Annotated in this window: 43 protein-coding genes and 1 pseudogene (1 of these 44 running past the window's edge); 16 read left to right on the top strand and 28 right to left on the bottom strand. The window is 50.1% G+C overall.

The genetic code is table 11. The annotated features are described in order from the left end of the window. The 8 genes from ACKI61_RS07360 to ACKI61_RS07325 all read right to left on the bottom strand — a co-directional run. On the bottom strand, positions 1–813 hold the 5' portion of the coding sequence (locus ACKI61_RS07360; RefSeq protein WP_407457097.1) for an EpsG family protein. The gene continues 363 nt to the left of window position 1, outside the view; 813 of the gene's 1,176 nt are visible here — the first part of the coding sequence; it begins with the start codon at positions 811–813; its stop codon lies off the left edge, out of view. A 31-nt stretch (positions 814–844) separates the two neighbouring features. After that, positions 845–2,080 (bottom strand): CDP-glycerol glycerophosphotransferase family protein, encoded by a 1,236-nt coding sequence (locus tag ACKI61_RS07355; protein ID WP_407457096.1) that lies wholly within the window; start codon positions 2,078–2,080, stop codon positions 845–847. 4 nt (positions 2,081–2,084) lie between these two features. Further along, positions 2,085–2,516 carry an adenylyltransferase/cytidyltransferase family protein gene (locus ACKI61_RS07350; RefSeq protein WP_407457095.1) on the bottom strand — a complete coding sequence of 144 codons (432 nt, stop codon included), beginning with the start codon at positions 2,514–2,516 and terminating at the stop codon, positions 2,085–2,087. Between the two features lie 7 nt (positions 2,517–2,523). Further along, positions 2,524–3,504 (bottom strand): hypothetical protein, encoded by a 981-nt coding sequence (locus ACKI61_RS07345; protein ID WP_407457094.1) that lies wholly within the window; start codon positions 3,502–3,504, stop codon positions 2,524–2,526. Then, complete coding sequence (locus tag ACKI61_RS07340; protein WP_407457093.1) at positions 3,497–4,696, bottom strand: Coenzyme F420 hydrogenase/dehydrogenase, beta subunit C-terminal domain; 1,200 nt, start codon at positions 4,694–4,696, stop codon at positions 3,497–3,499. The genes ACKI61_RS07345 and ACKI61_RS07340 overlap by 8 nt, the downstream gene beginning before the upstream one ends. Before the next feature lie 3 nt (positions 4,697–4,699). Then, positions 4,700–5,797 carry a polysaccharide pyruvyl transferase family protein gene (locus ACKI61_RS07335; RefSeq protein WP_407457092.1) on the bottom strand — a complete coding sequence of 366 codons (1,098 nt, stop codon included), beginning with the start codon at positions 5,795–5,797 and terminating at the stop codon, positions 4,700–4,702. Then, a complete protein-coding gene (locus ACKI61_RS07330) occupies positions 5,794–7,251 on the bottom strand; it encodes a lipopolysaccharide biosynthesis protein (RefSeq protein WP_407457091.1) in 1,458 nt (485 codons plus the stop codon). The genes ACKI61_RS07335 and ACKI61_RS07330 overlap by 4 nt, the downstream gene beginning before the upstream one ends. A 115-nt stretch (positions 7,252–7,366) precedes the next feature. Continuing rightward, the gene (locus tag ACKI61_RS07325) at positions 7,367–8,713 is read right to left on the bottom strand and encodes a UDP-glucose dehydrogenase family protein (protein WP_407457090.1); all 1,347 of its coding nucleotides are present in this window, start codon (positions 8,711–8,713) and stop codon (positions 7,367–7,369) included. Positions 8,714–9,035: 322 nt separating this feature from the next. Here ACKI61_RS07325 and ACKI61_RS07320 point away from each other — a divergent pair, with 322 nt between their 5' ends. From ACKI61_RS07320 to ACKI61_RS07270, 11 genes are all read left to right on the top strand, one after another. Then, positions 9,036–9,191 carry a hypothetical protein gene (locus ACKI61_RS07320; RefSeq protein ID WP_407457089.1) on the top strand — a complete coding sequence of 52 codons (156 nt, stop codon included), beginning with the start codon at positions 9,036–9,038 and terminating at the stop codon, positions 9,189–9,191. 54 nt (positions 9,192–9,245) lie between these two features. Further along, a complete protein-coding gene (gene rhuM, locus ACKI61_RS07315) occupies positions 9,246–10,628 on the top strand; it encodes a RhuM family protein (protein WP_407457088.1) in 1,383 nt (460 codons plus the stop codon). A gap of 58 nt (positions 10,629–10,686) precedes the next feature. Next, positions 10,687–11,157: a Panacea domain-containing protein gene (locus ACKI61_RS07310; RefSeq protein ID WP_407457087.1), complete on the top strand. Its 471-nt coding sequence runs from the start codon at positions 10,687–10,689 to the stop codon at positions 11,155–11,157. Continuing rightward, a complete protein-coding gene (locus ACKI61_RS07305; protein ID WP_290741036.1) occupies positions 11,150–11,554 on the top strand; it encodes a hypothetical protein in 405 nt (134 codons plus the stop codon). Before ACKI61_RS07310 ends, ACKI61_RS07305 begins: the two co-directional genes overlap by 8 nt. After that, the gene (locus ACKI61_RS07300; RefSeq protein ID WP_173366987.1) at positions 11,520–11,669 is read left to right on the top strand and encodes a hypothetical protein; all 150 of its coding nucleotides are present in this window, start codon (positions 11,520–11,522) and stop codon (positions 11,667–11,669) included. Before ACKI61_RS07305 ends, ACKI61_RS07300 begins: the two co-directional genes overlap by 35 nt. A 208-nt stretch (positions 11,670–11,877) precedes the next feature. Continuing rightward, the gene (locus ACKI61_RS07295) at positions 11,878–13,089 is read left to right on the top strand and encodes an AAA family ATPase (protein ID WP_407457086.1); all 1,212 of its coding nucleotides are present in this window, start codon (positions 11,878–11,880) and stop codon (positions 13,087–13,089) included. Between the two features lie 6 nt (positions 13,090–13,095). Next, a complete protein-coding gene (locus ACKI61_RS07290; protein ID WP_407457122.1) occupies positions 13,096–13,632 on the top strand; it encodes an RloB family protein in 537 nt (178 codons plus the stop codon). 195 nt (positions 13,633–13,827) lie between these two features. After that, entirely contained in the window at positions 13,828–14,235 is a 408-nt protein-coding gene (locus ACKI61_RS07285; RefSeq protein ID WP_407457085.1) for a cell filamentation protein Fic, read from the top strand. 724 nt (positions 14,236–14,959) lie between these two features. After that, complete coding sequence (locus ACKI61_RS07280) at positions 14,960–15,106, top strand: hypothetical protein (RefSeq protein WP_407457084.1); 147 nt, start codon at positions 14,960–14,962, stop codon at positions 15,104–15,106. Between the two features lie 33 nt (positions 15,107–15,139). After that, positions 15,140–16,150, top strand: a complete 1,011-nt coding sequence (locus ACKI61_RS07275) for a virulence RhuM family protein (protein ID WP_407457083.1) — start codon at positions 15,140–15,142, stop codon at positions 16,148–16,150. Positions 16,151–16,262: 112 nt separating this feature from the next. Further along, positions 16,263–16,472: a phage integrase SAM-like domain-containing protein gene (locus ACKI61_RS07270; protein ID WP_407457082.1), complete on the top strand. Its 210-nt coding sequence runs from the start codon at positions 16,263–16,265 to the stop codon at positions 16,470–16,472. On the opposite strand, the gene ACKI61_RS07265 is transcribed toward ACKI61_RS07270, so the two are convergent. The 6 genes and pseudogenes from ACKI61_RS07265 to ACKI61_RS07240 all read right to left on the bottom strand — a co-directional run bounded on the left by ACKI61_RS07265 (position 16,469) and on the right by ACKI61_RS07240 (position 34,310). Then, positions 16,469–16,609 carry a hypothetical protein gene (locus tag ACKI61_RS07265; protein WP_298767818.1) on the bottom strand — a complete coding sequence of 47 codons (141 nt, stop codon included), beginning with the start codon at positions 16,607–16,609 and terminating at the stop codon, positions 16,469–16,471. The genes ACKI61_RS07270 and ACKI61_RS07265 overlap by 4 nt on opposite strands. A 60-nt stretch (positions 16,610–16,669) precedes the next feature. Then, positions 16,670–20,665: an MBG domain-containing protein gene (locus tag ACKI61_RS07260; RefSeq protein WP_407457081.1), complete on the bottom strand. Its 3,996-nt coding sequence runs from the start codon at positions 20,663–20,665 to the stop codon at positions 16,670–16,672. An 83-nt stretch (positions 20,666–20,748) separates the two neighbouring features. After that, positions 20,749–22,095: a UDP-glucose dehydrogenase family protein gene (locus ACKI61_RS07255; protein WP_407457080.1), complete on the bottom strand. Its 1,347-nt coding sequence runs from the start codon at positions 22,093–22,095 to the stop codon at positions 20,749–20,751. Positions 22,096–22,893: 798 nt separating this feature from the next. Further along, positions 22,894–24,348: pseudogene (locus ACKI61_RS07250) on the bottom strand (SLC13 family permease); the annotation flags it as partial. 270 nt (positions 24,349–24,618) lie between these two features. Next, positions 24,619–29,235 carry a T9SS type A sorting domain-containing protein gene (locus ACKI61_RS07245; protein ID WP_407457079.1) on the bottom strand — a complete coding sequence of 1,539 codons (4,617 nt, stop codon included), beginning with the start codon at positions 29,233–29,235 and terminating at the stop codon, positions 24,619–24,621. A 128-nt stretch (positions 29,236–29,363) separates the two neighbouring features. After that, on the bottom strand, positions 29,364–34,310 hold the full coding sequence (locus ACKI61_RS07240) for a T9SS type A sorting domain-containing protein (RefSeq protein WP_407457078.1): 4,947 nt from the start codon (positions 34,308–34,310) through the stop codon (positions 29,364–29,366). Between the two features lie 159 nt (positions 34,311–34,469). Here ACKI61_RS07240 and ACKI61_RS07235 point away from each other — a divergent pair, with 159 nt between their 5' ends. Continuing rightward, positions 34,470–35,267: a hypothetical protein gene (locus ACKI61_RS07235; protein WP_407457077.1), complete on the top strand. Its 798-nt coding sequence runs from the start codon at positions 34,470–34,472 to the stop codon at positions 35,265–35,267. Between the two features lie 203 nt (positions 35,268–35,470). On the opposite strand, the gene ACKI61_RS07230 is transcribed toward ACKI61_RS07235, so the two are convergent. The 10 genes from ACKI61_RS07230 to ACKI61_RS07185 form a co-directional block, all read right to left on the bottom strand. After that, the gene (locus ACKI61_RS07230; RefSeq protein WP_407457076.1) at positions 35,471–37,270 is read right to left on the bottom strand and encodes an extracellular solute-binding protein; all 1,800 of its coding nucleotides are present in this window, start codon (positions 37,268–37,270) and stop codon (positions 35,471–35,473) included. A 576-nt stretch (positions 37,271–37,846) separates the two neighbouring features. Continuing rightward, positions 37,847–38,230 (bottom strand): GIY-YIG nuclease family protein, encoded by a 384-nt coding sequence (locus ACKI61_RS07225; protein WP_407457075.1) that lies wholly within the window; start codon positions 38,228–38,230, stop codon positions 37,847–37,849. A gap of 346 nt (positions 38,231–38,576) precedes the next feature. Further along, positions 38,577–39,395, bottom strand: a complete 819-nt coding sequence (gene rnc, locus ACKI61_RS07220; protein WP_407457074.1) for a ribonuclease III — start codon at positions 39,393–39,395, stop codon at positions 38,577–38,579. A gap of 178 nt (positions 39,396–39,573) precedes the next feature. Then, positions 39,574–39,813, bottom strand: a complete 240-nt coding sequence (gene acpP, locus ACKI61_RS07215; protein ID WP_072800986.1) for an acyl carrier protein — start codon at positions 39,811–39,813, stop codon at positions 39,574–39,576. A 51-nt stretch (positions 39,814–39,864) separates the two neighbouring features. Beyond that, complete coding sequence (fabG, locus tag ACKI61_RS07210; protein WP_072800985.1) at positions 39,865–40,605, bottom strand: 3-oxoacyl-[acyl-carrier-protein] reductase; 741 nt, start codon at positions 40,603–40,605, stop codon at positions 39,865–39,867. 153 nt (positions 40,606–40,758) lie between these two features. After that, complete coding sequence (fabD, locus tag ACKI61_RS07205) at positions 40,759–41,679, bottom strand: ACP S-malonyltransferase (RefSeq protein ID WP_407457073.1); 921 nt, start codon at positions 41,677–41,679, stop codon at positions 40,759–40,761. A 233-nt stretch (positions 41,680–41,912) separates the two neighbouring features. Beyond that, the gene (gene plsX / locus ACKI61_RS07200) at positions 41,913–42,896 is read right to left on the bottom strand and encodes a phosphate acyltransferase PlsX (protein WP_073057008.1); all 984 of its coding nucleotides are present in this window, start codon (positions 42,894–42,896) and stop codon (positions 41,913–41,915) included. A 31-nt stretch (positions 42,897–42,927) separates the two neighbouring features. Next, entirely contained in the window at positions 42,928–43,116 is a 189-nt protein-coding gene (gene rpmF, locus ACKI61_RS07195) for a 50S ribosomal protein L32 (protein ID WP_072800982.1), read from the bottom strand. 2 nt (positions 43,117–43,118) lie between these two features. Continuing rightward, entirely contained in the window at positions 43,119–43,634 is a 516-nt protein-coding gene (locus ACKI61_RS07190) for a YceD family protein (RefSeq protein WP_407457072.1), read from the bottom strand. A gap of 70 nt (positions 43,635–43,704) precedes the next feature. Continuing rightward, positions 43,705–45,042 carry an efflux RND transporter periplasmic adaptor subunit gene (locus ACKI61_RS07185; protein WP_407457071.1) on the bottom strand — a complete coding sequence of 446 codons (1,338 nt, stop codon included), beginning with the start codon at positions 45,040–45,042 and terminating at the stop codon, positions 43,705–43,707. A 150-nt stretch (positions 45,043–45,192) separates the two neighbouring features. Between ACKI61_RS07185 and ACKI61_RS07180 the strand changes: the two genes are divergently transcribed. Next, the gene (locus ACKI61_RS07180) at positions 45,193–46,092 is read left to right on the top strand and encodes a cation diffusion facilitator family transporter (protein ID WP_407457070.1); all 900 of its coding nucleotides are present in this window, start codon (positions 45,193–45,195) and stop codon (positions 46,090–46,092) included. A 37-nt stretch (positions 46,093–46,129) separates the two neighbouring features. On the opposite strand, the gene ACKI61_RS07175 is transcribed toward ACKI61_RS07180, so the two are convergent. The 4 genes from ACKI61_RS07175 to pelA all read right to left on the bottom strand — a co-directional run bounded on the left by ACKI61_RS07175 (position 46,130) and on the right by pelA (position 52,612). Continuing rightward, a complete protein-coding gene (locus ACKI61_RS07175) occupies positions 46,130–47,590 on the bottom strand; it encodes a M16 family metallopeptidase (RefSeq protein ID WP_407457069.1) in 1,461 nt (486 codons plus the stop codon). Continuing rightward, positions 47,587–48,525: a hypothetical protein gene (locus tag ACKI61_RS07170; protein WP_407457068.1), complete on the bottom strand. Its 939-nt coding sequence runs from the start codon at positions 48,523–48,525 to the stop codon at positions 47,587–47,589. The genes ACKI61_RS07175 and ACKI61_RS07170 overlap by 4 nt, the downstream gene beginning before the upstream one ends. A gap of 169 nt (positions 48,526–48,694) precedes the next feature. After that, a complete protein-coding gene (locus ACKI61_RS07165; RefSeq protein ID WP_407457067.1) occupies positions 48,695–50,809 on the bottom strand; it encodes a pectinesterase family protein in 2,115 nt (704 codons plus the stop codon). Positions 50,810–50,875: 66 nt separating this feature from the next. Next, on the bottom strand, positions 50,876–52,612 hold the full coding sequence (pelA, locus tag ACKI61_RS07160) for a pectate lyase (RefSeq protein WP_407457066.1): 1,737 nt from the start codon (positions 52,610–52,612) through the stop codon (positions 50,876–50,878). Between the two features lie 427 nt (positions 52,613–53,039). Here pelA and ACKI61_RS07155 point away from each other — a divergent pair, with 427 nt between their 5' ends. Genes ACKI61_RS07155 through ACKI61_RS07145 form a run of 3 tightly spaced genes read left to right on the top strand, consistent with a single transcriptional unit; the run spans position 53,040 to position 57,615 of the window. Then, complete coding sequence (locus ACKI61_RS07155) at positions 53,040–53,861, top strand: TIGR02147 family protein (protein ID WP_407457065.1); 822 nt, start codon at positions 53,040–53,042, stop codon at positions 53,859–53,861. Position 53,862: 1 nt separating this feature from the next. Then, positions 53,863–55,362, top strand: a complete 1,500-nt coding sequence (locus ACKI61_RS07150) for a hypothetical protein (RefSeq protein ID WP_407457064.1) — start codon at positions 53,863–53,865, stop codon at positions 55,360–55,362. A 60-nt stretch (positions 55,363–55,422) separates the two neighbouring features. Further along, positions 55,423–57,615 (top strand): NADP-dependent isocitrate dehydrogenase, encoded by a 2,193-nt coding sequence (locus ACKI61_RS07145; protein WP_407457063.1) that lies wholly within the window; start codon positions 55,423–55,425, stop codon positions 57,613–57,615. Positions 57,616–57,671 lie beyond the last annotated feature (56 nt).

The raw sequence follows: 57,671 nt of genomic DNA, 5'->3' as shown, positions 1-57,671 counted from the left end.
ATAACCACTCAACATTTTCGACAACGATACTTGCCATTGAAAAGTATCCGCTAGCAAGGAATCTGCCGTATATCCTTTATTTGTAATAACATACATTGTAAAAAAAGTCCCCATAGACAGCAAAACATTTATCATCACATTCTTTAGAGTGACCGCGCCTAGATAACACAAAAGAATTTTTTTTAACGACGGTATTTTTTTTATTCTGTCCAAGAAAAAGAACGGGATGATAAAAATTAATACACTCGTATGAATCGATGCTGCAATGAGCGCCAGAATCAAATATTTTTTCTTTTTTCCCTCAAAAAGAAAAGCCACCGCAATAAAAAATAAAGACATCGCAAAATGCTGTCGAGAAAGATTCAGTACACGAAACCACGTGGAAGCAATAAAAAGAGGGAGTACTATGTGAATCGCCCTCCTATTCGACCTCAACAAAAAACATAGCGAAAACACCCAAAAAAAACTCTCTATAATAAGTAGAGTGTAAAAATCCCCCCCAGCCAATCCAATCAACCGATTTATAAAAAGATATCCAATTTCAGTTGTTTCTCGAAAAAGGCGACCTTCTTGAATATAATTAAATGTGTAAAAATACTGCATCCAATCATATCCATAATCATATCTAAACCCCACTAAAAAAGCGTATATAATGCAAGGTAACATCACGCTCCAATCTAGGAGCAGCGGCCTTTTCGGAACAGCAAATACATTTCCCGAAATATCCCGTCTATATTTGCTAAACACAGGAAACGCAAAAAAAACGAATAATATTGAGAAAAAAACCAGATATGTTAGCGAAGCATGATCCATACTAACTATTCTTTCACAAATTCATTTTATTTCACCGAAGCAACCCTATTGCATCAGCAATTTCTTTTGAATAACAATCACTTTCAAAGACTGCAACATTTCTCATCTTTTTCCGAGATTCCTTATATGGATCATTTGAATGAGCCACATCACACAAAAAAGCTTTAAGATCTCTCATTTCATACAAATGATGCCCTGGCATATAGCATCTAGGATCATCAAATACAAATCCTCTCTTTGTTCTGTACATTTCAAAATCATCTAAAGTAAAGCCGATGGGTTTATCCACAACCAAGTAATCAACACCCACTGAAGAATAATCCGTCAGCAATGCGTCTGTCAAAGCAAGAAACTCATACATTTGCACATCATTGCTCACAAAAAAATCATTATCTATCCGTTTAATATTCTTCAATCTAGAAAAATCAATGCCATAATCTTTTTGAAAAACATGCAATTTAACAAGCAACAGAATATTATGTTCGCCACATAATTCATCCACATTTAGCCAATCATCAACACATTTTATCAAAGGGAATTGCAAAATACTCCCACATTCATTATATTTTCCATTCTTGTCATTTCTAAAAGTCGGCATCCAAATAACAACCTTGTCAAAACCATCTTTAAACCGGGAAAAAAAACTTTCGACTTCAGGACTTTTTTTCAACAGCCAATCATAGCGCGGATATCCTTTCGCAATCAGCTTTTTCTCTGAAGTTTTCCAATATTTCGCCTTAGTCTTTATAAAAATAGGGCCCGCAACCAAAGCAGCATCAAAAAAATCCAATTTTGCATTAGGGGACGCATCCTTAAAACTACAACCATGCCATAATAATATTTTCTTTTGTTTCGGAGTCATCAACTGATCAACAATAGGGAACCCATGTGTACCAAAAAAATAATCAGTTTTTGCAAATACCCAGTATGTTTTCAATGTAAAATCATTAAAGTCATTCACGCTTGAGACAAATTTCACGTCTGATTCCGGATACTTCTTTTTAAAGATTTTCGGATTCGAGACACACCAATAAATTTCACAACAGCCCAAATAACCACTTTTAACAAGATAATCGGACAATGCTCTGCTGTTATCAGAATAATCTGGCGTACTATAGAAAACCAGAACTTGTTTACCATTCCTTTTCGTCAAAGGAACCAGTATTTTAAATAAAGCAAAAAGAAATCTTTTCAAACTTTTAAAAATTAGATTCATTCCAATCTTTGGCAAACTATACTTTTGTCGAAGATTTTTCATCGTCGTCATCGTCCTAATTTTCTTCAACTTTATCATTCTCTTTCGTTCTTAAAAGGGTCGAACTGACACCATCGGTATGCTTCAAATACACCACTTCTGCACCCAATGGTGCCAAATCTCTTTCCGTTTGCGCCCACCGGTCATTTCCTTTCCAATCATCGCCTATAAATATAGCATCAAAATGAATCTGTTCCCATATGGCCGTTTTTTTCAATGTATCGCAAACAATGATATCATCCACACAGCGAAGTTCCTTGACAATCTCCGCTCGGTTCGTTTCGTTTATAACTGGAGTCTTATTCTTGTACTGTTGCACAAGAGCATCCGAATTCACACCGACAACAAGCTTATCACACAGCGCCTTCGCGTTGCGGAGAAGGTTCAGGTGACCTATATGGAACATATCATATGTTCCCTGAGTGTAGCCTAATTTATATTTTTTCATACACGCATTAACCTAGAATAAAATCTACGAGATGTCTAGGAGAGAATTCGTCTTGATACCCGTAATTCACAGCAACATCTTCCTTCAGCCAGTTTACGTCTATCTCGGAGGGAGAATCAAACACCTTAACAAACTGCGGATTATAGAACGGGAAGTTCTTTACATTCGGATTGTTAGTCAACAGCTTTTTATTATAGCAAACGGCTTCGAAATATCTCAATGTGGCCCCGTTTTGTCCCTGCTGGCATATCTCGAGGATACATCTCGAATCATTAACCTTACTCAACACGTGTTCATACGGCAACCATCCACCGGAGAAATAGGAAATCCCATCTATTTTCCTTTTACATGGTTGGCCTCCAACTATCATCAAGTTGAAATCACAGTCTATTCCATTTTCTTCTAAAAAGGAATAAGTAGCATTAATCAATTCTTCGCGGCCGCCCTTCACACCACCAACAAAATGCACATCGTATTTAGGATTCGGTTGGTTTGCAAGCTCATGCTTTGAATAATACATAAATCCAGCATAAGCATATCCATACTTTTCAGCATCATGCTTGTCAAAAGTATATATATTATCCCAATTAAATTTTTTTATCTTGGGACGAACTTTTATCATTATTGGTGAATTAGCATCCATTGAATTTATGAAATAAAGCGAGACTTTCAAATTAGGATTTATTTGACGACATCTACGCAATTCATACAATTCAACCGTATTCAGAGCCCCATCAACAACAACCAAATGATCGACCATTTTTACTTTTTTATACAACTCACTATATTCGAACCAGCAACGATGCAAAGGCAAGCATTTTAATCGCCTGTGAAATTTGAAATAGATTCTAAAAAGGAACAACAGGAAACCATCTAATTTTTTCTTTCCCGCACACATCAACATCGCACGATCATCACTTAGAAGATCATTCCATAATCCCAAATGTTTATTCGTTTGAGGATAAAGAATAAGAATTTTATTAGACATGCCTACCTAAGATAATTTTCAGGAATTGTTTTACTTCTTTCTTTTTTCTTTTTTCAAAAGATTTTAACAAAAACATTCTCAATACCGATCTAATCGCTTTCACAAAGCCTTTCTTCTTGAGTTTTCGTTTGAACGATTCATGCAATGGATGCTTCGCAAAAGGTTCCATCAAGGAAGGGCGATATTGCAACCTTTCCTCGTATTCCCTTTCAACATTCATTAGTATCGGATCGAATGAAGCCGACACTTTAGAATAGAAAGTCTCCGCCTTTTCGTTATTTATCAAAACAACTGAAGCCTGCTTTACCTGATATTCGAAAGGCACATTCCGTCCAAGCCGTAAAAAATCACCAATTGTAATGTCACCAATTCTTTCTGGCCGAGCATAATTGCAGGTATAGCAGTTCTCCCTCATTGATACTCCCAGCACAAATCCTGCAAAATACGGCTGTTCATACCTTGGCTTATTGTAGACGCATTTCAGTTCCTTTGTCTTATCATCAGTTTGCCATAAGGTTAAACAATAATTATGGCCCTGATTATCCCTAAATCGAATTTCAGACAAAGATTCGATATGTTTTTTCTTTTTTATATGGTCAATTTCGTCTTCAAAGTACTTTGTCGGGCAACAGCCATGGCATATCAAATCAGCAGTAATAAGATTCGAATAATCTTTTTTCAAAAATTGCTTTAGGCCAGCAACCTGGCAGGGCGTTCCAACAAAAAGAACCAATCGTTCTTTTGACAAGAAGTCTTTGACTTTGCCAAACGTATCTTCACCAACAATGCTTTGCACATATTTCGAGCCCTTGAATAGGTCTATATCCTCTTTTTTCTCAATAAACCTAAAACGCGGAACGAAATTTTCATCATATGCCGTACCAAATACAATTCCGCCATTGTCTATAACATATTCAGCAAGAATTGAGGCTATTCCACCAGAAGCGCATTTTTCTCGTCGTTCATAATCCGTAAGCCATGAAGCATAGCATTTAATGGGTCGAGCAAAATCGAGCGTATTGTTGTTCGGGCACACTTTCTTGCACAGATTACAATGCAAACACTTAGAATCATCAACAACGGGATGGGTTTCGCAATACTCATCCTCGACCATTTTTATACATCCAGCAGGGCAAGCACTAACGCACGCAAAGCATCCGGTACATTTATTGTAATCGCATATATTATTCATGTTTTACCGTTCTATTGCGTTAATAAGATAATCCCACGATTTTTCACGATCGGCTTCAAGCACATTCTGAACACTTATATAATCAATTTTACCCGCCCATTCATCATGGTCAGACGAATATAGCCTAGATTGCAAACCATAATGATTCAGCAAGTCAAATATTCGAGAGTTCTGTGAATTTTTATCTTCATTTGAAAAGCGAAGAAACTCAATAAAATCAATAGAACTGTTTAAAGCGATGGCTGTAGCATGGAATGAATCCGTACATACGCATGTGGCATGCTGAATAAGATTTACAAAATCAAGCGGCCCGGCGTTATCTATTATAGTAGCACCATCAATATGAACTTTCAGAGGCAACCGATGAACCACCACGATAACGGAATCGAATTGCATCTTTTTCCGGATATCGTCCACCTGTTTGCTATAAAAATCATTTTCGCCAATGAAATAACATAGGAGATATTTTATTGATGATGGAGTCCTACTATCTTTACATAAATGCGACCATTCATCTTTAGTCAGCAAGAAAGTCGGATCGACGACCTGGACAATATCATTTCGTTTAGTCAATTCCCTTAAAACATCAACTGCTTTTTGTTCTCTGACAGAAATATGGCTGTAGGCAGAGAGCAAGTTTTTTACTTCATCTTGATACTCTATTGGAATGCTATTTATTCCGATGCTTGACGAATACGAAATCCTCTTTTTATTCTGAGCAAAAGAAAGAAACATATTCTTGTCAAAACGGTGAACCACATTCCAAATTTGATCACTCCCGGAAATAAAAACATCCGTTTCATTTACAATTCTATTGAGTTCTATTGCATTAGATGGACTTACAATTTTTTGACAATCTTTATGGAACCGTCTCATTTTTGACGGTTTGTCATTGGACATTTTATCAATAAGCCATCTTTTAACGATTCGTAAAGGAAACAGCAGTCCTTTCTTTTGCTTTGCATTTTTCTTCGAATAAACCAAATCCAAAAGATTTGTGCGGTAACCTTTATTCTCAAGAGCATATTGCAGAGCGAAAGACTGCAAAGATGTTCCATAATTAAGGGAGCCTATCCATGTGACAATAGCTATTTTTTTCATTTTTTCGCCCCCATAATCTTCTTTAAGAACATCTTTTTTACCGAAAGCCGTTCATTTGAAGAGCAACCTATAAACGCAACAACAACAAGCGCAATAACAAATTCCAAGACAATTTGAATCATTGAGAAAATAGTTGTTGAAGGAAGAACGAACGCAATAGCAATTGACAACGAGAACACGATTATCGTCACGAACAAAAGCTTAAATATCGCTTTACAGAATTCTTTCGGATTAATCGGGACCAATTTCTTTATCATATACAAGCTCACCCACACCACAACAAAAGCTATACCAATCGCGACAAACAGAACACTTTCTGCAGAAAATCCCATTTTTAAGCACACATAACTGATTGGCAGGTTAAGCAATTGTAGTCCGCCAATGACAATTTGATAATCTCTGATTTTTCCCGTAGCAGCCTGTGCTATAGACAATGGGTGAGAAATTGTCGTAATCATTGTAAAAATAAGAGTCAATTGGACAAATAGTACGCTATAATCTGGCACATTTTTCAACCATAGATTAAGCAGCGATGCGGCATTCATTATAATTGGCAGGGAGATCAAAAGAAACAAGTAGTATGAATACCTCATGCTCAGCAGCATAATCTTTATCATATCATCATATTTTTCTGCTGCATACAATTGGGTCATTTGCGGCTTTACTGCCGTCATAAAATTTTGCACAAATCCATCTACAGCATGCAACACCTGATTTGACACGGCCCTTGCGGCGTTTATTGCCGGGCCAAAAAACATATTTAGAAGAACATTTATACCTTGATTTCGTAGCACTCCAGAAGTTGAGCCGATAAAGCCCCAACCAGCATAACTAAAAAGTTGTTTAAACAAGACCTTGTCATGTACAAAGTGATATGTACATTCCTGATAATTTCTTTTACAGAAAAGCACATACATCAGCTGTATGACAACCTGTAGTGCACACAGAAGAATTGCATAATAAATCAATTTATCTATCGGCGATCCCGCTATCAAGAATGCAATAACTAATTTCGCAACACCTTCTACTATAGAAACAAAAGCAAACGTCTTCATGTTTTCATGCGCTATGATAGCCGCATTATATGGAACAGATACTAGATGCATACAGAACGTAATAAGCGATAGTTGAAAACAGTATTTAGCAGCAACAATACGTTCGACAGGAATGACCAACTTATTATTCAAAAACCATAACCCAACAGTTTCAGCCAACACAACAATAATCAAGCATAATATCAGCTGAATCGTTACCGTTGTCGAAAAAACTTTCTTTAGCGCTTCAGCATTCCCCCTACCCATTTCATAATTCAGAAATCTGCTAGCCGCTCCAGACAAAGATTTACTCACGATAGCAAACAACGCAACAAAACCGCCAACAGCATTATAGATACCAAAATCAACAACACCTAATGTTTGAAGTATTACTCGGCTCGTATAAAGCCCAATACCCATAATAAAAAACATTCTAAAATAAAGCATCAGAGTGTTTTTTACCACTCGTTTGCTATTTAGAGATATTTTATCATTCATGTTTTGAAACGCAATTAGACAATTTTAATCTGTATTTTTAGCACCCAATCGCACTATACTCGAATCCAGCTTCGGCAAGTTCCTTTGCGTCGTAAATGTTGCGGCCATCGATGATGAGAGCGTTCTTCATTGACTTTTTCATCACGCCGAAACTCGGCATGCGGAACTGCTTCCATTCGGTCACGAGCAAAAGGGCGTCGGCATCGAGCAGGGCTTCGTACATGTCGTTGCAGTAAACGATCTGCTTGGCGATTGCCTCGGCATCGGGGCGCACGGCCATTCTGCGCTTGCACTCGTTCATGGCGACCGGGTCGTACACGCGCACGACGGCGCCTGCCTTAGTCAAGAGGTCGATGAGCACGAGGGCAGTGGCTTCGCGCATGTCGTCGGTCTCGGGCTTGAAGGCAAGTCCCCACATGGCAACGGTTTTGTCCTTCAGGCTTGCTTCGCCGCCAAAGCGCTTCGCGAGTTTGTGGAAGAGCACAGTCTTCTGGTATTCGTTCACGTCTTCGACAGCCTTCAGCACGCCCATCTTGTAGCCGTTCTTCTCTGCCGTCTTGATGAGGGCCTTCACATCCTTGGGGAAACAGCTTCCGCCGTAGCCGCAGCCCGGGTAAAGGAACTTCGAGCCGATACGGGTGTCGCTGCCGATGCCCTTGCGGACCATGTTCACGTCGGCACCGACGAGTTCGCAGAGGTTCGCGATGTCGTTCATGAAACTGATACGGGTGGCGAGCATAGAGTTTGCGGCGTACTTGATCATTTCGGCGCTCGGGATGTCGGTGAAAATCACGCGGAAGTTGTTGAGCATCATCGGGCGGTAGAGGCGAGTCATGAGTTCCTTAGCCTGTTCGCTTTCGACACCGACAACGACGCGGTCGGGCTTCATGAAGTCCGTGATGGCGGAGCCTTCCTTGAGAAATTCTGGATTGCTTGCGACATCGAACGGAATCTTGACACCGCGCTTGTCGAGTTCTTCCTGAATTGTCGCCTTGACCTTCTTGGCGGTGCCGACCGGGACAGTGGATTTCGTCACAAGGACGGTGTATTTCTTAATGTTCTGGCCGAACGTACGGGCCACTGCGAGCACGTACTGCAAGTCGGCGGAACCGTCTTCGTCCGGGGGGGTGCCCACGGCGCTAAAGACCATTTCGACATCATCAAGGATGCTTGCTAGGTCGGTCGTAAACTTCAGGCGGCCTTCGCGCTGGTTGCGGAGAACCATCTCGTCGAGGCCGGGTTCGTAAATAGGAATTTCGCCCTTCTGGAGCGATTCAATCTTCGCTTGGTTCACATCGACGCAAGTGACGTTGACACCCATCTCGGCAAAGCAAGTTCCACTGACAAGGCCAACATAACCAGTTCCGACGATTGCAATATTCATTATTTAATCCCTGTTGATAATAAAATTTTGAGGAATCGAGGCCCTTAAGCCAAAAAAACGACACAATTTATCGCCGTCACGGGATGCCCGCCGTTTATCGCGCCATCAAGACCCCCGTTTTTCGCAGCTTCAAGACGCCCCTTCCCCTGTTTACGGGGAACTGCGGGGTGCGGTCCGGCAAACAAAAAGTCACTAGTCAACGTCATCGCGAGGGTCTCGTCCGTTCAATGCACGGCAATCCGTGATATCCGTTACCACAAATTGCGTAATTGTGTATAAATTTAGAAAATTACGGAATTGTTACAAGGGGGATACATGATGTATGGCTGGGGAAACGGGACCTTTTGGAAAAAAATTTGAAAAATTCAAAAAAAACATTGACAGCCGCGCAAAAATGGCTCTGCTAGGCCAATCCGTCAGCCCGTCCGAAACCGCAGCCAGAACGCAGTCGGAACGCAATGACCTCGCAGCCTTGTAAAAAAATACGGAATAACTTGACAGAGCCACAAAATTAGTATACATTTGTGTAGGTATGAAAGTGAATGACGAAATACAGCCATTGGTATCCGATTTCGAACGGATCAAGCAGGTCGCCGACAATGGCAGCGCGTTCTGGAGCGCCAGGGACCTCTGTACGGCTATGGGATACAGCACGTACCAGAAATTCGAAAGGATCCTCAAAAAAGCACAAGAGACCGCAAGCGCCAAAGGTCTAGGTGAGGCAAACCATTTTAACCAGACGGTTGAAATGGTCCGGCTCGGATCGGGCTCCTTCCGCAAGGTCGAAAACTGCCATCTTTCGCGCGAGGCTTGCCTACTGGTTGCCGAAAACGCAGACCGAAAAAAGCCCCAGGTGCAGATGGCGCTAAGATATTTCTCGCAAAACGATTCTGCCGTCGAAACCGTACAAAATAGCGAAATTTCGAGCATTTTGTTGTATAAGACAAGCCAGGGAGAATCCCGCATCGAGGTAATTTTCAACAGCGACACATTCTGGATGCCGCAAAAGCGGATGGCCGAGTTGTACGGGGTGGACGTGCGGACGATCAGTTACCATTTAGGCGAAATATTCCAAAGCGGGGAACTTGCCGAGAAATCAGTTCTCCGAAAAATTGGGATAACTGCCGCCGATGGAAAGGTGTACGATACCAACGTTTACAACCTCGACGCCATTATCGCCGTGGGCTACCGCGTGAACAGTTATCAGGCCACGCAGTTCCGCATCTGGGCGACAACGGTGCTCAAGGAGATGATTGTCAAGGGTTTTGTCCTTGACGACGAGCGGCTCAAGCAGGGGACGCATTTCGGCAAGGACTACTTCGACGACTTGCTGGAACGTATCCGCGAAATCCGTGCCTCAGAACGCAGGTATTACCAGAAGATTACGGATATCTATGCGGAATGCAGCGCCGACTACGACCCAAAATCGGAAGCGACACTGCTATTCTTCAAAATCGTGCAGAACATGATGCACTGGGCAGTCACGCACCAGACCGCAGCCGAAATCATTTATTCACGGGCAGATGCCGAGCAACCGCATATGGGGCTGACCACATGGAAAAAGGCTCCCGACGGCCGTGTACAAAGATCCGACACAATTGTCGCCAAGAACTACCTTTCAGAAAAAGAAATCTTGAAGCTCAATCGTCTTTCAACGGCATTCCTGGATTTTGCAGAAACCCAGGCAGAAAACCATATCGTGATGAACATGGCTGATTGGCAGCAGCAACTAGAAAAGTTCCTATCCGTGTACAATTTCGACATTCTGCAAAACGCGGGAACGGTCTCGGCAGAAGACGCGAAGCAGAAGGCTTTTGCCGAATACGACAAGTTCAAGCTGGTGCAAGACAGAGATTACCTTTCGGACTTTGACAAGGAAATCAAGAAGCTCTCTGAAACCGCCACGCAAAAATAGTGTACATTTGTGTAGTAATCGTTTAATATTGCCCCATAGGCGGCAATTAGTTATATTTATGGTAAAGGTTTACGATATGCCCAGAGCACTGCAAATAGCAAACAGGCTAATCAAGTTCGCCGAACTTGACACCGCGAACGGCGGCGAGTTTCTTTCTAACCTGAAGCTCCAAAAGTTGCTATACTACGAACAGGGCTTTCACTTGGCCTTGTTCAACAGCCCATTATTCTCGGACGACATCGAGGCTTGGATGTACGGGCCCGTAGTCCCGTCCGTTTATGACTACTACAAGAAATTCGGAAGCAACGGAATCGTTCTAGAAGACGATCCGCAACTTATTCAGCTAACCCCACAGGAAGAAGACCTGCTGTTCCAGGTTTACGAGCGTTACAAATCCTACTCTGCCATAGGGTTAATGGACCTGACCCACGGCGAGTCTCCATGGATAAACGCAGTTCCTCACGACAGAGGCACCGTCATCTCGAACGAATCAATGAGAACCTTCTTCCTGCGTCAACTTGATGGCTAAATTAAAGAAATTAACCCCTACACCTAGCGCCATCAGCAACACCCAAAACGACGAAATAGTCTTCTCGTTCAAGGGGCTGAAAAGGTATAGTTACGACACGGCATCGAATGACGGCGTTTTTTTCATTCGCTACCTTGAACGATTATCCAAGATTTCGACCCAAACATGGGCTGCAGCCTATTCCACCGGCAAACACGGCATTGCCGGAATAGAGCCCATGAAGGTGGATTCCTTAACAAAAGCCGCCCAAAATCTAGTTCCTTCCGGAATAGAAAGCCTAATTGTTATGCGCGCCACCGGCGACAACCACGCATTTTTAGGACACAGAATCGGAAATGTATTCAACGTGATATTCATTGAACATGAATTCGGTGACGTCTACAACCACGGGAAATAGAAACCCGGGCTTGGTGCAGGCCAACATACAGACGACACTCATTTACGCGAACTACTCCAACAAGGTCATCGACCGCGAGATGGAGAAGTTCAAGATAAACGTCCCGGCGGGGTGACGCGGCTTCGGGCATGGAAGCCTAAAAAACGCAAAGCAGCAGAATTCTAGACATCCGGCAGGGTGGGGCAAAAACGTTGAACAGCCAGCAGCGTGCGAAATTTTCTCTATTTTTTCTCATTTTTCAACAAAACGTATTGCAATTTTATCATAAATTATATAATTTTTGAGAAAATCTCTCAAAAGCAACATTACAACAGGCAAAGACCATGCTTTTATCGTTCACCGTCGGGAATTTCCGTTCATTCAAGGAAAACAAGACCTTCTCCATGAAGGCCGCATCCATCCAGGAGCACAAGGATTTCGTTCGCGAGAGCGAAGGTTCCAAATTGCTGCCGGTCGCGGCCGTTTACGGTGCAAACTCCAGCGGCAAAAGCAACCTGCTTTCGGCTTTGCGAATGATGAAAGATGTCTTGCTTTCGTCCGTAAAAACCAACCCTACTGAAAAACTGAAAACGGATACGTTCAAACTTGACGAAGAGCATCCCCAAAAGCCCACCCTATTCGATATCGTTTTCTCAACAAACGGGACCACCTACAGATACGGATTCGAATACACGGAAACATCCATAACCGGCGAATGGCTGTATACGGTAAACAACGACCGAGAGAAAAACCTTTTCATCAGGAACAGCGAAGGTATCGGCGTTTCCAAGGATTTTCCCGAAGGGAAAGACAAGGAAGAGGCCACTGCAGAAAACCGCCTCTTCCTGTCCCTGGTGGCACAACTCAACGGGAAAACGTCCTTAGCCGTCATGAAATGGTTCGAAGATTTACGAGTAATGTCTGGCGCATACGACTCTGATTTTCAAAAATATTCCTACGATTACCTGTTCGCCGATGACCCGAAATCCCAATTGGCCCAAACCTTTATCAATAAAATGGATTTGGGGTTTACGAGTATCAGGAAAGCCAATACGGAGGACGACAAAAAAGGTCCCTTGGGCTCCGAAAGCAAGCCTAAAACTGGACACAAAGTACTCCGCAAAGACGGCTCATTTACCGAAGCATTCTTCTCCAACGACGAAATGGAATCCGAGGGAACAAAGAAAATCATCAATATGTCCGGTCCGATTGCGGACACCCTCTTAAACGGCGGAATCATAGTCATCGATGAACTCGATGCCAAGTTGCACCCCCTGCTTACCAAGAAAATCATCGACACATTCAACTCCCCTGAAACAAACCCGTACAACGCACAGTTGATATTCGCCACGCACGACACGAACCTGCTCAGCAACAAGATATTCCGCAGGGACCAGATCTGGTTTGCCGAAAAGAACCGCGAAGACGAATCCACCGACATCTATCCGCTAAGCGAAATCAAGGAACAGAACGGAGACAAAATCCGAAACGACAGGGTATACGAAAAGGACTACATCAACGGGAAATACGGCGCAATTCCGTACTTGAGGGGTTAACGTGAAATTTCCATCGAAGGCAAAGGCAAGGCCACGAAGGCACTTGTCAACAAAGTCATTCGCCAAATAGACAACTGCAACCAGGAATACGACCGAGTCTGGGCTGTTTTCGACAAGGACGAATTCGACGATTTTGACGACGCAATCAAACTTGCCGAAAGCAAGAACATCAATTGTGCATGGTCCAATAAATGTTTTGAACTCTGGCTATTATTGCATTTCAAGGATGTCTCCGTACCCACCGGGCGCAAGGTACTGTTCGAGGAATTGGAACAGGCCATCCGGAACGCACTGCACAAGAATGCCCCAGAAGCCCTTTTCGACCTTTCCAAGGGTAACGACAAAATCTACGAACTGGTCACAAGTTTGGGCAGTGAGGCAGAAGCCATCAGGAGAGCATCCGCCTTGAAAGCAATGTTCAAGGGCACCGCCAAACCGAGCGAGCAAAACCCCTGCACTCAAATGGATTTGCTAATCCACGAATTAAGGCATCCGGAAACAATTCCGTTGTCAAGCGATACACGGAAGGAAAACTTGACATAGAGATCGCCTAAGGCAGCTTTCCTCATCGCCCTGAAACAACCGTTCCAGGGCTTCTTTATTGGAAATTGGGAAAGTATGACTTTCGTGTTGTGGATAAGTCCGTGGCTTAGAATGGCGATTTTGACCATCATAAAGGGCTTGTGTTTAAAATCTTAAACATTACTGGGGGCTTCAACACCAAAGTTCTACATCGCCATGAAAAACGAAATGGAAAACGAAATTGTCATATTCAGGACAGACGACGAAATAATCAACGTTGAGGTCCGTTTTGAGGACGAGACCGCCTGGCTCACGCAGGACCAGATGTCCGTGCTGTTTAGCAAGTCTAAATCGACCATAAACGAGCATATAAAGAATGTATTCAAAGAGGGAGAACTAGACGAAAAAGAGGTTGTTCGGAAATTCCGAATAACCACTCCGCATGGGGCGATTGAGGGCAAAACGCAGTCTCACGAGGTGAATTTCTACAACCTTGACGTCATTATTTCTGTCGGTTACCGCGAAAACTTCTACAAGGCAACGGCTCCATTTCCCACGAGCAAGCAGTCGACAAGGCTACAGGCGAATATCGCAAGTATCAACAGAAGACCCTTTCCTCGGTAGAAAAAGCTTTCCTTGACTCGATTAAAAGCATCGAGAAAAAGGTAGAGAAAAACTAACGAATGAAAGACAAATCGTACTCGAAAATCTATTTTAGTGCACAAGTGAGCATTATTTCACAACGACACATGAAGATACGCGCAGACTTGATTTTTGAATTTGATAAATGTATATTTCGCTAGAGGACAACATCAATGGCTACATCGAGCATAAAAAACAGTTTCACAGTGGCAGGGACCAAGCAAGTCAAGTCCTTCGTTAACGCTGTTGAGCGCTCGTTAAAGAATCCTGCTTCCAGGAGTCGTGTCAAGGCAGAAGTTCTTAGCGGTATATCCGGTTTAAGAAAGCTTTCACTGCTCCGAAAAAAAAATGGATTCTAGAACTTACTTCGTCTTAAACATCAGAGAATATCTGGGTAACGCACCCTTGGAAGAAGACCTGTCCGGTCTCATTTCCAGGCTGGGCTGAACGACTCAATTACCGGGAACGAACTTTTGTCTCTCGCAATGGACCAAATTCTGCTTATGCAGCACGGGGTCGGTGGAGTTCTTTGCGTCTTGGAATGCGAAAACAAGAAAAAACTCCTGGATTTCTACTGCGTGCAAAACCACTTTGTCGAGTTCGGGACGAGGAGAACCAAATCCTCAGACAAGAACCTATTGCAGTTACTGAAAACGATTTAGGACTTTGGGATTGTTCAATTCAAATCTGAGATTCTAGATGACATTTGTACAGGCCCACGGCGGAATGCCGCGACATCACCGAGGCGTTCGTCTTCGGCTACATCGACTTCATGCACGCGCGCAAGAACAGCGCCGGCTGCATCTACCGCTCGACCACCCAAATTATGGGGAAAAACTATGGAACCTATTGACAAAAAAGTGAAAATAGTATACATTTGTGTAGTATGAAAGAGATTTTACTATACAAAACCGATAATGCAGAAGTCAAGGTCGAAATCCTGTTACAAAACGAGAACCTTTGGCTCACCCAGGCCAAGATGGCCGAACTGTTCGACGTGCAGAAGGCGGCCATTTCAAAGCACCTGAAGAATATCTTTGCCGATGGCGAATTGAACGAAAAAGTGGTAGTTTCCAAAATGGAAACAACCACTCCCCATGGAGCGATGGTTGGCAAGGAACAAACAAAGTTCGTCAACATCTACAATCTCGATGCTATCATCGCAGTAGGCTACCGCATCAACTCCAAAAAGGCGACCATGTTCCGCATCTGGGCGACGCAAGTCCTGAAGGAATACATAATCAAGGGCTTCGCCATGAACGACGAGCGCCTGAAGGATCCGCAGAACTTCTTTGGCAAGGACTACTTCGAGGAGCAGCTAGAACGCATCCGCGAAATCCGGGCTAGCGAGCGCCGTTTTTACCAAAAAATCACGGACATCTACGCCCGATGCAGCGCAGACTACAGCCCTGACAGCCAAATTACGCAGGATTTCTTCGCAACAGTGCAGAACAAGATGCATTATGCTGTAACGCACCAGACCGCAGCAGAAATCATATACTCACGTGCAGACAGCAAAAAGGTGAACATGGGGCTCACGACATGGAGAAACGCCCCCAACGGCGACATACGCAAGCCAGACGTTTCCATCGCCAAGAACTACCTGTCGCAAGAAGAAATTGACACCCTGAACAGGATTGTCACCATGTATCTGGACTTCGCCGAACTGCAGGCGAAACGCGGCCAGGTCATGTACATGAAGGACTGGGTGGAAAAGCTAAACGCATTTCTCCAATTCAACGAGCGCGACATTCTCGAGGACAAGGGCAAAGTCACACACGAAATTGCCAAGGCCTTCGCGGAAGGCGAATACGACAAATTCAGGATAATCCGCGACGCGAATTACAAAAGCGACTTCGATAAGTTGATGGAGTCTATCGCGGAATACAAGACGTAAAAAAGTCAAAAACTAAGGAACCTATTGACAACTACACAAAAATAGTATACATTTGTACAGAGATAATCTAAACGATGGCTTTTGAACGCATGTAAGCCATAAGGGGCAACCAATGAGCGACTTTTACGCCGAGACGCGTGCGATTGTGGAATCCAAGGCAAGCACGCTGTCGAAATACACCTACGACACATACCTCTCCCACCTGCGCAAGCTGCAGATGTACAGGCCCACGGCGGAATGCCGCGACATCACCGAGGCGTTCGTCTTCGGCTACATCGACTTCATGCACGCGCGCAAGAACAGCGCCGGCTGCATCTACTAATTTGCCTCACCATCACAAAACAATGTTCCGTTGTTACAGCCGTCACTATCTGCCAACAGCATAGATTCTTGCCGCAGCTGAACAATTTCCATTTTCGGGGCGGAATACTCTTTTTTCTGTTCTAAATCGTTATTCATTTTTAAAGACCCATAGTTTTTGTTCTATAGATTGTTTTTGATGTTCTCAAGGGGGAACACCTACTTCCTGTAGTACGAGCCTTTCGCTCTTTTGTCATTGCCTACACTGCGGCCCTTGAGGTCGTAAGTTTGCTTGGTACGCGGCAGCATGTGGATTTCTCCAGTAGCGGGGTTCATGCGGCCAATAACGGTCGGTCGTTCGTCAACGCGATCCTTGTCGCCATTGACAATGATAACTTCCATGCCATCGAGCGAGGCGATCTCGCTTGCGGCAACCGCCGGCATTTTTGCAGACAAACTATTCTCAACAGAATTTGACGAAGCAAGCCCGTCCGCAAAACGATATCTGGAGGCAAAGGAGCGTTCCGGCTGATTCTCGAAATATTCCTCGCAATCATAACCATCTGGAACTCCCGTGCAATCGACCAAGTACGCACGGAACGGTTTCACAGATGTGTTGCGGCCAAACCGCAAGAACTGACCGATGGTAATATCTTTGCGGGCTACACCTGCAAAGCCCCAAATCCTGCCATTTTTGATAATATTTTCGTTGCCCGACCATTCCTTTTTCCCAAGAGCGCCGCGGAACACCCAGTCGTCCACGCGAGCATCACCCACGCTTTCACCAAAATTCGGCTTGAGCGTTACGTTGCCGTTGATTCCGAATGTAGTCTCTTCCATCTCGACCATGTACGGCGTGTAGGCCTTGAGTTCGCCTGATAACTCGTTGCAATTATCATTGCCTTTATTCATCTCTTGTTCACCCTGTTCCGCGTTGCACCAGACGTACCTCATCTCCACAGCGTTCTTGCCGTCGTTATCAGCAACGCCCGCGAATTCAATGACAGACCTCACGCCGGTCAGATTCTCCGCTTTGATGTCGAACGGCAACATGATAGTCGAAAAGCCGCTGTTGGGCGTAAACTTACGGTTGAACCTGACGGCGACATCCTCAACATCTTCGTCGATTGCGACTGCATCCGCTCCGTCGTAAGCTCCGTCGATTTCGGCGTGAGTTTTTCCATCAGCATCTTGGAACACTTGCACGGCGGCGTAGTCGTGGATGTTGTTCCAGATGAAGAAGCGTTTCTGGATTACGCCTGCGTAGTTGCCCTTGCCGATGATTTGCGCGACGGCGGCTTCGTCAAGCGTGGCGGAGGTGACAGCGGTGTTGTTCACGCATGTGACCATGTAATCCGTGTCGGCCTTGAGCGTGTCCTTGCCGTCGGTGACGAGCACAGAGGGGCAGACGGGCTTGCCGTCAGCATACTTCTGCACGGGAATGTCGACGACGGCGATGTTCACGTCGGAGAGGAATTTTCCTTCAAACGATGGCGGCACAAGCGTCTTGCCGGCGATGGCTCGGACTTGATTGCTGGAAAGCTTACCGCTATACTCGTTGCCGTTTTCATCTACGAAGGATTTACCCTCGACGATGGTGGCAGAGCATGAATCAGCACCGAGATAGATGTTGCTGGCCGTGATGAAGTCGGTGCTGTTAGTCCAGCCAAGGGTGATGTCGCCAGCATCAGTGTAGATGCCGTCGCTTGAGCCTGTGACCGTGACCCTGCCGCCGATTATCGTGATATTGCCGTTGCTGACAATGCCTTGACTATTCGGACCTTTTGCGGTGACATTCAAAATTCCGCTTTGTTTGCTCTGCCCGTAGATGGTCAGGTTATTAGAAGCAAGGATTCCATATTCTGATTCGCCTGCAGTTTCAATCTCTATCGTCGCACCATCCACAAGGATAAGATGAGCGTTACCCTCAAAATTGACTTGGCTCGTGTATTTCACCTCGCCCTCAACCACGTACCAGCCGCCATTGAGGCTGCCCACGTCGGTTGAGGAGGTAAGCACGGTGTAATCCATAACAGCCTGTTCAACACCGTTCTCGTCAATGTAAGCAACAGCAGATTCTGCAACAATCTTGAATTCTTTTTTAAGCCCCGTTGCAGGCAACTTGTAATTCTTATTGCTCAAACCCGTTACTTTTGCGGTGTACTCGCCGACTTCCGTAGCAGAGTCTATAACGAGGTTGCATTCGTCATTGTTCACGAGACCTTCTGCAGCCGCATTCGGAGCATGAGCCTTGCCATCGTAGGGGAACATAGTTTGTTCGCCCCAAACAATAAAGATTACTTTCGGTTCAATAGTCAACGTTCCTGCGACAAAATCAATTTCGTAGTTGTCGGCTATCAAGCCACTCGGCGTAATGGCGTATTTACCGGCATCATCGTACTGTTTGTAACCTATTTCAAGAGCAAGTTCGCCCTTCAAGACTTCGCTGGTTTCATTTCCTACAAATCCGTCATAGGCAACACCCTGGTTAGCAGGTTCGTCGCCATAGGTGATCGTATCGTTCAAGGCAGTAACCTTGAGCGGAGCCTTATCGATTGTAAATAACTTTTGGACTTCGCCGTAGTATTTTCCAGCCCCCTTGACAATTACTTTAGCCGTATCGGAGACGTTCAAGTTGTCTTTATAAGCAAGCGTGTAGTCCTTGCCCAGTTCAAGCACATTTTCGCCGATGGTCACAACAGGTTCCGGGCGAATCGAATCCCCGGTGTAGGTTGCGCCGGAAATATCGGCGATAACAATATTGTCGGGGAAAGGCTCGACCGGCGTAAGCGTTTTGTTTTTGATAGATTCGAGATCATCACCGGAGAGCGTGCCGCTATACACGTTGCCGTCTTCGTCCGTGAATGCTTTGCCCTCGACAATGGTGACAGAGTTTGAATCAATACCGAGATGGATACTGCGGGCCTTGATGAAGTCGGTGCTGTTCGTCCAGCCAAGGGAGATATTTCCACGCTCGCTGTAGATGCCAGCTTCGTCACCGAGGGCCTCGACGCTGCCACCGTTTATCGTGATGTCGCCTATGCAGTAGATGCCGTTTTCGCTTGCAAAAATACTAAGTTGTCCCACATTTTTTTCGTCAAGACTCTGCCCGTAAACGGAAAGATTGCCGTCGTCATCGCCACCTATCCCATTGCCGTTAATCTTAACGTCAGCAGTTCCCATGTTCATCTTTTTCCCGTCACCGAGAATGAGTTTTACATCGTCCGAAAGCGAGAGAGTATGGTCGTAAAAAATGTCCCTGCCCACAAAGTACCAGCCAGCGGTGAGCCCAGTTTCCGTGCCGTCGAGGGCGATGGCTTCGGCGGTGTGTTCTAAGCCTTGAGCATCCACGTATTTGACGCTATGCTTATGTCCGTCGCTGCGGATGGCAGCAATGATTTCAACATCGCCGTCGGTAGAGTTTACGGTGTAAGTGTTGCCTGTGATGGAAGAGCCGTTGACTGTTCCAGATATGGCGTAGCCTTCGGGGATGGAATTGTTATAAGAGACGGTTATTTTAGTGTCATTGGCATAGTAATTGATGTTATTTAATGTTTTGGCGGGTTCGGGGCTGAGACTGAACCCCTCTGACACAGAGACTGAGTATATGCCGGTGAGTGTTGTAGTAGGTTTTTTAGTAACGTCTTTATTATTATCGTTGTCTGTCTTGTCCAACCATTCGCCTGTGATGCCGATTGTGTGGGAGCCGAATGAAAAGTTGGTGTTGAATTCGAGCACAAGGTCAATGGTACTCCACTTTTCATTTGCGCCGTCGCCGTTAGTGCCGCCGGGGGCTGTTTTCTGTTTTATTTGAAGGTTTTTGAGCGTGGCAGAACCCAAGTCGGTTGTGTCGTTGGTGATGGAGGCTGTGCCAAAGGTTTGATTGGCGTAAGTGTTGTTGGTGGTATTCGCGAACATTTTCTCGTCAACAGTGGTAAAGAGATTCCACATACGGGCAAGATTGACGGATGCGATTGTCGTGTCGTCGATGGTGAGGTAGGTTTGGCTGGTGAAATGGGCGTTGTCGCCGTCGTAGTTCCAAAACCAAATGCGTAGGGTTACGCTGGTACCCTTGGTACTGTATGTGGGTTCGCTCGCAAGTGCTACAAATGGATTAGTATTTTGCGCCCATGCGGTGATCGAGGTGAGCATCACCACGAGGAGAAGCATTGCCGCCCAGGCGAAGTGTCTAGTTTTTTTATTGTTATTCATCATATTCGTTTTTACTTTTATGTTTTAAACAAAAATCACCATCCCCGCACGAAGGCGGGGATGACAAGTGAATTCAGGCTGCAGGGCTAGCACCCGATGGCACTATATTCGAATCCGGCTTCGGCGAGTTCCTTCGCGTCGTAAATGTTGCGGCCGTCGATAATGAGCGCATTCTTCATGGACTTCTTCATCACGCCGAAACTCGGCATGCGGAACTGCTTCCATTCGGTCACAAGGAGGAGTGCGTCGGCATCGAGCAGGGCTTCGTACATGTCGTTGCAGTAAACGAGCTGCTTCGCGATTACATCCGCATCGGGGCGCGCCGCCATACGACGTTTACACTCGTTCATGGCGACCGGGTCGTACACGCGGACGATTGCACCTGCCTTGGTCAAGAGGTCAATCAGCACAAGGGCGGTCGCTTCACGCATGTCGTCGGTTTCCGGCTTGAAAGCGAGACCCCACATGGCAATGGTCTTGCCTTTGAGATTCGCCTCGCCGCCAAAGCGCTTGGCGAGCTTGTGGAAGAGCACTGTCTTCTGGTATTCGTTCACGTCTTCGACAGCCTTCAGCACGCCCATCTTGTAGCCGTTCTTCTCGGCGGTCTTGATGAGGGCCTTTACGTCCTTGGGGAAGCAGCTTCCACCGTAGCCGCAGCCCGGGTAAAGGAACTTGGAACCGATGCGGGTGTCGCTGCCGATGCCCTTGCGGACCATATTCACGTCGGCGCCCACGAGTTCGCAAAGGTTCGCGATGTCGTTCATAAAACTGATGCGGGTCGCGAGCATAGAATTCGCGGCGTACTTGATCATCTCGGCGCTCGGAATATCGGTGAAAATCACACGGAAGTTGTTGAGCATCATCGGGCGGTACAGGCGGGTCATGAGTTCCTTCGCTTGTTCGCTTTCCACGCCCACCACCACGCGGTCGGGCTTCATGAAGTCCGTGATAGCGGAACCTTCTTTCAAAAATTCCGGGTTGCTCGCCACGTCGAACGGGACCTTCACGCCGCGCTTGTCGAGCTCTTCCTGAATGGCCGCCTTGACCTTCTTGGCGGTGCCGACCGGGACGGTAGACTTGGTCACGAGAACGGTGTACTTCTTGATGTTCTGACCGAAGGTGCGTGCCACAGCAAGCACATACTGCAGGTCGGCGGAACCGTCTTCGTCCGGGGGCGTACCCACGGCGCTGAACACCATTTCGACATCGTCAAGGATGCTTGCAAGGTCCGTCGTGAACTTCAGGCGGCCTTCGCGCTGGTTCCTGAGCACCATCTCGTCGAGGCCCGGTTCGTAAATGGGGATTTCGCCCTTCTGGAGCGACTCGATCTTTGCCAGGTTCACATCAACGCAGGTGACGTTCACGCCCATCTCGGCAAAGCATGTTCCACTCACAAGTCCAACGTATCCGGTACCTACGATTGCAATGTTCATTTTTTGTCCCCACTGACAATTAGAACTTTAGGTTATGAGTCCGCCGCGACATCGCGCGGACCACAAATAAACTATTGCATATAAATTTAGAAAATTACGGAATTGTTACAAGGGGGCTATATGATATAAGGCGGGTGGCGCAGGTTTGAAGAGGGCGTGACAGACTAAAACCCCATTTCACGCCTTTTAGTCCGTAATTTTTTGTCATTTTCATGAAAAAAATGACTCAAAAACGCAATTTTGGGGTTGTTTGCGACGAAATCGGCCGCATTTTGGAGTTTTTTCTCTGTTTTTCGCCGTTTTTTACGGACTAAAAGCGCCCCCAACGGCACTTAGTCCGTAAGCACCCCCAAAAAACGACTACATACAAAGTAATTCAGCAAGAAATAGCCCCAAAAAGCAAGAAAAAGCCACCCGCACAGCGGGTGGTTAGCGTTATACAAAAAAGTCGCCCCGCATAGGGCGACTTTTGCAAAGGTTTCTTGCAGGGGCTAATCGAGGTTACTTAGCGACGCTATCGGCGGCAGCCGGGGCAGCAGCTTTCGGCGCTTCGGCGGGCTCAGCAGCCTTGTCTGCAGCGGGAGCGGCCGCTTCAGCGGGAGCGGCGACTTCAACCTTAGCAGCGGCGGCAGAGTCAACGGCGACTGCAGCGGCAGTGTCGGCAACAGTTGCAGCGGCGCTATCGGCAACGGCCGGAGCGGTTGCTTCAGCAGCAGGCGCTGCAGGGGCAACAACCTTTTCGACGGCGGCCGGTGCGGCAGGAGCAGCGTCGGCGGCCTTCGGAACCGGCGTACCGAAGAAGTTCACCTTGGCAAGGAAAATCATCATCACCCAGGAGAGGGCAAGGCCGGAAATACCCATCACGATACCGGTCTTCGCCATGCCGTTCGTGTCAGTGTAACCCGTAGCGTGGGCAAGTGCGTTAGGCGGAGTAGAAATCGGGAGGCTCATGCCCAAGGAACTTGCAAAGGCGACGGAAACAAGCAGAGCGGTCACGCCGCCGAGGCCAACGAGGTTGTCCTGGCAAGCAATGCCCACGGCGCAAAGGATCGGCACGAGCAAGGTTGCGGTAGAAGTATGGCTCATGAAGTTAGCCATGAACAAGCAGATGACACCGCAACCGATCATGAGGGCGAGCGGAGACCAGCTTGCAAACGGAATCGTCTTGATCAAGTGGGCGGCAAGGCCCGTTGCATTCAGGCCAACACCCAGGGCAAAACCACCAGCCACGAGCCAGAGCACGTCCCAGCTCATCGCGTTCAGGTCTTTCTTGGTAATCACGCCGGTCAAAGCAAACACGGCCATCGGGATCATAGCAATTGCGTTATCGTTAATGCCGTGGACACCCTTACCGGTCACCCACAGGAGCACGCACACGACAAAGGTAATGTACACGATAATGGCCTTGGGGCTGGTATCGAACTTGCCGGCACCTTCAATGTTCAAAACCATTTCCTTCATCTTGATCGGGTAGATTTTGAGGAGCAAGAGCCAAGCAATCACCATCAAAACAATCACGTACGGAATACCGAAGGCCATCCACTGACCGAAGCTCACCGGGTTTGCAATCAGGTCGCCACGGGCAATGGCGTCGTTCAGGGCACCGAGAGCAATGGCGTTCGGGGGAGTGCCGATCGGGGTACCCATACCGCCGATGTTTGCACCGAGCGGAATGGCAAGGGCAAAGGCAGCCTTACCGCGGTCGTCTTCGTCGAAGAGCTTGAGCACCGGGGCCAGAATGGCAAGCATCATAGCGGCGGTGGCGGTGTTGCTCATGAACATGGAGAACACGGCGGTAATAAGCATAAGGCCAAGGAGCACGAACTTCGGGTTCTTGCCGAAGGGCTTCAGGAGCACGCGGGCGAGGTTCAAGTCCATCTTGTACTTGGTGGCTGCAGCAGCGAGGAAGAAGCCGCCCAAGAAGAGCATGATGATGGGGTTTGCAAACGTCGCCATAATGGACTTATGGCTGATCATGGTCACGCCGTCTACGCGGAAAGGCGTCAGGGCGGAGTCGGACATCGTCACGATCATGAGCACGATGACAAGCATCGAGGTCGACCAGATCGGGAACGGTTGCAGGATCCAGAAGAGGGCCGCCATCACGAAAACGCCAATAACGCGGATTTCGAGCGGATTCAGGATTCCCATGGGGCTTGCGGCATCGAATCCGAGGGATTCGTAGGGCAAGAAGAGGGCGACGATGGCGAGCACCGACGCGATGATGAACTTGATGAATTTTGCCTTTGTCATAGTGCGGCCAAATTTAGAAAAAAGCCGCCCTTATGGCAAGATTACAGGAATACTACAAGGCAAGGGGGGATGAGTCCCCCTAACTGCAGCCCCTACTCGAGCCTGCTCCGCACGCGAGCAAATTACGGCCTTCGGCCTTTACTGCTCGCTTTGCGGCCAGTCTCTCATGGGTCTTCCGTTACCCCTCGCCTAAGGGTGGACAGCACTTAGCACTTTTAGTGCTTAGTGCGCATGGCCACCAGGGTGGGGTTCCACCCTTAAGATCCCGTTTTATCGTTGAATTGCCACTTTACGGACGGCGTGGTTACCCGCGACGGTCACGCGGAGCAGGTAAAGGCCCGATTTCGGGGCTTTAAGTGCGAGCGTGTTGCGGCCTGCGGCCGATTTTCCACGGGCAGAGGCCAAAACCTTGCCGCTTACGCCCACGAGCTGCACCTGGTAGCTAGCGCCGGCCAGGGATTCGTCAACATCGAAGCCTACCTGGAGGGCGCCCGGAACGCGCTCATAGCGCAGGTTTTCGACCTTGGCCGCCACAGTGTGGACAGCGGCGGCGGTCACGCGGACGGTCGCCGTTGTGCCCGCGGCCTTGAGCATCACCTTCAGGGAGTCGCCGGCGGGGACTTCGGCCGTTTCCCCATCGATAGCCACATAGACCTTCAGCCCCATCTGGTTCAGCGCCTTGACTCCGTCAAAGCGCAGGTAGCCCACGCGGTCGCTCGACGCACTCATGGCAAGCTCCCATTCGTAGCGAGCCTCGTCCTGAGCCTTAACACTCTTCACGGACTTCGAAAGGGCGCGCTTCCCACTCATAATGGACAGGTTCACCAGGTCGCCCATGCCCATGGGCGGCTCCAAGCGCTCCTTCGCGGTACCTACGCCAAGCACATTCCAAGAATCCCTGTGTCCACGGGTATCTGAAAGCGACACCTGCAAGCTCCAATTTTCGCGGTTCTGCAGCTTCGCCTTGGCATCATGTTTCACATCCAGCGGGTCAAACTGCGGGGCCGCGTCAAGGCGCACCGTTCCCCCAGTTTCAGAATACAGCCAAACAGCTTCGTACGGTCCGAGTACAGACACGGAATCGTACCCGGCGCGGTCGGCGTACCACTTGCTCATATCAAGGGTATCCTGGAGCACCGAGATGTCCCAACCGTAGGGGTTCGCGACCATGTTCCAGCCGCTGTCAAGTTCCCATACGACTTCCTTACCCGACCTCAGAGAATCGCCACGGAGCAGAAGCGGGCGGTCTTCCAAGGAACTGTACCAGAATCCCTGCTGCGGGTCCGCTTCGCCACCAACATACTTCTGGTACTTCCAGAACTCGCCAAAGCTCGCCGTTTCGTCCCAGCGGTAGAACACCGGGTCGTCATCCCACACAATGGAATCGATTGCCACATCAGAAAGTGAAAGCATCTGCCAACCGTTGGCGGCAATTTCACTACCCACCGTAAACGCCGTATCGAAAGGTATCGTATCCTTCTTGTCGAAAAGCATCACACGTGCCACATAGCTGCCGGACTGAAGCGGGTACTCCGTCCAAGTCTTGCGGTAGGGCGTTTCCTTGATTTTCTTTGCAAGTTCATACTCGTCCAGCACGACTCCCTGGGCATCCATCAGCACCACCTTCAGCTGTGCCGCGCGGTCCACCTTGAACTTGTTCGTCTCCACAATAAAGCGCACCGCATTTCCCGACTGTGCAAAGTCGTGGCGCACGAGCCTCAAGGAGTCTTCAACCACCTTCGTGGAATCGCCATCGCCAGGAGTCTTATCTGGATCCTTTTCGTCCTTGGCTTCAGAGAAATACGCCGTCAGGGTCACATTGATCAAGCCGTCCGGCAACGTATCGCCTTCTTGCAACACATACCTTTCAACTGAACCATCATTTATACTGTTCGACATATGCTGCGGATCAACATCCTTCATCACTTTGACAATCACCAGCGAATCCAGCGCATAGCCCGAATCGGGTTCAGCAAGCAACCGCATCGCAACCCCTTCAGGATTGTCCCACGGCAAGAGCATCGTGGAATCCTTGGCAAATCGGTGCGTATACATCTTCGTCCCGTCGCGGTATTCGTCCACGGCAATCGTTCCGTTTTCAAATTCCCCTAGGCGCACCCTGACATAATTTCCAAGGCAGGTTTCCGCATCCTTCCACACCGCATACAAAGTCTTTTCGGCATTGATGTCGGGGTATAAGAAACTACCCGGATCTTTCACATGGTACTTATAATCGTTAGTATCGGCATTAAAGGCCCAGCCCATCACGCAGGCTTCAGCCGTATAAATTTGAGACGGCAGAAACACGGGTCTGTTGCCATTCGGCACCACAAGGCTATCGGGCACTTCGGAGTCCACGCCGTAGAATACTTCCGTCGCCGTCGTATTCACATCGAGGTGTACATTCTCGTACGGGATTTCCGCAGCACGTAAATAGGCATCATGCATCGTGGAGAAATTGTAGAGATCCACATCATTCCCTTCCGACAAGTCCGGTCCAGCTGCAGCATTTTCTTCAAACAATCCGTGAACGACACTCAGACCATACACCTGTTTTACATGTTCACGTTCAAGCATAAGGTATCTATCCGTATAATAGGTAAGGTACGAACCTTTTTCCGATTCATACAAATACTTTTTCACGGATTTTTTGTCGGCATCGGTTAACTTGTCATAAATATCATCAAGCACTATCGTAACCTTGTACACCGTCCTATTGGTCGAAACCTTCGGCAACGAGTCCGGCTCATTTTCCCAGCAGACCGTACCATTTACACCACATTCTCCGCCACTTGAAGAGGCTGTATTCAGCACATAAGTAAACAGGCGTGTCTTCATCTCTTCACCATCGATCACGCCATCGTACAGCCATTTTTTTTCGTTTTCTACATAAATGGCACCCGAGCCACCTACATCCAGCGTCCCTTCGGCATCAAGGCTCGCCGACTTCGTTTTAACGGCATTGCGGTAATTGTTCCAGATTCGGTAATAATCGACAGCCTGGGTTTTCCACAAATCCGGCGTAACCGGGTCGCCATTTACTAAACCAAGCCAACCAACGGCCAACCCAGCATTTTCATCACTAAAGCCATAATGGTAATTGTCCTCGACATTCATTTGGGCAGATGATGGCGCCCGAATTTCACCAACTTCATAACCGACATGGAAAAAGTCACTATCCGTACCGGCAGTCTCATTTGCGATGGGGACAGACAAGTCACCTATAGAAGTATTGTAACGCACATACAGATTCAAGCAGTACGCTATACCCGCCATCGCACCGACTCCACTCATCGTTTTCACCGTCGATGCTGCAATTTTGATATTGCCTTCGGCATGGTTTCCTCGAAGTTCTACAGTATAATTTGGATTGTCAACACGGCCCACAACATAGGCTGCATGGACATTGTACATCTTAGAAGCCGTTGCCGTAATCACATTTGGATTCTTTCCCGGATTCACCGGTTTGACAGTCGAATTGCGAATGGCAAAAGTGCTATTAGTGGCGTTGACCAAGGCATAGCCCACAATTCCACCCACGGCAAGTGCCGTGTCAGACGAACTGATATCCACCGCGACATCATTTTCATTTATAGTGAAATCCGCAACAGCGTCTTCGCCACCACCCAGTCCCGTATAGACACCAACCACACCGCCAAGACGAGAACCTACAGAGCCCTCCGTCTTTGTATTCTTGATGGTGGTCTCAACCTTGTTTTTCGAAAGCTGTACACTACCATTTCTCCAGGACAAAGCTCCGACAAGTCCACCCAGGTAACGATTTTGGTTTGCTCCGCTGTAGTCTCCCGACTTGAAAGTCACATCTGCATTCGCCACTTCAAAAATGGACCCTTGGGTAATGCTATACGGTGATACTGAGCCAATCAACCCGCCTACCGAGGAACCGGTCAATTCCGCAGATACGGTACAGCCTTCAAGAGAAAAACTCGTCGAGCCATCCATACTTACGCTTGCTAAGCCGATAATTCCTCCGACATAGGACGCGCCGATATAACTTGCATTATTTCTCTGCATGATTTTTGCAACGGAATCCGGAACGACCAGTTTCGACACCGAGACATTGGAAATGTTTGTTTGTCCATACAAATTGGCGACCACGCCGCCTCTGTAAGAAACTTTGTCGTAAAAATGCCACACCTGCGGACCAGCGCTTTCTTCATTCAGGGCCAAAAGAACATCGTCCACCCGTACATCCGAGAGCCTTGAATTACCATTCGCAGCATACGCTACAGCGGCGCTATTCCAGCCGTACACCTTGGATTTTGAAACGGACACGTTTTCAAACGAAGTATTTTCGGCTTCATTCACGACTACCGCCGCATTAAGAGCCATTTGGGGATCGTCCATTTTCGCTACGACATAGGCGTTTTCAAAATTTAGATTCTTTATAGTAGCGGCCTTCAATGTTCCAAAGAAAGAAGCATGAGCTCCCTCAGCGATATAGCAGAAGTTCTTAATGGTATGGTCATCACCATCAACAACAAAAGGCCTATTACTATTATTCGAATTATCAATCGAAACGAGATCTATCGGAGTAAACGGCTCTTCGCACGCGACTTTCTTTTTTGAATAGCCACCCAAATCGATGTCGGTATCGAACTTAACGCGAATCGACCAGGTGTTCGGATCACTCTCGGAAGCCCCAACATAGCTCATGAACCCGGACGCAAAATCGTTCCAGGTCGAACTAACCGTATAGCCGTCGGTCGATTCACCCTGTGCAAACTGCTTTATGGAGCAGTCAAGGGTGTAGTCATTATAATCCATCGGGGCTTCGCACCTATACCCGATAGGTTTAATTTCGGCTAAAACAGTCCCGGCCAAAAGTAGGACCGCCGCAATAAGAATTTCAGTTGTTCTCTTCATATACACCATTCCACTTTACAAGTAAATAATAATATTTTACAAGGTAAAGCAGACGTTTACATCAAAAAAAGGCGGAAACTGGGTCCGCCTTTTGACATCCGTCACACATTCACGCTATGAAGTGTGCGCTACTTCACAAGTACCTTGCCAGTCATGTTCTGAGCGCCCACCTTGATTTTCACAAAATAGACTCCCGACTTCGGAGCAGCCGTCACAAATGCGTTCGTACCGGCCGTCGCATTAAAGCGTCCAGAAGCCACCTGCTTGCCATCGATGCCAACAACGGCGTAGCTTGCGTTTGCACCCGCCACAGATTCAGGGGCGTCGAAGCTCACCTGCATCTGGTCGCCCAGCTGCGTAGAACGCAATCCGCGAATCTTATTCGATGCAACCACTGCATTCGATGCGGCCACGCGGACATCTACGCTTTTTACCGACTTTGCAAGAGCCACGCGGACAGGCGATTCGCTGGTGACCTCGGTCGTGTTGCCGTCTACAGTCACGAACAGCCTGAGCCCAAGCTTCAAGAGCTCGGAGACCCCTTCGAAGCTAAGCTTACCGTCGCGGGCGCTGCTTGCAGAAACTTCGAGCGACCAGCTGTATTCATCGGCAATCGCCTTAATGCTCTTTGCAAGGGAGGCACCCTTCTTGCCGCCTACGCCTTCTTCGCGGATAGCAAGCGACACCCTGTTGCCCATGCCTGCAGGAGGTTCTTCGAGGCGTTCCTCGTCGCCTGCACCAAGCACGTTCCAGGAATCCTGCCTGCCGTATTCGTCAGCAAGGACTGCCACCAAGGAGAAGCTACCCGGAGCATTTCCCACCTTACGCAGGGCGGACTTCTTCAATGCCTTTGCACCGGAGGTACTCTCGGTAATTCCAAAGTACGGTGCCGCAGAAACGCGCCATGTCGTCGCATGTGTCGCCTTTACCCAAACCGCCTCGTAGGGGCCTATGACCGTCGGGGTTACATAATCTGCAACGTTTGGATCCCAGCGCCAAAAGACCACCTTGCTCCCGTCATCGGTTTTACCCTTCGTCAAGTCCACATACCATCCGTAGGGGTTTGCCATCAGGTTCCAGCCGCTGTACAGGCTGTCGAGTTCCCAGACGATTTCGGAATCCTTGCTACCGGTCGCTTCGCGCAGCACCAGGGGTTTGCCCGCTTTCGTGCCGTACCAGAATCCGCGGGTGGAATCTACGTCGCCGCCGGTAAAGGCGCGGTACTGCCAGTAGTCGCCAATCGGGTTCTGCTCGTCCCACCAGTAGAAGCTAGCATCTTCGTCGCGCATCACTGAGCTGTTCGCGAGTGCCGCAAGCGAGACCATCTGCCAGCTTTCGGCGCGGACTTCAATTTCGGAATTAACCTCGAAGCTGTCCTTGTACACGACCGGTTTGTGCTCATGGTCGTCCAGCGAAAGCTCCACGGAGAACTTGCCCATCGGAGCCGGCACCATTTCCCACACGCCACCCTTCACGACCGACGCAGAAATCGTGTCATCGGCAATCGTCCCATACTCACCGATAACTTTCACATAGGCGTTCGTCGCAGAGGTCACATTTTCTGCCTTGAACGTGAGCTGCACCGCATGTCCGGACTGCTCAATCTTGGGGGCAGAAACCAGCTTGAGTTCACCTTCGCTAGAGGAACTTTCAGCAGGCTGTTCGCTAGACGAACTTTCCTCGGCACTGCTCGAAGAACTCGATTCCGCATCGGAACTCGACGGGGTTTCGGAACTGCTGGATACATTTTCCGGAGTCGACGAACTCGAGGCGATTTCGGAACTGGACGATTCCGGGATGCGTTCGTAGCGTGCCATGACTTCGGTATTCTTGGTAATGACATCGAAGTTGCGGTCCCATTCCACAAACACATAGCCTTCGCGTTCAGGAGCCTTGGGCGCCACCGCGGCGGCACCGTATTCCACCCATACCGTATCACCGATCATTTCCTCTGCGTTTTTCCAGAAGGTTACCGCGTACTTGACCTTCACGGAATCAAATACCGCCGTATAGACCGCGTCGCCGTTGACAGGCACGACAGCAGGTTTCCAGCCGACGAATTCATAGACATATTCAGCCGTAGCCGGGCGGGTAACGCCAGTCAATTCAGGCGGCATCACGCCATAGGCAATGGAATACGCAAACTCGTCGTCGAGGTTCTTAAACACGATGTTATACTTTATCGCCTCGTAGACGGCATTGATCTTCAGGTTCTTCTTGACTTCGAGATACGAAGAGTCGCTCCAGCCCACAAAATTATAACCTGTCCGTTCCGGAACCTCGGGGGGTGTCACGTTTGTCGCATATTGGATGACAAGGGAGTCTCCCAGGCGCTTTCCATCGAAGTCGAAGAACTCGACACCATAGTAGTTGATGTCATAGATAGCCTTCACCGTCAAGTCCGATGTAATCTTGTTGAACGGCTTGTCCCATTCGTCGTTGAACGTGTAGCCTTCGTAGACAGGCATATCCCTTTTCTGGGGAGCGGTTGCCGCCGAATTTTCCTTAACCGTCTGCAGGTCAACCGTCTTTCCCATCATGTCGACGAAGGTCACCACGAAGGTCGTCGCATCGGGTTCTATAGGCTTGTTGATCAATTCGTCGGCAAAAATCGGCAAGTCGCTGTTTTCATCTTTCTTGTAGCTCCAGCCTTCTACGAGGGGAAGCACTTCCTTGTTCAAGAATCCGGCAAACTTGGAAGTCTGCATCGTTTCCGCCACCTCGGTGCCATTCTGGTTTACCGAAAGGGTCTTCGTTTCACCGTTCCTGACAACATAATGGATATTGTCATTGGAAGCCCAGGCCGCCGTAAGGTCCATCCCGTTGCTTATCATGCCGAACGGTGCTACATCCAAGTCATTTTCACCATAGTGATAGTTCGACAGTATATTGAAATCACCATTCCACATGGCGCTTCCCAGAAGGTAGCCCACCTTTTTCTGCTTGGCCGTTGCAGAAACCGCGATATCCCCCACTACGAAGGATGTCTTCAGGGTAAAGACCTTCTCGACCGAATGGGTCGAACCGACAAGGCCACCAACCAGAAGGCTGTCGCCAGAATACTTGCCGGTCACCTTGATGTCGCCTGTCATGCCGACTCGTTCTATGACGGTAATTTCGTTGCAGACACCACACAAGCCGCCTATTTTAGCGGTCTGAAGAGTTGTTGCGGTAGTGGAACCTTCAACAGCCTTGTAGGTAATCAAGTCGTCGCTATTCACAAGGACATTCTTGAAATGCACGGACTTTCCACCATAGGCCTGCGGGAATCCGCCAACAATGCCACCGACGGCGGAACAGTTCAAGCTATCTTCGACATCGATCTTTCCACCGTAGCTCAGGTTCGACAAGATGTCGGTCTTGATGGTTGCCACCTGAAGGAATCCGATCAAGCCGCCCACGTAGAGACTGTCCCTCGATTCGGAGCCGTTTTCGGGCCTATTCGCATCGACAGCGGTCTTGACATGACTCTTGATGTCGACGGTAGACGATACATTCACAAAGCCCATGTTCTTTGCCTGCGCCAAGCAGACTCGCCCCGCGACGCCGCCTAGATAAGCCTGCGCATGGAGCCCTTCGACAGCCTTACCCGATGCGGACAATCCAATGGAACCCGTCGATGTCACATCCGTGATGCTGAAGAAGTCCTTGTCGTTGTCGCTGCCGCTACCGCAAGAACTGCCGTAGCCCAGGATACCGCCTGCATAATAGCTGTAGAGGCCCGCTACCTTCAGGGAATCCTTCATGTCCACATTGGCAGAACTGTTCATGATTTTCACGGACATTCCCGCCACTGCAGAATCGAGGCCAATAAGGCCACCCACGGCAATGACATTGGGCGACGAAGCATCGTAGATTTGTCCATCGAACTGGCTCTGCATCAGCGTGAAGTCCCCTGCCTTCGGAGAACCGTTTTCACTGTAGACAACCACCGCGCCAAAGAGGCCGCCCATCGACGAGCCGCCCGAAATCCTAGAAGGAATCGTTTCTTCGGCTTTGACCTTCGTATAGACGAACAAGCTGGTATCGGATTCACCGGTCGTGCTGAAAAGCCCCGCAATGCCACCCAATGCAGACTTGTGTCCGTATGCAAAATCGTGGATTTCGACCTTCACGGAATCGTGCCTAAAAGTCGGATCTTCGTGTTCGGAACGGTAGGCCACACCCACGATGCCTCCCAGGAACACCTTGTGATCGGAAACGGAATCCATCACGGAAGAACCGGCATAGCCCTCGGTAATCGTCACCTTGTTCGTGATATAGATGTCGTCGTTTCCGGTAATGTTCGAAATTGTCGAGTTTTTCACAAAGCCCGCGAGGCCACCCGCAAACGGAGCCTGGATGGAATCGTTTGCAAGTTCAATATTTTGAACGGTCGCAAGGCTCACCATACCCACCAGGGCGCCCACCGGGTAATAATCCTTGCCATCGCCACTTTCACCATCGATGTAGATGCGCACCCCGTTCATCTTGATGTTTTCTATGGTGATATTGGCGACCTTTTCGAAAAGGGCCACCGGCTTTGTCATGGAAGAGGCGGCATAGCAGAGGTGCTTCACCGTAAACCCGTTGCCGCTGAACGACGTGGAATCCATCATCGGGAGCGGTTCATGGTTCACGTCGCAAGAACCCGCCTCGGTCTCGGCCGAGTACTCACCCAAATCGATATCGGAGCCCAATTCCAGCGGGACACCTTTCATTTCCTTGTTGTCTACCCATGACTTCTTGAGCAACTCATGGAGCTTTTTTGGGGTATCTTCTACAGAGGAGACGCACTTTCCGGAGGGCGTGAACGAAGTCATTCCACCACCCCACATGCCGATGTTCCAACCCGAGGTATAGCCGACATCGCCCTTTCCGTTGCTGGTATAATCCACATTATTGAATGTCAGTTTCCACGCGGTATCGGAACAGGGAACATTGCTCTGGCTCAAGACCATTGTCGTCAAAGACTGGTTAAAACCGCCATTTTGAACGACCGTTATCAGGTTATAATATCCGCTGCCATTGACGGCAAAAGCCATGCTGCTAAGCAGTAGCACAGCAAACAAGCACAAACCTAATTTTGCCTTCATAAAACCCTCTAATCGTTCACCTTCTAAAGATATGTAAATTTTTCAAAAAAAGACATCCGGGGCATCAAAAAGTGTTGTCACTGTGATGTGGAACAACACGGGGATAGGCAAAAATGGGTAAATTTGCTAAATTTGGCGAAAAACCCAAAGGAGTCTGGAATGTTTAAGAAAATCGCACTCGCCGCAGCGCTCACCGCTAGCGCTGCATTTGCCACCTGGGACTACTATCCGGTTCTCGAAGCCGGCAAGGGTTCTGCCAAAGGTGAACTTTACTACGACTGGGACGATGATTGGTCCCAGGCCGGCCTCAAGGTGGGCGCCCGCTACAGCATTATTCCGAAGCTTGAAATTTCCTTACAGAGCTGGGGTTTCCAGTTCTGGGGCGAAACGGACTGCAGCGGCTGCGTGAACGGCGGCGATGGCCTTCGCGACCTGGTCCTTGGCGGCCGCTACGAAGTCGCTCCCATGATCACCGCATTCCTCGACTTAAACCTGCCTATCGGTAACGACGACAACGAAGGCTATACGGTCACGCCTCCTTCTAACGGCGAACTCGCCCTTTACTTTGGTGCCCAGTTCAGCATGCCCGTCACCGAAGTTCCGGGGCTCAAGTTCGGTACCGAAGCCGGCCTCGACTGGGGCTTTGAGCACAAGAACCAAGAACGCGGCCTTGACCTGCACCTGGGTGGCGAAATCGGCTACACCGTTCCCAACGTGGGCGTCACTCCGTTTGCCGGACTGCAAATCAAGTACCGCCTTACCGAAAGCACCCACGATGACGGCAAGAAGGAAATCGGAGACGACGACGACGGTCACAAGCAGATTAACATCTGGCTCGGTGCAGACTACTTCGTGATTCCGAACCAGCTCGATATCTGGGGCAAGCTGATTGTCCGCAGTGGTAAAATCGGCGGCGACGCAACTGGCCTCAGCGTCGGTGCCGAATTCTTCTTCTAAAGAGGTATCGGGTCGCCTTGCGTAAGCAAGGCTTTGAGGTCGCGCAGAGCGCTCTGAGCATTGAGCAGAGCATTCTCAGATGAGACCGAAAATGCTTAAAAGAGAGGCGTGCTGATTTTCAGCACGCTCTTTTTTTCTCAAAGCAAAGCGACCTCAAAGGGACTTTGTCCCGCGCTCACACCTCAAAGGCGCATTGCGCCGACCTACTTGATATCATATTCCGGAACCGGCAGGTTCTCCCCCGCCTTCATGGCCTTGTCGAGGGCCGCGGACTTCGTGGGGTCGAGCCACCAGTAGACAGGAATGGCGTCCTCGCGGTTGAAGCGGTCCAGCACACCAGCAGGAGTGCCGTAGCGGTTCCAGTAGAGAATGCGGTGGTGGTCGCACTGCCACATGAGCACGTAGGGCACGATTTCTGCGAGGCGGTTATCGAGCGCCTTCAGGATTTCGTTCCGCTTGGCTAAATCGAATTCCGTCTTCTGCAAGTTGATTAAGCTATCGACCACCTTGTCTTGCACGCCAGCCAAGTTGTTCGTGCCCTTCTGGAGAGCGGTCGCAGAATGCCAGCTCGCTTCCGGGTCACGGAGGCGGCCCGCCCCCCAGTTCACCCAGTAAAGGTCGAAGTCGGCATCGTCCAGACGCTTGCGGAGCGTGCTCTGGCTCATCTGCTCGATGGTCGCCACGACGCCCACCTTCTTCAGGTCTTCCTGGAACAGCGTGAGGTGGCGCAAGTCTTCTTGGCTGGTAATGAAGTTGATGGCAAAGGGCTTCCCGTCTTTTTCCAGCACGCCCTGGCCGTTCACCTTGTAGCCCGCCTCGGCAAAGAGCGCACGGGCGCTATCCGGATTGAACGTGTAGAGCGGCGCCGTCGGGTTCTTGTTGCCTTCCCACAAGTCGGGGTAGTAGCTGTTCAAGAGGAAGTACTGGCCGAACATGTACTTCTCGTTCATCGTCTCGCGGTTCAAGAGCATGCTAAGTGCGCGGCGAACGCGAACGTCCTGGAACTGCGGCTTGCGCAAGTTGATGGCCATGCCCTGGAATCCAATGGGCTCCTTGTTGAAAATGCGCTGCTTTACCGCCCAGCCCTTCTTCACAGCATCAAAGTCGGTCTGCTTCATCCAGATGCTGCTGGTGTAGATGGCGTAGGCGTTGAAATCCTGCTTCTTGAAGGCTTCGAGGGCCTTCGTCTGGTCGTTCATGAAGCGGTAGCGGATTTTCTGGAAGTTGTACTTGCCGCGGTTCCAGTTCTTCTTGAAGCCCCACCAGTCGGCGCGGCGAACGAGGTCCACGTAGCGGTCTTCGCGGAAGGTCTTGATGATGTAGGGACCAGAGACCACCGGAAATTCATAGCGAATCTGGTTGAAGTCCTTACCTGCCCAAGCGTGCTTCGGGAACGCGAGCATGCCCGCCGCCTCCCAGAAGTTACCCCAGTGGCTCTCCTTCGCGGTCATCTTGATGGTAAGGCTGTCCACGACTTCGGGGCGGTCAAAGCGGCTGAGCCCCACCTTGAAAATCGGCGTGAGGTTTTTCTCGTCCATGATGACGTCGTAGTAGAACTGCACGTCTTCGGCGGTAATCGCCTTGCCGTCGCTCCACTTGGCGCGGCTGTCTACGTGGAAGGTGAACGTCTTGCCGTCTTCGGACACGTTCCAGCTGTCGGCAAGGATTCCCACTTCGCGGTCCTCGGTGGAGTGCAGACTCACGAGAGGCTCGAACATCATGCCCATGAGTTCGGCGGAGAAGCTGTTGTAGTCTTCCCACATGTTGAATGACTTCGGCATCGCGGAACCCCACAAGGTAATCGTTCCGCAGGGGCGTGCGTCCTTCGAGGCTATGGGGTCGAACTCACCCGTGGCTTCGGGGTCTTGCGGGAGTTCGGGGCAGTTCAACTCGGCACTTTTAGAGGCTGTGCCCTTGGATGCGCCGGACTCGTTACAAGCTGTAAATAGAAACGCGGATGCAACAAGAACCGCGCAAGAAACTTTAACAGAGAAATCTTTCATACGGAACAATATAGATAAATTGTTCAGAAAGATTGTCTTCCCGAGCTTGTCCCGGGAACAACGGTCCCTTTTGCAGGCTCAATGTAATTCCTATTGCTGCGGGAAAAAAATGGTGATGCCGGGACAAGCCCGGCATGACAGCTGCGGGAAATGGTTAGCTATGGCAGAACAAGGTCTATATCGACGAAGCTATCGGCGGATTTTGTCTTCCCGGGTTTATCCCGGGAACAACGGTCCCTTTTGCGGACTTAAAAAATGGTGATGCCGGGACATACCCGGCATGACAGCTGCGAGAAGTGTGGTGATGCCGGGACATGCCCGGCATGACAGTCGCAGAGAACAATCGGCTACGGCGGGACAAGGTCTATATCGACGGAACTGCGGATGGATTTTGTCTTCCCGGGCTTGTCCCGGGAACAACGGTCCCTTTTGCAGGCTCATTGTAATTCCTATTGCTGCGGGAAAAAATGGTGATGCCAGGACATGCCCGGCATGACAGCTGCGAGAAGTGTGGTGATGCCGGGACAAGCCCGGCATGACAGCTGCGGGAAATGGTTAGCTATGGCAGAACAAGGTCTATATCGACGAAGCTGTCGGCGGATTTTGTCTTCCCGGGCTTGTCCCGGGAACAACGGTCCCTTTTGCGGATTCGATGACTTCTTTAGTTATTCCTATAGATGCGGACAAGTCATTCCACTCAGGATTCTTTGACATCACAAGGTTACACTTCCAAACCCGTGGATACCTTTTCAGTTGTTTTTCTCTTTTTATAGCGTCTTCAATATTAAAAAACAACTCATAATACACAAGCTTCGATACATTGTATTTACTCGTAAAACCTTTATTCCTATGAACCTTATGCTCTACAACCCTTCGAGCTAAGTCATTTGTTACACCTGTGTAGAATACGGAGTTGTCACTCGTTGTTAGCAGATAAACATAGTAGTTGTAGGATTGCATAGGAAGAATGTACAAAAAATGGTGATGCCGGGACATGCCCGGCATGACAGCTGCGAGAAATGGTTAGCTATGGCAGATCAAGGTCTATATCGACGAAGCTGTCGGCGGATTTTGTCTTCCCGGGTTTATCCCGGGAACAACTATCCTCTTTGCGGACTTAAAAAAAGGTGATGCCGGGACAAGCCCGGCATGACAGCTGCGGGGAAAAAAAAATGGTGATGCCGGGACATGCCCGGCATGACAGCTGCGAGAAGTGTGGTGATGCCGGGACATGCCCGGCATGACAGCTGCGAGAAGTGTGGTGATGCCGGGACATGCCCGGCATGACAGCCGCAGAGAACAACGGCTACGGCAAACCGACGTGGCGCTGCTTCTGCTTTTTGGGCTTGGGTTCTTCCGGGCCTTTTTCAGCTTCGGCCTTGGCGGCTTCGGCTAAAAGCATTTCAAGCGACACGCGAGAAGCCTCCTGTTCGGCCTTCTTCTTGTTGCCGCCCTGACCGCGACCGTACACGCGACCGTCCACGTGGACTTCGACGGTAAACACCTTCTGGTGTTCTGGGCCCGATTCATCGACCACCACATATTCCGGAACCGTGCGGAGCTTACCCTGCAGGTATTCCAAAAGCTCACTCTTGTGGTTGATAAAGTCTTCGGCAGAAATAATCTCCTGCACCCGCGGAAAATGGAACTTATTCAAGATGGCGCGGACCTCGTCGAGGCCGCCATCCAGGTAGACCGCGCCAAGAACCGCTTCGTAGGCGTCAGCCAGAATGCTTTCTTTGCCGCGGCCGCCGAGTTTTTCTTCGGCTTTGCCTACCTTCACGTATTCGCTCAGGCTCCATTCCTTGGACGACTGTGCGCAGGCATGTCCCGAAACAATCGCGCTCTTGCGCTTGGAAAGTTCGCCCTCGGGGTCGTCGGGGTAAGTCTTGTAAAGGAATTCGGTGGTGAGCATGTTCAGCACGGAATCGCCCAAAAATTCCAGGCGTTCGTTGTTGCTCTCGTAGGGCATGTCCGTGCCCGTCAAGAATGAACGGTGCACCAGCGCATGCGCCAACAGTTCGGGGTCCTTGAACCGGTACCCGAGCTTCGCCTCAAGCCCGCCGTCGGACTTCTGGCGAAACCAGAGTTTAAGCACTTTGTGGAGTAGAGTGTTCTTTTCCATGTATAATATAGCTGTGAGCTATGAGGGCGGCGCTACGCGCCTCTGAGGTAAGAGGATATCTACAAACCCCAAAGCGAAGCGACCTCAAAGCGAGTTTACGAGCGGCCTCATCGCTCAAAAAGAAAAGGGCAACCCGAGCCGGGTCACCCATTCCAGTTTCGTCTTCGAAGCGAGCTAATTAAGCCTTCTTAGCTTCGATGAAGGCAACCACGTCGGCAACCTTGGCAAACTTTTCGGCGTCGGAGTCGAGGATTTCGACTTCGAATTCGTCTTCGAGGGCCATCACGAGTTCCACGCGGTCGAGGGAGTCGGCACCGAGGTCGTTACCGAATTCGGATTCCGGCTTGACATCTTCAGCCTTAACGCCGAGCTTGTCAACGATAACAGCGGTGACCTTCTTGAAAATTTCTTCGTTCATTGTAATCTCCATTTGGATTGATTGTTTGAGTTCAAATTTAGTAAAAAATGCCTAGGCGTTCAACCCACCATCGACGCCAAGAATCTGGCCGGTGATGTAGCAGGCGTCGTCGGACGCCAAAAATGCGGCAGCGTTAGCAATATCTTCGGGTTTTCCGATGCGGCCGAGCGGAATCTGGGCGGCATACTTTTCCTTGGTGGCCTCATCCATGGCGGCGGTCATGTCGGTACCGATAAAACCGGGGGCAATGGCGTTCACGGTAATGCCGCGAGAGGCAAATTCCATGGCGTTGGAGCGGGTCATACCGATAATGCCTGCCTTGGCGGCGGCGTAGTTGGCCTGACCGGCCTGGCCGTGCAGGGCGTTAATGCTCGAAATGTTGATAATGCGGCCGGTACGCTTGCCCATCATGGTGCGGGCGACAGCGCGGGTGCAAAGGAACACGGAACGCAGGTTCGTGGCGATCACGGCGTCGAAGTCTTCGTCCTTCATGCGCATCAACAGGCCATCGCGGGTAATGCCGGCGTTGTTCACCAGAATGTCGACCGTGCCCATGTCAGCAATGATCTGCTTGAACACGTTCTGCACCGTTTCGGAGTCGGCCACGTTGCAAGCATAGCTCTTGACCTGCACCCCAAGTTCGGCGGAAAGTTTGGCGGCCAATTCTTCCTTGACCGAGGTGGAAAGGATGGCGACGTCAGCGCCTTCGCTGGCGAGCTTGGTTGCAATGGCGAGACCGATACCGCGGGAAGCGCCAGTCACAATTGCCTTTTTACCAGTAAGTTTACCCATAGTAGATCCTGTGGTTTGTAGTTAATAGCTTTGAGGTCGTGCTTCGCACTTTGAGGTATGAGGTCGGGGCTACGCCCCTTTGAGCTTTTTATAATCGCGCCTCCGGCGCCTTACTTTAGCTCAGAGCGAAGCGACCTCATCGCTCACTGCTCATTACCCCCTCAATGCCTGGAAAGCCTCGATGGTTTCGACCGGAGTGACCTTCACGTCGCGGCTGATCTTGCGCATGAGGCCCATAAGCACCTTGCCGGAACCCACTTCGACCCCCTGCGTCACGCCCAGGGACATGGCCTTGTTCATGCAATCATTCCAGCGGACCGGAGACACCAGTTGGCGCACCAGGAGGTCGGCAATTTCGGAGCCCTTGGTGACCGGTTCGGCAATCACATTGGCAATGACCGGCTTTTCGACATCGTTGAACTTGGTCTTGGCGATTGCTTCGGCAAGGCCTGCCTGAGCGAACTGCATGAGCGGGCTGTGGAAGGCGCCAGACACGGCGAGCGGAATGGCCTTGATGCCTGCGGCAGCGCAGTTTTCGACCAGCTTGTTCACGCCGGCGACCGCACCGGACACCACGATCTGGCCCGGGCAGTTGATGTTGGCCGGAACCACGACACCTTCGGCCTTCACGGCTTCGCAAAGTTCAAGAATCTTGGCTTCGTCCTGGCCCATGATAGCGGCCATGGCACCCGGATTCTTGGAACCGGCAGATGCCATGAGTTCACCACGGGTACGCACCAAACGGAGGCCTTCTTCGAAGCTGAAGCCGCCGGCAGCGTAAATGGCGGAGTATTCACCGAGGGAGTGGCCCGCCACGTAGTCAAAAGCAAAACCTTCGGACTTGAGGAGTTCCATCACCATGGCAGACACGGTAAACAAAGCCGGCTGCGTGTTGTCGGTGCTCTTCAGAACGTCTTCGGGACCTTCGGCCATGAGCTTGGAAAGCGAAAAACCGAGAATTTCGTCGGCCTGCATCATGAGCTTCTTGGCCGGTTCAAAAGTAGAAGCGAGGGTCTGGCCCATGCCCACGTACTGGGCACCCTGGCCGGGGAAAAGCAAAATCGTCTTAGACATTATATACATACCTCTGCGGCTAGACCGCACTTTTATTGTTTCGCGCTACAATTTAGAAAATAAGGGCCGGCGTCATCGGATTGCCTGCCCCTGTATACAAGAAATTGTAAATGAAAGATTTTCAACGCGTTTTTGTAAGGTCAATTCAAAGACGCCCCTGTTATAAAAGCAAAATAAAAAAGGACGGAACCTGCAAACCGCAGGCTCCGCCTTAAATTTCGCACAAATTAGCGTTACTTTGCTTCGGAGGAATCGTCCTTGATTGCGAGCAGGCGTTCGTTCACATTCTTGGACACACCCTTTTCGGCGTACTTGGCAGCCACTTCCACAGCCTTTTCGATAGCGAGAGCATCGGAACGACCGTGAGCGATAATGCCCGTGCCGTTCAAGCCGAGGAGAAGAGCGCCACCCGTCATGCGGTAGTCCCACATTTCGTCGAAGCGGCGGCCGTTCGGGGTATCGATAACACCGAACATCTTCTTGTGCAGTTCGTAGAAGCCTTCGAGCATCTTCAGAACCACGTTACCCGTAAAGCCAGAAGTCACGACCACGTCGGCGACACCTTCGATAAGGGTTTCGCCTTCGATGTTACCGATAAAGTTTACCGGAGCGGACTTCAGAAGCTGGTGAGCTTCCTGCAGTACAGCCGGGCCCTTGTGTTCTTCTTCGCCCATATTGAGGAGGCCAACCTTCGGGTTTTCGTAACCGAAGTAGGTCTCGGCGAAAGCGGAACCTGCAATGGCGAAATCCACCAGGGTAGCAGCGCGTTCGTCGACGTTTGCACCGGCATCGACCAGAATGATCGGGCGGTCGGCGGTCGGAATCACGCAGCCGATAGGCGGACGGCTGAATTTGTCTGTAGTACGGCCCAAGAGCATAAGGCAGCTGGCCATCATGGCGCCGGAGTTACCGGCACTCACGGAGGCATCTACCATACCCTTCTTCTGCAAGGCGACGCAGGTCACCAAGCCAGAATGGGGCTTCGTCTTGAGAACCTGTACAGGGTGTTCGTCCATGGCCACAGGGTCCGGTGCATCGACCACGGAAATGCCTTTGCCAGCATAGCCAAGCTTTTCAAGCTTAGCCTTGACCTCGGCCTCCGGTCCGCACAGAACCACATGCAGGTTTTCGTTCTTGTTGACGGCGTTAACCGCACCTTCAATTACTACGTCTGGGGCGAAATCGCCACCGAGAGCATCAAGAGCAACTTTAACCATGGACATCTCCTTACAACAGTAGAACCGTTAATTAGGCTTCGGCATCCTTCATGTTGATCACTTCGACACCATTGTAGTAGCCGCAAACCGGGCACACGCGGTGCGGGCGCTTCACGGAACCGCAATGATCGCAGGTAGCCATAGCGGGCACTTCCATCTTCCAGTGGGTGCGACGCTTGTCACGACGGGCGGTCGAGGTTTTTCTTTTAGGTACTGCCATTTTTAACTCCTATTTTCCATTTTGCTCTTAAGAGCCTTGAGTTTGTCCCAACGAGGGTCGGTTTGGGGCACCTCGTCGGCGGGTTTGTTTGATACAAAGATAAAATCTTCGTCAGGATTTTTCACGGGCGCTTGCGGTTCCTGTAGAATAACCAGCTGTCGGATGCACTCGGAAAGGTCCACGAAGCTCTGCCCCAGGGGAATTCGGTAGGCGAAAACGTCTACATCGTCTTCATCGAGTTCCTGTTGCGAAACCCCGGTGCGGGTCACTTCCGCCACGATTTCGGTCGAAAACGGGCGGTCGAACGGTTCCAGGGTACGGGAGCAGGTCAGAGTTTGCACTCCGGAGATCGATCCTGTCACAAGACACTTGCTTTCGCCTTCGGGGCTTACCAACACCTCGGCTACCAGGTCGCCCTTGAGGTGCAGTTCGTCGAAGATCTCGGGGGCATCGGAGCGGGACCAGACCACCCGGCGGTCTTCGGAATCAGTAAGTTTTTGTGCGATATCTAATCTCAAAGTAGCCCAAATTTAGTAAAAACAGGGATACAAGTCAATATTTGACGAGTATCCCGGTTAAAGTTTGCGTTTACTTTTTCTTTTTACCCGGTGGAGTGGGCATGAAGGGGCTGCTGGCCGCAGACTTTTCCTTGGTGGCAGTCACCGTTTCTTGACTTACGACCACGGAATCGCCCACAGAAAGGCCCTTGAGAATCTGAATGTTCACGCCGTCGCTGATGCCTGTCTTGACACGGCGAGGCGCCGCCTTGCCGTCGATGTTTACCCACACCAGGTTCCCGCTCGGCTTTTTGCCGTCGGGGCGTTTTTTGAAGGATTTGGGGAAACTGCCGGGGGGCGGGAAATTGCCCTTTTTAAAGTCGCCTTTCGGGAAATCGCCGGCGTTAAAATTCGCATTGGCGAGGCCATCTTTCACCGAGGAACTGTCGCCGGATTCGCCGTGCGGCGGGCGCATGCCCTTGGGAGGTTCTGCCATCGGGGTGCCGTCGGCGGGCGTGAACTTGAGCGCCTTCACCGGAATCGCGATGGCATCGGTGATTTCTTGGGTCACGATGGTGCAAGTCGCCGTCATGCCCGGGAGCAACTTCTGTTCCGGGTTCTCGGCGGTAATTACCACGGTGTATGTCACCACGTTGCTCGTGGTTGTGGGGTTCAGGCGAACCTCTTGCACCGTTCCGTTAAAGGTATCGTTCTGGAAGGCATCGACCGTAAAGGTCACCTTTTGGCCTTGCTTGACCTGACCGATGTCCGCTTCGTCCACATCGGCCATGACCTTCATTTGGCTCAAGTCTTTTGCGATTACAAACAAAGTAGGAGTACTCATGGAGGCGGCCACAGTCTGGCCGACTTCTACCGCGCGCTTTAAAACCACGCCGTCAATAGGACTCTTGATGGTGGCGTAGCTCAGGTTGAGACGCGCCTGGTTGACTTCGTTTTCGCTGCGTTCAACGGAGAGTTTTGCCGAATTCATATTGTATTCAGCAGTTTCAAGTTCCACGGCGCTTGCGGAATTACTTTCAGAAAGTTTCTTGACGCGGTTGTAGGTCGATTCCTTGTACTTAAAATCGTTTTCTGCCGACTTGTAGGCAATTTCGGTCTGCGCGAGCGTGGCCTTGAGCTTCGACTTGTCCAGTTCGGCGATGACCTGGCCCTTCTTGACCTTGGAATTGAAATCGACGTTGATTTTCGCAATGTCGCCCGAAACCTGCGTACCCACTTCCACCTGGTCGACGGGTTCCAGAGTACCGGTTGCCGAAATGGTAGTCGAAATCGTGGTCTGCGTGACCTTCACGCTCACGAGCGGGCCCGCGGCATTTTCGGCACTCGCCGAAAAAAAGAACATCTTGACGCCATAAGCGATAGCGCCAAGAATCAAGAGGATGATGAAAATTTTCAAAAACTTTTTCATAAACGCAACCCAAAAATAGAAAGTCTCGCCCGTTTTTCGAATAATTAGATGCGCTTGAACGACAAAAGGTTGCCTATTCGCAAGAGTTTATTCCCAATTTTTTATATTATGCAGCATTAATCACTAACCACTGCCTACTTCCTACTACCGATGACTCGCATTGCTAAAAAAGATGATTCCGCAGAAGTCCGCCGCGTCACGTGGGTAGGGCTCGGCTGGAACGTGGTCTTGTCGGTAGGCAAGTTTTTTGCGGGTTATTTTGGCGGATCCCAAGCACTTATTGCCGATGCTATTCACAGCGCATCTGATTTTACTACGGACATCGCCATTATTGTGGGTTCCAAATTCTGGAATGCACCGCCCGATGCGGAGCACCCGTATGGGCACAGGCGATTCGAGACCTTGATTTCGGTAGGCATCGGGCTTGCCGTGTGTGCCGTGGGCATCGGGCTCGGCTACAACGCAGTCATCACCTTAAAAAACGGCGAGCAGTCGCACCCCGAATGGATTGCGGCGGTGATGGCGGCGGTTTCAATCATCGTGAAAGAGGCGCTTTTCCGCTACACGCGGGCGAAGGGTCGCGCCATCCGCAGCGAGGCCGTCGAGGCAAACGCTTGGCACCACCGAAGCGACGCCTACAGTTCTATTCCTGTTTTGATCGCGGTCTTGTTCGGGATTCTTTTCCCGACGCTCTGGTTTGCAGACTCCGTGGGCGCGATCATCGTTTCAGTATTCATTCTGCATTCGGGCTTTGAAATTGCGTGGCCCGGAATCCACCGCGTGGCCGACGAAGGCGCAAGCGCCGAGGTGGCCCAAAAGTTAAAGGAAATCGCACTCGCATGCCCAAACGTGATTAGCATCCACGGGTTCCGCACGCGCTACGTGGGCAGCGACTTGCATGTAGATTTACACGTGGTCGTCCCTGCCGACATGACACTCTTGGCCGCACACGACCTAGCCGAAGAGGTGGAACGCCGCATTATTGAGGCGGGCGAAAATGTAGTCGATGCGCTCGTGCACATCGACCCCTACGATCCGAACAAAGTATAGTGGATTGCCGCGCCCCTACAGGCTCGCATTAAAGGGATTACTTTTTAAGCAGGAAACCGGCGACGCTCTTTTCGCGGACAAAGGTCTTTTGAGCAGCGGCCTGCACATCGGCAGCAGAGACCTTGTTCAGGTGATCCGCCCAGTTGAGGAATATGCGGTAGTCGCCGTACATTTCGTACCAGGCAAGCATCGTCGCCACATTTTCCATGTCCGTCAGGCTACGCACCAAGCTCGCGTAGGCGCGATTTTTCACCTTCTGGAAGTCGCGTTCGCTCACCGTTTCGGTCTTCAGCTTTTCGAGCTCTTCCCACACGATTTTTTCGACCTTCGCAGGGTCTGCATCCGGGCGCATATTCACCGACACGCCGAATTCAGATACATACTTGTTCGGACTATTGCTTGCACTCACGCTCACGGCAAGCTTTTCTTCTTGCACCAGGCGCTTGTAGAGCCTTCCGGAGCGACCATTCAAAACGCCCTCGGCAATGTCCAGCGAATAGAGAATCGAGTCGCCGACTTCGGGAGTCGTAAAAGTCAGGGCGTAAAGATTCGGAGCATCCGGACGCTTAACGGTCAGGCGCTTTTCGCCGGCCTGCTCAGGGTCGCGAATGGTCAGCGGTGGGAAGGCCTCGCCGGAGGGAATCGGTTCAAAATACTTCTTCACCATCTCCATGGTAGCGGTCGTATCGATATCGCCCGCCAGCACGAGAATCGCATTGCGCGGCTTGTAGTACTTGCGGTAATGTTCATCGGCCATTTCACGAGTCAGGTTCATGATGTCGCTCGGCCAGCCGATAGTCGGCACGCGATACGGGAACGCCTCGTAGATCATGGAATTGAGCGTTTCGACAAAGCGACCCATCGGCTTGTCGTCGTAGCGCATGCGGCGTTCCTCGCGCACGACCATGCGTTCCGAGTAGAATTCACGGAGTACGGCGTTCTGCATGCGGTCGGATTCCAGCCACATGAAAAGTTCAATTTTGTCTTTAGGGAGCGTCACGATATAGGCGGTCATGAGATCGCTCGTAAAGGCGTTCAGGCCCGTGCCACCGGCAGCCTGGTAGGCGCTCCAGAGTTCGTCCTTCACAAAAATCTTGCGGTGCTCGTTCACCACGGAATCGTGTTCGGCGGTAAGCTTCTTAACCGTCGCGGAATCACCTGCGATAATCGCCGGGCGAATCAAGGCCTGCAGGCTGTCCTGCGTCGCCATAAATTTCGCATCGGCAATGCTGTCGGTAATGCCCACCTTCTTGGTGCCCTTAAAGAGTTCATGTTCCAGAATGTGCGCAAGGCCGGACCTTCCCGGAACCTCGTGCACCGAACCTGTCACATAGAACAGGCGGCAGCTCACCGTAGGAGCCTGCTTGTTCGGGTGCAAAAGCACCGTGAGCCCGTTGGGCAAAACTTCTTTGTGGACCACCAGGTTCACCTGGGCAAAGGACTGTGTTGCAGCAAGCAGCGCCACGCCGCACGAAACTTTCTTGAGCCAATTAATCATACGATCTGCTCCCCGCTATTTCTTTCCCTAGCGAACTTGACGATTTCTTCTGCGATTTCGTTAGCCTTCTGCGTATTTTCGTTGTAGATGGCATCAATTTTCTGACATCCCAGTTCCAAAATCCGGCGTGCAAGCGCCGACCCCTTTTGATTGCGCAAGTCACGAATTGCAAGGTCGATCAACTTGATATCGGCCTGCGCTGGGTAACCCTTCATAAAGTCGTAGAACAACTTGATTTGTTCGTCGTATTGCGCATCGGTTTCAAGCGCAAGCAAAAATGGAATCACGCGCGTGTTCAGCAGCTTACCCAGGTCACCCACGAAGGTGTTCAGCGTAAGGCCCTTGGGGAAAAGTTCCTCGGAATCGTTTTGCAAGTCCTCGGTATCGACAAACGCGCCAGATTCAATCTGTTCGAGAGCGTCGTTCAAGAAGTCCATCTCTTTCTTGCGTGCCTGCTCGCGAAACCGTGCCTGATAATAAATCGGAAGCGTCGTAAGGCAGAAATGAGCCTGGTTAGCTCCGATGAATTCTCCGATATAGTAGATGTCGGCATCCTCTTTCAGGATGTCTTCTTCTTGCGAGAAGTTTCCGATCTTTGCCGGAATCGGAATTACTTCCATGCTCGAAAGTTCATGCAGGCGGTCACGCACCTTTTCGACATCCATGTCAGACGGCAAGTCAACGCCATCGGCTTCCATAGATTCGAGCATGTCGTTGATTTTGTCATCAACCGCACGGTCGATCGCCTTCTTGCTGGGCACGCGAGGCGAGAACATGCGAAAATCTCCTTCCAACGTCAACAGACCATTCTTGATCATGTCGTCAAATGGAGTGCCACTTTCCTGTTCATCGGGGTTTGGCAAAATCTTGGCGTACGCAATCATGCGACCGCATAAATTCTCGTCGTTTCCTTTTTTCTGTTCAATGCCTAACATACAAGGAGCAATATAGTAAAGTGTGAAGTGCGGGGTGAGTGGTGTGAGGTGTGAAGTGTGAGGTGTGTAATGTGAGTTTTATAAAAAAAGGGGCAAGTCTGCCCCTCGTTCACACTTCGTTGTTCACTACCCCATCGAGCGGGGCTCAGACGCCGCCCCGCAACGCCCGCTACTTCACGCGGATGATTTGCTGGCGGAACGCAGCACCATTCTGCGTTTGGAGCAGGTATACGCCCGGCGCAAGTTTCTCGGTGTTTACCGTCGAGCCCACGAATTCACGAACCAGCTGCCCCGTCAAGGTAAACAGGCGCACGCGAGTTGTCGGAGTGAGCGTCTGGCTCGGAGTTGCAAGCCCGCGAACGGATGTGGTTTCGTCAGCCTTGACCAACTTTAGTTCCAGCTGATCCAGATTCGGGCCGTCATTTCCGGCGATAGTCGCAAAGGTAAAGTAGCTGGCCCCAGCAGGGAGCTTCGCGGTTATCGATAAAGTGTCCCAGGTCGTCCAACTTTCGGTCGCTTCAAATGTAAGCGTTTCGGCACTCTTGCAGCCATCAATTCCTGTGGTGCAGACGCCGGGTGCGGCAGCCGCAAGCATGCGCGCCTTGCCGCTACCGTTGGCGTAGCGCACCATAACTTCGTACTCGCCCGCGACATCAGCATATACAGGGACCTGCATCATGCTCAAGTCGCCGGCAGCAAAGTTCACGAAAGCGCTTCCGTTAAATCCTGCGTTATTGCTTTCGGCAGCGGCATTCGTAATGTTCCCATCTTCTACCTGGAACACGGTCGTGCCCTTAGCGGTAAAGCTCGGAATGAGTTCGATGTCGCGGTCCGCGACGATTTCGACCGTTGCCTTGCTCGCATCGACCAGGCTCGCACTCTTGCCGCTCCAGCCTGCAAAAGTCCAGCCTTCGTTCGGTTCTGCGGCAAAGATTGCAGTCTTTCCTTCCAAGACCTTGTCGCTGCTGAGGTTTGTCTTGACATTGCCACCGATGGCGTCGCCAAGCGTCACCTTGTAGTAGGTAGCGTTTGCGTCTACCGTCGCAACTTCGTTGGAATAGGCTCCGAGGCCGCCCATGGAATTTGCAGCACGCACTGTAATCTTGGAGCCCACCGCGATACCTTCAAGCGAAAAACTCGGGGCAATGACATTCGCCTTGTACTTGCCGTTCACGAACACAACCCAGCAGCGGGCATCATCGTTGTCCGCCCAGACAATTTCGGCTCCTTCCTGCGCAATTTTCGGAGCGCTTACCTGGGCCGTCAACTTGGTTGGGTCCCAGTTGTCACTCCCCTTGAGCACATTTTGAAGAGTGTACTTTGCGGCATCGCTTGCATTCCACACCGTCTTGAGCGTGGTCGCCGTCGAGGCATCCTTGCCACCATTAAAATAGGTCTTACGCTGGCTGGTATTTACCGCATTGCCGTTGCCGTCTTTGCTGTTGTATTCACCAAAGACCTGCGGAGCGGAATTCATGTCGGGACCCCAGCCTTCGCCCTTGGGCTGCGCAATCATTTTCGTATTCAAAAATACCGTCTTTGCGTGGCCCCAGGAACGTCCTAGGTAGAATGTGCCGTTGAAACTGTTGTTACTCACCGTGATGGTCGCGTTGTTGAAAACATAGCCCCAGTCACCCGGATTTTGCGATGCGGTGATGTAGCCGCCGTTTCGGGTCATCACAAGTTTGGTTCCTTCGAAGAACACATCGCCGCCACCGCAGATAAAGTCTACGGTTCCGTCAATTTCGCCGCCTTCCCAGTAGGTGCGGCCCTTCTTGGTATAGTAGGTATCCTGGCCGCTCAAAAGCCGCACGTTCTTGTAGACAAACTTGTCGCCTTCATTCTGCTGCAGTGCCACCTGACGCGCCGCATTGCCTGAGTTATAGGAGCCCTTATTCTGCAGGGTGATATCCTGCATGTATATTTCGTTGTTTTTCGGGAAGTATATGGTCGCCGTGAGGCTGATGCCCTCGGTGTCGGTTACGTTCGCGATGATCGTCTTTTCAAGGCTCTGCCCGATAATCGAGAGGTACGACGCGCTCACAGTCGATTTTCCGTGGCTGTCCCCCGTAAGCTTGGTGATGTCGTATTCGCCATCGGGAACAAAGATGACGAAGCGGTTGTTCACAGATGCTCCCGACTTGCCAGCCGCAGTAACAGCAGCTTTAAAGTCGCCATCGACACCGACCACGAAATCGATTTTCTTTTTCTCGACCGCGGAGGCAGAAACTGCGAAGCCTAAAGCCGCAAGTAGACAGATTTTTGATGTAACACCATTCAACACAAAACCATTCCTTTCTTCCTTGTCATGCCGGGCTTGACCCGGCATCTCCTTTTCTACTAAAGGGCGCTACCTCTTTCCATTCACTTTAAACACTTTCCCGTCCGCTTTTTTCAGGTAAACGCCTGCGGCGTTGCCACGGCTACCGAAATCTACGTAGTAGCGGCTGGCTCTTGTCGGGGAGGCCTGTACCGAGCGAACTCCGATAACAGTCGTCGAATCTTCGCCGAGTTCCTTTTTGCCCACGTACAAATCAGCACTCATCCAGCCGATGTAATCGATGTTCGCCATGCCGTCGCTACCCGTACTTGTAAACTTGAGTTCGCTGTAGCCCGCATCTAATTCGATTTCTACCGACTGTGTTTTCCAAGTCGTCCAAGCGCCGGTCGATTCCATGCTACCGTCAGACAAAAGCGTCTTGTCGCCCACGCTGATGCTGTAGCCGCGAGCGGAGCTGCCGCCGTTTGCAAAGCTGATGTAGAGCGTGTACTTGCCCGCCTTGGCAGCAGTTACGCCGTAGGTCACGTAGCTACCCGTTTCGTTGTCTACATTCGCATAGCCCTCGCCCACAAAGCCCGTGTTGGTCGTTTCTTTAGCGCCCTTGATGTCCACGAAATTCACGCCATCGATGAACGTCTTGCAGGTATCACTCCCGCAAAGTACTGCCGGCGGCGGAGGCGGAACGTAGGTGCCAGACATCTTTTCAAGCGCTTCTAAATAAGCGGCTTCCGTCGAGAGAAGCGCACTGCCGTAGTCGCCCGCCCACTGGTAACCCGTGCGACGTTCTTCGCTAATTTTGGTAAAGTCCTGCGTCTTGGTGCTAGCCCCGTCGCGGTCGCAGAAGAAATAGTTGTCGTTGTTCACTTCGTAAAAGCGATACCACAAAACATTACCGTCGCGCTTGTCAAATGTACCCGCTTTCTTGTTAAAGTAAAGCCCCGTAACCTTAGTCTTCTTATACCAGGCAATAGCCCCCTTGACCGCCTTCTGGATCGCTTCGGTCTGTTCGGGCCAATTCATCAGGAACCACACAACGCCGGCAGATTCGCTCCCTGACTTAGATTCCAGTTCATAGGCGCGGGCCGAGCGCGGTGCGTAATTTGCGGTATCATGCTGAGCGCACCAAACCGTCAAATTTCCATTGTTCACAATCTGCGCCTTGAGCAAGTATTGAATTGCCTTGTCGAGTGCAGACTTCATCTTGTTTCGTGTCGCATCGTCAATGATATCGGAATCAAAAGGCGAAGTCTTGTTAGCGATATCCATCATAGTGACCATAGCGCGCACCATGGCATTGTCGTTGAGCGTCACGTGGTCGCTGTAGTTACCGCGCTTGGGCCACACCTGCGGAAGCCCGCCCGTGGAGCGTTGCATGGTGAGAATAAAGTTCAGAGCCTTGTTAAAGCTTGTCTTAAAAGCAGCCTTGTAGTTGGAATTCGTTGTCTCCTTATACCGGAGAGCCAATAAACGCATTTCTTGGATGGTTGCATTGTTGTCGATAGTGCCGAGGTCGCCGCCATCCTTGGCCCGCCATTCCGACTTCTGCCCGCCGGAATAAGCGCTTTTGTACTTGTCGGCCATGGCCTTGTAAAAACCGCCATTGCTAATTTGCCACGTGGTCATGTTATAGGTGTACTGGTCAATGTCCATGCCAGACGCGGCCGAAGTCAACTCCGAATAGCCGCGGTAGCTGTTAACCTTCGAAACCGCCGTCGAAGGGGGAACATAATCCGCCGCATACGACGACACAGCAAACATCAAACCGAACGCGCCCATGACCGGCGCAGGCAACTTCCAAACACTCATAGCATCCTCTTTTTGCAGAACTTATCTGCACATTCGTTTTAAATCTACCTTATTTATAGAGGTTGCGGTCAAACAAAAGCACTTTTTTCGTAGTCCACGGACAACTTTTGCGCGTATTTTAGTCCACATTTGTACAAAAATGAAGGTTTTCGCAAGAAATTAAAGAAAAATTTTACAGAAATTTCAGTCAACACTTTCCCAAGCCCGCTAAACGATTCAAATAAAGAGACAGCTAACTTCCTGAGAAACGGCAGGCGGACTCACAAAACAACGGACATCGGCCAACTCCGCCATACAATACACATTGTATTATAGATTTACAAAATTTTTTAAAAAGTCGTAAAATTGTCGATTTTCATTAAAATTTTAAGTATTTGTATAATGAAAAGATGTTGCATAGGTCAAAATTTAAATCTAATTTATAGGTATGAAGCCAATCACCGAATATCAAGATTTTCGCAAATACATGCTCGATTACTACGAAGAGCGCAAACGCACCTCCGTGTTTTCGTGGCGTGAATTTTCTCGACTGGCGGGTTTCAGCTCGCCGAACTACATCAAGCTCGTTTGCGAAGGCAAAAGCCGTTTGAGCAAGAACGGCATTGAACACGTCGCCGACGCCATGGGGCTCGAAGGAGTCGATCACGACTACTTTTGCGCAATGGTGCATTTTGGAGATGCCAAAAGCGACGAGAAGAAAATGCAAGCTTTCAACGAGATGCAAAAAATCGCGAAGGAAAACCGCCTGCGCGTTGTCGATGCAGAAGCGTTCCAGTATTTTGAATCGTGGGTGAACCCCGTAATACGCGAGCTCGCCCCGATTATGCCGGGTACAAAGCCACTTGAACTCGCACGAAAGTGTTACCCCGTGGTGAGTGCAGCCGATGTTCGCTACGCCCTAGATTTTATGACGCATGCGGACTTCTTGAAAAAGGTCGGCGAAGACACTTACGAGCAGACCGAAAAAGTGGTCACGGGCTCTTCTGAGGCAATTCCCCTGGCGCTCCGTTCCATGAATCGGCAGATGTCCAAGTTTGCGACATCCGCTATTGACGAGGTTCCGCCCGAAGAGCGCCATATTACGGGTGTTACGCTCGGCATGTCCGAAAACACGTACCAGTGGCTGGTGCAAAAGCTTGAAACGCTAAGGCAGCAAGTAGTCGCCATGGCCGCCAAAGAAAAAGAATACGACAAAGTTTACCGATTGAATTTACAACTATTTCCGCTGACCAAGGGGAAGGAGGCATAACATGAAGAATCTGTTCAAATTAATCGTCGCTGGGCTCGCAGCATTTGGGGCATCGTGTTCCAACGATTCGAGCACCGAACCGGACGTTGCCGGCGCCACCACGGAACCAAACACATCACCCATTGCAGAACTGACCGCCGAACAGAGAGATATTTTGGCAAAGTCAATCTACACACTTGTAGACTCGTCAAAATTGGATTCACAAAAAGAAATTCCTGATTCTAACGAGGCGGGCTATAACGATTACTTTAGCACATATTCTCTTGTTATAAAAGCCGAAGAGAGGTATAGTTATCCGAGTAGAGATTCTCATAGGACTTGCGACGTTTTCCCGTTCTCAATGGAAGCTGGAGAAGACCGACCTGGTGTGGTTCGTGTGCAATATTATGACTCTCTAAAATATTTTTCGGGCGAGCAACTTTTTGATATATGGCTCAACACCCAGGATTTTTCTGGATTCATGTGGGGAGGTGCAACTCTCGTCATGACCAAAATTGTTCAGGTCGATAGCGTTCCGGTCGTTCTAAAAACGGCAGGCAACGATTTCTCTTATGGTTATTGGGGGTATGGAGTCTCTTGCACAGATTACCTGAATCAGTTCAAGCAAACTTGCAGTGAATCTAACGGATTGTTTAAGGATTTCGGTGAAGGGTGCCGCAATATGCGATTAAATTTGGCATGCGCCTCATTTGTCCCAGAAGGAATCAGTACCGATGAATTTTTAGATTCTTCTATAGCGGAATTTGAAAACGAATGCATAGAAGATTCCATAAGATACGCCCCCTTTGACGACGATAGCAAAGATTTCAAGCATTGTTTCGACGAATTTGGATATTATCTTAGCGAGATAGAGGGGTGCCCTCCGATTGAAAATGAGTTTGACAACGCAAAAGACAGTCTAGATGAAGTATGGCGTGACTCACTAACACATACGTTATTCGATTACAGAGGCCAGTTTGCATGGGTTTATAGAGATCAGCTCGCATGGGAAGACGCCCCCCACAAAGTAGATTTGACGGATCCTGAATTAACATATAATCATGATGTGGTTGGTTACAACGAACTCTTGGATAACGATGCAGCCAAAGCATATCGCGAAGAAGGCGTTTATCGCTTGCCCGATTCTGTGTTTACGCGTCTCTTCCCCCAAACGGCGAGTAGGCCGTATAAGGAATACCATTACAAGCATAATCAGAATTTCAATGTTTATTATCTAGTTGTCGTGAAAGATGTTGGAGCAAAAGGACATATACTCTACGATATCAATAAAAACGGGATTTTCATTTCAGATATTGTAAAGAGCGGGACATCCTGCCCAGAAGATTCGAGCGATCACTATTCCGCTTTTGTCGTTGTCGGTTCCGATGAGTGGGACGTTATTGGAACTCCCATTGTAAAGACAACCTATGTAAGTGAAAATTGGAATTGTGATAAACCGGAAAGTCTTGAGCAAATTGAGCCGTACGGTGAATGGAGCTACGTGTATAAGTCGTCTTATTAAGGTTCGTACCCAAGATATGGAATTCAACTTTTATAAGCAATTTTCTATCTTTGGGCTCGTATGAATACCAAGATTTACTATACTCTGACTGACGAGTCGCCGTTCCTAGCGACTCAATCCCTGCTCCCCATCGTGCGCGGTTTTGCTAAGGCCGCGGGTATTGATGTGGAAACCAAGAACATCTCGCTGCCGGGCCGTATTCTGGCCGCTTTTGGCAAGGCGAGCGACGACCTGGATTTCCTCGGCAAGCTTACGCTTGAACCGGACGCGAACATCATTAAGCTCCCGAACATTTCGGCTTCTGTGCCGCAGCTCAAGGCCGCGATTGCCGAACTCCAGAAAAATGGTTTTGACGTGCCCGACTATCCGGACGCTCCGGCGAACGACGAAGAGAAGGCAATCCGTGCCAAGTACGACAAGGTGAAGGGTTCCGCCGTGAACCCGGTGCTTCGCCAGGGCAACTCTGACCGTCGCGCCCCCAAGGCGGTGAAGAACTTCGCCCGCAACAACCCGCACAGCAACGGCAACTGGAACACCTCCGTGAAGACTCATGTGGCAAGCATGGATGCGGACGACTTTTACGGCAACGAAAAGTCCATCACCATGGCCGATGCCGACACCTTCAAGATTGAATTTGTCAATGAAGCAGGCGAAGTCACGGAACTCCGTGCCGCAAAGCCGCTCCTGAAGGGCGAAATCATCGATGCGACCGTGATGCGCATGGCGTCGCTCGAAAAGTTCATCGCCAATGCCATGGCCGAAGCGAAGGCGAAGGGTCTGCTGTTCTCGGTGCACCTGAAGGCAACCATGATGAAGGTCTCTGACCCGGTGCTGTTCGGTGCGTTCGTGCGCGTGTTCTTCAAGGATGTATTCACGAAGTACGCCGACTTGTTCAAGGAACTGGGCATCGATGCCAACAACGGTCTGGGTGATTTGTACAAGCGCCTGGAAGGTAATGCTAAGGAAGCTGAAGTCAAGGCCGCTATTGACGCCGCTCTTGCCGCAGGCCCGGACCTCGCCATGGTCGATTCCGCCAAGGGCGTTACGAATTTGCATGTGCCGAGCGACGTGATTATCGACGCCTCGATGCCTGCGATGATCCGCAATTCCGGCTGCATGTGGAACAAAGAAGGCAAGTTGCAAGAAGTTGTCGCTTGCATTCCGGACCGCTGCTATGCCGGTATTTACGACGAGACGATTGAATTCTGCAAACAGAACGGCGCATTCGACCCGAAGACGATGGGTACTGTGCCGAATGTAGGCCTTATGGCCCAAGGTGCCGAAGAATACGGCAGCCACGACAAGACTTTCGTTGCAAAGGGCAAGGGCGTCATTCGTGCCGTGAACAGCAAGGGCGAAGTTCTTTTGCAGCAAAATGTTGAAGCAGGTGACATTTTCCGCATGTGCCAGGCGAAGGACGCTCCGGTGCGTGACTGGGTGAAGCTCGCCGTCACACGCGCACGCCTCAGCAACACGCCTGCGATTTTCTGGCTCGACCCGGAACGTGCCCATGACCGCGAAATCCAGAAGAAGGTCGAAGCCTACTTGCCGGAACACGACCTGAACGGCCTCGACATCAAGATCATGAGCCCGCGCAAGGCGATTGTCGAAACCATGAAGCGCGCGAAAGCCGGTCTCGATACCATCGGTGTTACCGGCAACGTGATGCGCGACTACCTCACCGACCTCTTCCCGATTCTTGAAGTCGGAACATCCCCCAAGATGCTCAGCATCGTGCCGCTCATGGCGGGCGGTGGCCTCTACGAAACGGGTGCAGGTGGTTCTGCCCCCAAGCAGGTGCAGCAGTTCCTCGCCGAAAACTACCTCCGCTGGGATTCCCTCGGTGAATACTTCGCGCTCGTACCCGCCTTCGAACAGGTCGCGCTGAAGGACGGCAACAAGAAGGCGAAGGTCCTCGCCGACACGCTCGACGGGGCGAACGGCAAGATTCTCGAATTCAACCGTACACCCGCCCGCAAGATTGGCGAGCTCGACAACCGCGGCTCACACTTCTACCTGGCCCTCTACTGGTCGCAGGCTCTCGCCGCCCAGAAGGACGACGCGGAACTTGCCAAGAAGTTCGCCCCGGTGGCCGACACATTGAAGGCCCGCGAAGCCGAAATCTTCCCCGCCTTTGCTGCCGAGCAGGGCAAACCCGCCGACATCGGTGGCTATTACCTGCCGAAGGCCGAACTCCTGAAGAAGTGGATGCGCCCGGTGGCCGAATTCAACGCCGACATCGACGCGCTGTAACAGGCAACATTCTATAACGAAAAAAACTCGGAAGCGAATTCCGAGTTTTTTTCATT

Origin of the sequence: Fibrobacter sp. (assembly GCF_045601785.1) — a bacterium.
In the GTDB taxonomy this organism is placed as follows: domain Bacteria; phylum Fibrobacterota; class Fibrobacteria; order Fibrobacterales; family Fibrobacteraceae; genus Fibrobacter.
This window is presented reverse-complemented; position numbering and strand designations above follow the sequence as displayed.

Bases quoted from the DNA above. Each gene is read 5' to 3' on its own strand.
- fabD (WP_407457073.1), bottom strand. From the start codon at position 41,679: ATGTCTAAGACGATTTTGCTTTTCCCCGGCCAGGGTGCCCAGTACGTG.
- plsX (WP_073057008.1), bottom strand. From the start codon at position 42,896: ATGGTTAAAGTTGCTCTTGATGCTCTCGGTGGCGATTTCGCCCCAGAC.
- ACKI61_RS07255 (WP_407457080.1), bottom strand. From the start codon at position 22,095: ATGAACATTGCAATCGTAGGTACCGGATACGTTGGACTTGTGAGTGGA.
- rpmF (WP_072800982.1), bottom strand. From the start codon at position 43,116: ATGGCAGTACCTAAAAGAAAAACCTCGACCGCCCGTCGTGACAAGCGT.
- ACKI61_RS07350 (WP_407457095.1), bottom strand. From the start codon at position 2,516: ATGAAAAAATATAAATTAGGCTACACTCAGGGAACATATGATATGTTC.
- ACKI61_RS07285 (WP_407457085.1), top strand. From the start codon at position 13,828: ATGAAAAACGAAATGGAAAACGAAATTGTCATATTCAGGACAGACGAC.
- pelA (WP_407457066.1), bottom strand. From the start codon at position 52,612: ATGAGTGTTTGGAAGTTGCCTGCGCCGGTCATGGGCGCGTTCGGTTTG.
- acpP (WP_072800986.1), bottom strand. From the start codon at position 39,813: ATGAACGAAGAAATTTTCAAGAAGGTCACCGCTGTTATCGTTGACAAG.
- ACKI61_RS07335 (WP_407457092.1), bottom strand. From the start codon at position 5,797: ATGAAAAAAATAGCTATTGTCACATGGATAGGCTCCCTTAATTATGGA.
- ACKI61_RS07340 (WP_407457093.1), bottom strand. From the start codon at position 4,696: ATGAATAATATATGCGATTACAATAAATGTACCGGATGCTTTGCGTGC.
- ACKI61_RS07155 (WP_407457065.1), top strand. From the start codon at position 53,040: ATGAAGCCAATCACCGAATATCAAGATTTTCGCAAATACATGCTCGAT.
- ACKI61_RS07310 (WP_407457087.1), top strand. From the start codon at position 10,687: ATGGTAAAGGTTTACGATATGCCCAGAGCACTGCAAATAGCAAACAGG.
- ACKI61_RS07275 (WP_407457083.1), top strand. From the start codon at position 15,140: ATGAAAGAGATTTTACTATACAAAACCGATAATGCAGAAGTCAAGGTC.
- rhuM (WP_407457088.1), top strand. From the start codon at position 9,246: ATGAAAGTGAATGACGAAATACAGCCATTGGTATCCGATTTCGAACGG.
- ACKI61_RS07145 (WP_407457063.1), top strand. From the start codon at position 55,423: ATGAATACCAAGATTTACTATACTCTGACTGACGAGTCGCCGTTCCTA.
- ACKI61_RS07345 (WP_407457094.1), bottom strand. From the start codon at position 3,504: ATGTCTAATAAAATTCTTATTCTTTATCCTCAAACGAATAAACATTTG.
- ACKI61_RS07180 (WP_407457070.1), top strand. From the start codon at position 45,193: ATGACTCGCATTGCTAAAAAAGATGATTCCGCAGAAGTCCGCCGCGTC.
- ACKI61_RS07170 (WP_407457068.1), bottom strand. From the start codon at position 48,525: ATGTTAGGCATTGAACAGAAAAAAGGAAACGACGAGAATTTATGCGGT.
- ACKI61_RS07355 (WP_407457096.1), bottom strand. From the start codon at position 2,080: ATGACGACGATGAAAAATCTTCGACAAAAGTATAGTTTGCCAAAGATT.
- rnc (WP_407457074.1), bottom strand. From the start codon at position 39,395: ATGGAAAAGAACACTCTACTCCACAAAGTGCTTAAACTCTGGTTTCGC.
- ACKI61_RS07150 (WP_407457064.1), top strand. From the start codon at position 53,863: ATGAAGAATCTGTTCAAATTAATCGTCGCTGGGCTCGCAGCATTTGGG.
- ACKI61_RS07300 (WP_173366987.1), top strand. From the start codon at position 11,520: ATGAATTCGGTGACGTCTACAACCACGGGAAATAGAAACCCGGGCTTG.
- ACKI61_RS07230 (WP_407457076.1), bottom strand. From the start codon at position 37,270: ATGAAAGATTTCTCTGTTAAAGTTTCTTGCGCGGTTCTTGTTGCATCC.
- ACKI61_RS07225 (WP_407457075.1), bottom strand. From the start codon at position 38,230: ATGCAATCCTACAACTACTATGTTTATCTGCTAACAACGAGTGACAAC.
- fabG (WP_072800985.1), bottom strand. From the start codon at position 40,605: ATGGGTAAACTTACTGGTAAAAAGGCAATTGTGACTGGCGCTTCCCGC.
- ACKI61_RS07235 (WP_407457077.1), top strand. From the start codon at position 34,470: ATGTTTAAGAAAATCGCACTCGCCGCAGCGCTCACCGCTAGCGCTGCA.
- ACKI61_RS07295 (WP_407457086.1), top strand. From the start codon at position 11,878: ATGCTTTTATCGTTCACCGTCGGGAATTTCCGTTCATTCAAGGAAAAC.
- ACKI61_RS07260 (WP_407457081.1), bottom strand. From the start codon at position 20,665: ATGATGAATAACAATAAAAAAACTAGACACTTCGCCTGGGCGGCAATG.
- ACKI61_RS07245 (WP_407457079.1), bottom strand. From the start codon at position 29,235: ATGAAGAGAACAACTGAAATTCTTATTGCGGCGGTCCTACTTTTGGCC.
- ACKI61_RS07185 (WP_407457071.1), bottom strand. From the start codon at position 45,042: ATGAAAAAGTTTTTGAAAATTTTCATCATCCTCTTGATTCTTGGCGCT.
- ACKI61_RS07240 (WP_407457078.1), bottom strand. From the start codon at position 34,310: ATGAAGGCAAAATTAGGTTTGTGCTTGTTTGCTGTGCTACTGCTTAGC.
- ACKI61_RS07305 (WP_290741036.1), top strand. From the start codon at position 11,150: ATGGCTAAATTAAAGAAATTAACCCCTACACCTAGCGCCATCAGCAAC.
- ACKI61_RS07320 (WP_407457089.1), top strand. From the start codon at position 9,036: ATGGCTGGGGAAACGGGACCTTTTGGAAAAAAATTTGAAAAATTCAAA.
- ACKI61_RS07265 (WP_298767818.1), bottom strand. From the start codon at position 16,609: ATGAATAACGATTTAGAACAGAAAAAAGAGTATTCCGCCCCGAAAATG.
- ACKI61_RS07270 (WP_407457082.1), top strand. From the start codon at position 16,263: ATGAGCGACTTTTACGCCGAGACGCGTGCGATTGTGGAATCCAAGGCA.
- ACKI61_RS07325 (WP_407457090.1), bottom strand. From the start codon at position 8,713: ATGAATATTGCAATCGTCGGAACTGGTTATGTTGGCCTTGTCAGTGGA.
- ACKI61_RS07175 (WP_407457069.1), bottom strand. From the start codon at position 47,590: ATGATTAATTGGCTCAAGAAAGTTTCGTGCGGCGTGGCGCTGCTTGCT.
- ACKI61_RS07330 (WP_407457091.1), bottom strand. From the start codon at position 7,251: ATGGGTATTGGGCTTTATACGAGCCGAGTAATACTTCAAACATTAGGT.